Source organism: Kitasatospora sp. NPDC059327, from assembly GCF_042752535.1.
In the GTDB taxonomy this organism is placed as follows: domain Bacteria; phylum Actinomycetota; class Actinomycetes; order Streptomycetales; family Streptomycetaceae; genus Kitasatospora.
The window spans coordinates 105120-159586 of sequence record NZ_JBHYYB010000008.1; the positions used below are offsets into that span (position 1 = coordinate 105120).

The 54467-nt window shown below is 74.8% G+C and carries 56 protein-coding genes (1 of these 56 only partly in view); 31 read left to right on the forward strand and 25 right to left on the reverse strand.

The genetic code is table 11. The features are described from left to right. The 3 genes from ACFXHB_RS08095 to ACFXHB_RS08105 all read right to left on the reverse strand — a co-directional run. A partial coding sequence (locus tag ACFXHB_RS08095; protein WP_380572984.1) for a tetratricopeptide repeat protein occupies window positions 1–1964 on the reverse strand: 1964 nt, incomplete at its 3' end. Beyond that, window positions 1961–2374: a hypothetical protein gene (locus ACFXHB_RS08100; RefSeq protein ID WP_380572985.1), complete on the reverse strand. Its 414-nt coding sequence runs from the start codon at window positions 2372–2374 to the stop codon at window positions 1961–1963. The genes ACFXHB_RS08095 and ACFXHB_RS08100, both read right to left, overlap by 4 nt. Before the next feature lie 283 nt (window positions 2375–2657). After that, on the reverse strand, window positions 2658–3596 hold the full coding sequence (locus tag ACFXHB_RS08105) for a hypothetical protein (RefSeq protein ID WP_380572986.1): 939 nt from the start codon (window positions 3594–3596) through the stop codon (window positions 2658–2660). 392 nt (window positions 3597–3988) lie between these two features. Here ACFXHB_RS08105 and ACFXHB_RS08110 point away from each other — a divergent pair, with 392 nt between their 5' ends. Continuing rightward, window positions 3989–4501, forward strand: coding sequence for a GNAT family N-acetyltransferase (locus tag ACFXHB_RS08110; RefSeq protein ID WP_380572987.1), 513 nt, complete (start codon window positions 3989–3991; stop codon window positions 4499–4501). 98 nt (window positions 4502–4599) lie between these two features. Further along, window positions 4600–5634: an LPXTG cell wall anchor domain-containing protein gene (locus tag ACFXHB_RS08115; RefSeq protein ID WP_380572988.1), complete on the forward strand. Its 1035-nt coding sequence runs from the start codon at window positions 4600–4602 to the stop codon at window positions 5632–5634. 149 nt (window positions 5635–5783) lie between these two features. On the opposite strand, the gene ACFXHB_RS08120 is transcribed toward ACFXHB_RS08115, so the two are convergent. From ACFXHB_RS08120 to ACFXHB_RS08130, 3 genes are all read right to left on the reverse strand, one after another. Next, window positions 5784–6137, reverse strand: a complete 354-nt coding sequence (locus ACFXHB_RS08120) for an ArsR/SmtB family transcription factor (protein WP_380572989.1) — start codon at window positions 6135–6137, stop codon at window positions 5784–5786. Beyond that, window positions 6134–6580: an SRPBCC domain-containing protein gene (locus tag ACFXHB_RS08125; protein WP_380573047.1), complete on the reverse strand. Its 447-nt coding sequence runs from the start codon at window positions 6578–6580 to the stop codon at window positions 6134–6136. Before ACFXHB_RS08125 ends, ACFXHB_RS08120 begins: the two co-directional genes overlap by 4 nt. 149 nt (window positions 6581–6729) lie before the next feature. After that, on the reverse strand, window positions 6730–7251 hold the full coding sequence (locus tag ACFXHB_RS08130; protein ID WP_380572990.1) for an EF-hand domain-containing protein: 522 nt from the start codon (window positions 7249–7251) through the stop codon (window positions 6730–6732). A gap of 199 nt (window positions 7252–7450) precedes the next feature. Between ACFXHB_RS08130 and ACFXHB_RS08135 the strand changes: the two genes are divergently transcribed. Then, a complete protein-coding gene (locus tag ACFXHB_RS08135) occupies window positions 7451–8239 on the forward strand; it encodes an alpha/beta fold hydrolase (protein ID WP_380572991.1) in 789 nt (262 codons plus the stop codon). Window positions 8240–8312: 73 nt separating this feature from the next. Here the strand turns inward: ACFXHB_RS08135 and ACFXHB_RS08140 are convergent, their stop codons facing one another. Both ACFXHB_RS08140 and ACFXHB_RS08145 read right to left on the reverse strand, forming a co-directional pair. Further along, window positions 8313–9344: a LacI family DNA-binding transcriptional regulator gene (locus ACFXHB_RS08140; RefSeq protein ID WP_380572992.1), complete on the reverse strand. Its 1032-nt coding sequence runs from the start codon at window positions 9342–9344 to the stop codon at window positions 8313–8315. Between the two features lie 107 nt (window positions 9345–9451). Continuing rightward, window positions 9452–10315: a MurR/RpiR family transcriptional regulator gene (locus ACFXHB_RS08145; RefSeq protein WP_380572993.1), complete on the reverse strand. Its 864-nt coding sequence runs from the start codon at window positions 10313–10315 to the stop codon at window positions 9452–9454. Window positions 10316–10369: 54 nt separating this feature from the next. Here ACFXHB_RS08145 and ACFXHB_RS08150 point away from each other — a divergent pair, with 54 nt between their 5' ends. Beyond that, entirely contained in the window at window positions 10370–11254 is an 885-nt protein-coding gene (locus ACFXHB_RS08150) for an EamA family transporter (protein WP_380572994.1), read from the forward strand. A gap of 27 nt (window positions 11255–11281) precedes the next feature. Here ACFXHB_RS08150 and ACFXHB_RS08155 read toward each other — a convergent pair whose 3' ends face one another. Continuing rightward, complete coding sequence (locus ACFXHB_RS08155; RefSeq protein WP_380572995.1) at window positions 11282–12073, reverse strand: GNAT family N-acetyltransferase; 792 nt, start codon at window positions 12071–12073, stop codon at window positions 11282–11284. Between the two features lie 705 nt (window positions 12074–12778). Between ACFXHB_RS08155 and ACFXHB_RS08160 the strand changes: the two genes are divergently transcribed. Continuing rightward, window positions 12779–13204, forward strand: a complete 426-nt coding sequence (locus ACFXHB_RS08160; protein WP_380572996.1) for a hypothetical protein — start codon at window positions 12779–12781, stop codon at window positions 13202–13204. Between the two features lie 66 nt (window positions 13205–13270). Continuing rightward, window positions 13271–13948, forward strand: coding sequence for a hypothetical protein (locus ACFXHB_RS08165; RefSeq protein ID WP_380572997.1), 678 nt, complete (start codon window positions 13271–13273; stop codon window positions 13946–13948). 174 nt (window positions 13949–14122) lie between these two features. On the opposite strand, the gene ACFXHB_RS08170 is transcribed toward ACFXHB_RS08165, so the two are convergent. The 3 genes from ACFXHB_RS08170 to ACFXHB_RS08180 form a co-directional block, all read right to left on the reverse strand. Next, a complete protein-coding gene (locus tag ACFXHB_RS08170) occupies window positions 14123–15562 on the reverse strand; it encodes a dihydrolipoyl dehydrogenase family protein (protein WP_380572998.1) in 1440 nt (479 codons plus the stop codon). Beyond that, window positions 15559–16023, reverse strand: coding sequence for an OsmC family protein (locus ACFXHB_RS08175; protein WP_380572999.1), 465 nt, complete (start codon window positions 16021–16023; stop codon window positions 15559–15561). Before ACFXHB_RS08175 ends, ACFXHB_RS08170 begins: the two co-directional genes overlap by 4 nt. A 220-nt stretch (window positions 16024–16243) precedes the next feature. Next, window positions 16244–17002 (reverse strand): alpha/beta fold hydrolase, encoded by a 759-nt coding sequence (locus ACFXHB_RS08180; protein ID WP_380573000.1) that lies wholly within the window; start codon window positions 17000–17002, stop codon window positions 16244–16246. Window positions 17003–17167: 165 nt separating this feature from the next. Here ACFXHB_RS08180 and ACFXHB_RS08185 point away from each other — a divergent pair, with 165 nt between their 5' ends. Continuing rightward, entirely contained in the window at window positions 17168–18127 is a 960-nt protein-coding gene (locus ACFXHB_RS08185; protein ID WP_380573001.1) for a helix-turn-helix transcriptional regulator, read from the forward strand. A 114-nt stretch (window positions 18128–18241) separates the two neighbouring features. Here the strand turns inward: ACFXHB_RS08185 and ACFXHB_RS08190 are convergent, their stop codons facing one another. Next, window positions 18242–19819, reverse strand: coding sequence for an APC family permease (locus tag ACFXHB_RS08190; RefSeq protein WP_380573002.1), 1578 nt, complete (start codon window positions 19817–19819; stop codon window positions 18242–18244). 168 nt (window positions 19820–19987) lie between these two features. Between ACFXHB_RS08190 and ACFXHB_RS08195 the strand changes: the two genes are divergently transcribed. Further along, window positions 19988–20644, forward strand: a complete 657-nt coding sequence (locus ACFXHB_RS08195; protein WP_380573003.1) for a TetR/AcrR family transcriptional regulator — start codon at window positions 19988–19990, stop codon at window positions 20642–20644. A 298-nt stretch (window positions 20645–20942) separates the two neighbouring features. Here the strand turns inward: ACFXHB_RS08195 and trxA are convergent, their stop codons facing one another. Beyond that, complete coding sequence (gene trxA / locus ACFXHB_RS08200; protein ID WP_380573004.1) at window positions 20943–21332, reverse strand: thioredoxin; 390 nt, start codon at window positions 21330–21332, stop codon at window positions 20943–20945. A gap of 208 nt (window positions 21333–21540) precedes the next feature. Here trxA and ACFXHB_RS08205 point away from each other — a divergent pair, with 208 nt between their 5' ends. The 3 genes from ACFXHB_RS08205 (at window position 21541) to ACFXHB_RS08215 (ending at window position 23507) form a co-directional block, all read left to right on the forward strand. Then, complete coding sequence (locus tag ACFXHB_RS08205) at window positions 21541–22122, forward strand: hypothetical protein (protein WP_380573005.1); 582 nt, start codon at window positions 21541–21543, stop codon at window positions 22120–22122. 72 nt (window positions 22123–22194) lie between these two features. Next, on the forward strand, window positions 22195–22752 hold the full coding sequence (locus ACFXHB_RS08210) for a sigma-70 family RNA polymerase sigma factor (protein WP_380573006.1): 558 nt from the start codon (window positions 22195–22197) through the stop codon (window positions 22750–22752). Then, a complete protein-coding gene (locus tag ACFXHB_RS08215) occupies window positions 22749–23507 on the forward strand; it encodes an anti-sigma factor family protein (protein ID WP_380573007.1) in 759 nt (252 codons plus the stop codon). The genes ACFXHB_RS08210 and ACFXHB_RS08215 overlap by 4 nt, the downstream gene beginning before the upstream one ends. A 48-nt stretch (window positions 23508–23555) precedes the next feature. Here the strand turns inward: ACFXHB_RS08215 and ACFXHB_RS08220 are convergent, their stop codons facing one another. The 3 genes from ACFXHB_RS08220 to ACFXHB_RS08230 all read right to left on the reverse strand — a co-directional run bounded on the left by ACFXHB_RS08220 (window position 23556) and on the right by ACFXHB_RS08230 (window position 25428). Continuing rightward, window positions 23556–23912, reverse strand: a complete 357-nt coding sequence (locus tag ACFXHB_RS08220; RefSeq protein WP_380573008.1) for a hypothetical protein — start codon at window positions 23910–23912, stop codon at window positions 23556–23558. Between the two features lie 107 nt (window positions 23913–24019). Beyond that, window positions 24020–24556, reverse strand: coding sequence for a DUF1990 family protein (locus tag ACFXHB_RS08225; RefSeq protein WP_380573009.1), 537 nt, complete (start codon window positions 24554–24556; stop codon window positions 24020–24022). After that, complete coding sequence (locus ACFXHB_RS08230) at window positions 24553–25428, reverse strand: YndJ family protein (protein ID WP_380573010.1); 876 nt, start codon at window positions 25426–25428, stop codon at window positions 24553–24555. Before ACFXHB_RS08230 ends, ACFXHB_RS08225 begins: the two co-directional genes overlap by 4 nt. 155 nt (window positions 25429–25583) lie before the next feature. On the opposite strand from ACFXHB_RS08230, the gene ACFXHB_RS08235 reads away from it, so the two are divergent. Together ACFXHB_RS08235 and ACFXHB_RS08240 are read left to right on the forward strand one after the other, a co-directional pair. Then, window positions 25584–25853 (forward strand): DUF1876 domain-containing protein, encoded by a 270-nt coding sequence (locus tag ACFXHB_RS08235; protein WP_380573011.1) that lies wholly within the window; start codon window positions 25584–25586, stop codon window positions 25851–25853. Further along, on the forward strand, window positions 25850–26053 hold the full coding sequence (locus ACFXHB_RS08240; RefSeq protein WP_380573012.1) for a hypothetical protein: 204 nt from the start codon (window positions 25850–25852) through the stop codon (window positions 26051–26053). The genes ACFXHB_RS08235 and ACFXHB_RS08240 overlap by 4 nt, the downstream gene beginning before the upstream one ends. Window positions 26054–26272: 219 nt before the next feature. Here the strand turns inward: ACFXHB_RS08240 and ACFXHB_RS08245 are convergent, their stop codons facing one another. From ACFXHB_RS08245 to ACFXHB_RS08260, 4 genes are all read right to left on the reverse strand, one after another. Then, window positions 26273–26713, reverse strand: a complete 441-nt coding sequence (locus ACFXHB_RS08245; RefSeq protein WP_380573013.1) for a PPOX class F420-dependent oxidoreductase — start codon at window positions 26711–26713, stop codon at window positions 26273–26275. A gap of 384 nt (window positions 26714–27097) precedes the next feature. Beyond that, on the reverse strand, window positions 27098–28618 hold the full coding sequence (locus ACFXHB_RS08250; protein ID WP_380573014.1) for an MFS transporter: 1521 nt from the start codon (window positions 28616–28618) through the stop codon (window positions 27098–27100). 134 nt (window positions 28619–28752) lie between these two features. Beyond that, window positions 28753–29418 (reverse strand): TetR/AcrR family transcriptional regulator, encoded by a 666-nt coding sequence (locus ACFXHB_RS08255; protein ID WP_380573015.1) that lies wholly within the window; start codon window positions 29416–29418, stop codon window positions 28753–28755. 311 nt (window positions 29419–29729) lie between these two features. Then, on the reverse strand, window positions 29730–30287 hold the full coding sequence (locus ACFXHB_RS08260) for a GNAT family N-acetyltransferase (protein WP_380573016.1): 558 nt from the start codon (window positions 30285–30287) through the stop codon (window positions 29730–29732). A gap of 179 nt (window positions 30288–30466) precedes the next feature. On the opposite strand from ACFXHB_RS08260, the gene ACFXHB_RS08265 reads away from it, so the two are divergent. From ACFXHB_RS08265 to ACFXHB_RS08315, 11 genes are all read left to right on the forward strand, one after another. Beyond that, on the forward strand, window positions 30467–31861 hold the full coding sequence (locus ACFXHB_RS08265; RefSeq protein WP_380573017.1) for an ATP-grasp domain-containing protein: 1395 nt from the start codon (window positions 30467–30469) through the stop codon (window positions 31859–31861). Beyond that, window positions 31858–32739, forward strand: coding sequence for a Rossmann-like domain-containing protein (locus ACFXHB_RS08270; protein WP_380573018.1), 882 nt, complete (start codon window positions 31858–31860; stop codon window positions 32737–32739). Before ACFXHB_RS08265 ends, ACFXHB_RS08270 begins: the two co-directional genes overlap by 4 nt. Continuing rightward, a complete protein-coding gene (locus ACFXHB_RS08275; RefSeq protein WP_380573019.1) occupies window positions 32736–33896 on the forward strand; it encodes a pyridoxal-phosphate dependent enzyme in 1161 nt (386 codons plus the stop codon). The genes ACFXHB_RS08270 and ACFXHB_RS08275 overlap by 4 nt, the downstream gene beginning before the upstream one ends. Continuing rightward, window positions 33893–35053 carry a dipeptide epimerase gene (locus ACFXHB_RS08280; protein WP_380573020.1) on the forward strand — a complete coding sequence of 387 codons (1161 nt, stop codon included), beginning with the start codon at window positions 33893–33895 and terminating at the stop codon, window positions 35051–35053. The genes ACFXHB_RS08275 and ACFXHB_RS08280 overlap by 4 nt, the downstream gene beginning before the upstream one ends. Continuing rightward, entirely contained in the window at window positions 35050–36255 is a 1206-nt protein-coding gene (locus tag ACFXHB_RS08285; RefSeq protein WP_380573021.1) for an MFS transporter, read from the forward strand. Before ACFXHB_RS08280 ends, ACFXHB_RS08285 begins: the two co-directional genes overlap by 4 nt. Further along, window positions 36252–37079: a class I SAM-dependent methyltransferase gene (locus ACFXHB_RS08290; protein ID WP_380573022.1), complete on the forward strand. Its 828-nt coding sequence runs from the start codon at window positions 36252–36254 to the stop codon at window positions 37077–37079. Before ACFXHB_RS08285 ends, ACFXHB_RS08290 begins: the two co-directional genes overlap by 4 nt. A gap of 4 nt (window positions 37080–37083) precedes the next feature. Beyond that, on the forward strand, window positions 37084–38676 hold the full coding sequence (locus ACFXHB_RS08295; protein WP_380573023.1) for an ABC transporter substrate-binding protein: 1593 nt from the start codon (window positions 37084–37086) through the stop codon (window positions 38674–38676). Next, window positions 38673–39620, forward strand: a complete 948-nt coding sequence (locus ACFXHB_RS08300) for an ABC transporter permease (RefSeq protein WP_380573024.1) — start codon at window positions 38673–38675, stop codon at window positions 39618–39620. Before ACFXHB_RS08295 ends, ACFXHB_RS08300 begins: the two co-directional genes overlap by 4 nt. Beyond that, window positions 39617–40444, forward strand: coding sequence for an ABC transporter permease subunit (locus tag ACFXHB_RS08305; protein ID WP_380573025.1), 828 nt, complete (start codon window positions 39617–39619; stop codon window positions 40442–40444). The genes ACFXHB_RS08300 and ACFXHB_RS08305 overlap by 4 nt, the downstream gene beginning before the upstream one ends. Then, entirely contained in the window at window positions 40441–41904 is a 1464-nt protein-coding gene (locus ACFXHB_RS08310; RefSeq protein ID WP_380573026.1) for an ABC transporter ATP-binding protein, read from the forward strand. The genes ACFXHB_RS08305 and ACFXHB_RS08310 overlap by 4 nt, the downstream gene beginning before the upstream one ends. A gap of 273 nt (window positions 41905–42177) precedes the next feature. Beyond that, a complete protein-coding gene (locus ACFXHB_RS08315) occupies window positions 42178–42966 on the forward strand; it encodes a VOC family protein (RefSeq protein WP_380573027.1) in 789 nt (262 codons plus the stop codon). A gap of 71 nt (window positions 42967–43037) precedes the next feature. On the opposite strand, the gene ACFXHB_RS08320 is transcribed toward ACFXHB_RS08315, so the two are convergent. Beyond that, the gene (locus ACFXHB_RS08320) at window positions 43038–43499 is read right to left on the reverse strand and encodes a hemerythrin domain-containing protein (RefSeq protein ID WP_380573028.1); all 462 of its coding nucleotides are present in this window, start codon (window positions 43497–43499) and stop codon (window positions 43038–43040) included. Between the two features lie 184 nt (window positions 43500–43683). Next, window positions 43684–44280 carry a TIGR03086 family metal-binding protein gene (locus tag ACFXHB_RS08325; RefSeq protein ID WP_380573029.1) on the reverse strand — a complete coding sequence of 199 codons (597 nt, stop codon included), beginning with the start codon at window positions 44278–44280 and terminating at the stop codon, window positions 43684–43686. 239 nt (window positions 44281–44519) lie between these two features. Between ACFXHB_RS08325 and ACFXHB_RS08330 the strand changes: the two genes are divergently transcribed. Beyond that, window positions 44520–45092 (forward strand): DoxX family protein, encoded by a 573-nt coding sequence (locus ACFXHB_RS08330; RefSeq protein ID WP_380573030.1) that lies wholly within the window; start codon window positions 44520–44522, stop codon window positions 45090–45092. A gap of 348 nt (window positions 45093–45440) precedes the next feature. Further along, a complete protein-coding gene (locus ACFXHB_RS08335) occupies window positions 45441–47939 on the forward strand; it encodes a collagenase (protein WP_380573048.1) in 2499 nt (832 codons plus the stop codon). Window positions 47940–48026: 87 nt separating this feature from the next. On the opposite strand, the gene ACFXHB_RS08340 is transcribed toward ACFXHB_RS08335, so the two are convergent. Continuing rightward, a complete protein-coding gene (locus ACFXHB_RS08340) occupies window positions 48027–48788 on the reverse strand; it encodes a PP2C family protein-serine/threonine phosphatase (RefSeq protein ID WP_380573031.1) in 762 nt (253 codons plus the stop codon). Window positions 48789–48976: 188 nt separating this feature from the next. Between ACFXHB_RS08340 and ACFXHB_RS08345 the strand changes: the two genes are divergently transcribed. Both ACFXHB_RS08345 and ACFXHB_RS08350 read left to right on the forward strand, forming a co-directional pair. Continuing rightward, entirely contained in the window at window positions 48977–50089 is a 1113-nt protein-coding gene (locus ACFXHB_RS08345; RefSeq protein ID WP_380573049.1) for an LLM class flavin-dependent oxidoreductase, read from the forward strand. Continuing rightward, a complete protein-coding gene (locus tag ACFXHB_RS08350) occupies window positions 50086–50724 on the forward strand; it encodes an FMN reductase (protein ID WP_380573032.1) in 639 nt (212 codons plus the stop codon). The genes ACFXHB_RS08345 and ACFXHB_RS08350 overlap by 4 nt, the downstream gene beginning before the upstream one ends. Before the next feature lie 67 nt (window positions 50725–50791). Here ACFXHB_RS08350 and ACFXHB_RS08355 read toward each other — a convergent pair whose 3' ends face one another. Further along, on the reverse strand, window positions 50792–51211 hold the full coding sequence (locus tag ACFXHB_RS08355; protein ID WP_380573033.1) for a winged helix-turn-helix transcriptional regulator: 420 nt from the start codon (window positions 51209–51211) through the stop codon (window positions 50792–50794). Window positions 51212–51327: 116 nt separating this feature from the next. On the opposite strand from ACFXHB_RS08355, the gene ACFXHB_RS08360 reads away from it, so the two are divergent. The 3 genes from ACFXHB_RS08360 to aspT form a co-directional block, all read left to right on the forward strand. After that, window positions 51328–52782: an MFS transporter gene (locus ACFXHB_RS08360; protein WP_380573034.1), complete on the forward strand. Its 1455-nt coding sequence runs from the start codon at window positions 51328–51330 to the stop codon at window positions 52780–52782. Window positions 52783–52967: 185 nt separating this feature from the next. Beyond that, a complete protein-coding gene (locus tag ACFXHB_RS08365; protein ID WP_380573035.1) occupies window positions 52968–53099 on the forward strand; it encodes a hypothetical protein in 132 nt (43 codons plus the stop codon). A 50-nt stretch (window positions 53100–53149) separates the two neighbouring features. Then, window positions 53150–54467, forward strand: the 5' portion of a protein-coding gene (gene aspT, locus ACFXHB_RS08370) for an aspartate-alanine antiporter (protein WP_380573036.1). 380 nt of this gene lie beyond the right edge of the window; only the first 1318 of its 1698 coding nucleotides appear in the window; it begins with the start codon at window positions 53150–53152; the stop codon falls past the right edge of the window.

Here is a 54467-nt window from a genome sequence, read left to right on the forward strand (position 1 = left end):
TAGGCTTCGTCGGTGCGTCCGGCCTGTGCGTAGGAGACGGCGAGGTTGGCCAAGGCCATGAGGGTGTCGGGGTGGTCGGGGCCGAGAACGCGTTCGCTGTTGGCGACGACCTGTTCGTCGAGGTTGAGGGCTTCGTCGGTGCGTCCGGCCTGTGCGTAGGAGACGGCGAGGTTGGCCAAGGCCATGAGGGTGTCGGGGTGGTCGGGGCCGAGAACGCGTTCGCGGTCGGCCGCGACGTGCTCGCTGAGGGCGAGGGCTTCGTCGGTGCGTCCGGTTTGTCGGTAAGAGGTGGCGAGATGGGCGTGGGAGGTGAGAGTGAGGGGGTCCTCGGGGCCGAGGACGGACTCGACCTTGGTCGCGATGCGGCGCCAGTAGTCGGTGGCAGGCGTGTTCGTGAGGCCGGCGCCGGTGCTGGACGCGAGCGGCCGGCGACCACCGAAACTCAACACCACGTCGCCCACCAGCAGGGCGAGCGTGCCGGAGTTGGCCCGCAGCGCACTGATGAGGTCGCGGTTGGTGCGGTCATGTCTGGGCCAGAGCGCCACCAGCGCGTCGGTGGCGGCGCCATAGGGCTGCTGGTTCCTCGGCGTGGTGTCCCGCGCCGCCCGGGCCGTGAGGGCGTGGATGGTGACGGCGCGCGGGCCGCTGCCCGGGCCGGCGTCGGTGAGCAGGTTGAAGTTGTGCAGGACGGCCAGTGCGGCGAGGGCGTCCGCCGGGCTGACGGCCGGTGGCGCGGTCCGGCGTCTCCACAGCCGTGACCACCACCCGCCGGGTTCGGCCTCGGCCCGCTGCTCCCCGAGGTACCGGGTGACGGCGTCCGTCGTCCACAACTCGCGCGGGTGGCCCGCCGGGTCGAGGAGGGCGGCGAGGCGCATCGCGGGGACGGCGAGGCCGACGGGTTCGGTCTGTTGGGCGGCGTCGAGGGCGAGGAGCAGGGCGGCGGCGACCGGGCGGCCGTAGTGCTCGGTGTCGGTGTCCCGGGGGAGCAGGGCGTCGAGGGTGCGGTCGCGCCGGCTGAAGAGGTCCAGGTAGTCGCCGGTGGTGCAGCGCCTGTTGAGCACGTACGCGGCGGCGTGCCCGAGGGCGAGCGGCAGATGGCCGAGCGCGTCGGCGAGTTCGGCGGCGCGGTCGTCCAGGAGGGCCGGGGTGAGGCGCTCGCGCAGGTAGGCGGCGGATTCCCCGGGCGTGTAGCGGTCGACGTCGACGAGGGTGCGCCCGCCCGCGCCGGCGGCGGCGGTGCGGAGCCGGGTGGTGGCCAGGACGCGGCCCGTGCCGTGCCGGGAGGCGGCCGGCCACAGGGCGGCGTCGGTGAAGTCGGTGACGTTGTCGAGGACGACCAGCCAGCTGCGGTCGGTCGTGGCCAGCCAGGTCAGGAAGCAGGCCGCGTTCTGCTCGGTCGCGGCCGGGGCGTCGCTCACGCCCGGCGCTCCGACGGCGGCGGCCGCGCGGGCGTAGAGGGCGGTCACGGTCGCGGGTTCGGTGGCGTCGGCCCAGAGCACCACGTCGGTTCCGTCCGCCACGCCTTCACGGGCGTAGAGGGCGGCCAGCTGGCTCTTGCCGACCCCGCCCCCGCCGGACAGCAACTGGGTGAGCCCGGAGGTGCGTTGGGTCAGTACGACGGTGTCGCCCGCGCTTCGGGCCCGGTCGATGGCGGCGCGGATGGCGCTGCGCGGCTGGAAGGCGCTCGCCGGCGGCGGGATCACACCGAACACCGCCGGGGTGTGTCGCGCGGGCGGAGTCTCCACCGGGGGAACGCCGTTGACGGTGTGCGCCATGATCACAAGGCCGTGGACGACGCCGCCGCTCATCGAGTTGCCGACCTCGGCGGCCGGTGGGGCGGGATGGTGGTGGTGCACGCCGCCGAGGTACTGGTCGCGCCCGGCCTGGTTCACCCGGCTCGCACCGGAGGCGGTGGCCTGCTGCTCGACGCGGCCGCCACCGTCCGCCGGGTTCTCCTCGCTCACTGGTACTGGTCCCCGCCCGTCTGCACGATCCGGGCGTCGCCGCCCGCGGTGGCGTTCTGCTGGACGCTCGTGGGCGGGGCGCCGCCGGTGCCCGCCGCGCCGCCGGCGCCCGGGGCGAACCGGTGTCCGGCGACCTGCTCGACCTGGGCCCGGTCGGTGGCCTCCGCCCGCTGGTCCACCGTCCGGGCGGGCGTCGGGGCGGGGCTCGGCGTCGTCTGGCTCGCCCACCACCCCAGTGCGGCCAGAACTCCGGCTGCGCCGACCGCCGCCAGCGCGCTCAGGACGCCCCAGCCGGCCTCCCCGTCCGGGAGCCACCCGAAGTCGGCGAGCCGACCGACCCCCAGCAGCGCCCCGAAGGCGACCACCGACCCGAGCACCGCGATCGTCCACCGTGTTGCCGCAGATGACATCCGCCCACCCCCTCGCCCCGGCCGTCGCCGGTGCGGCGACAGCGATGCCCGGACTCTAGCGGCTCCCACCGTCAACTCCACGGGGGGAGAGTGGTCTTGGTGCCGTTCTGTTGCCCGCTCGGGGTGCGGCTGGTTGATCGCCGCGTGCTACGCCAACGTCACCGCCGTGGCCGGCGCGTTCCACTCCGACGGGGCGGCGGTGGCGGCGCGGCCGCTGCTCGAAGGCGCCGGTCGGTAGCGCCGCCGGTCGGTGGCGGAGCCGTAGGAGGCAGGCGCGCGTGCCCTACCCCGCCGCCGCCCCGACCCGGGCGACCAGGGTGCGCCAGTCCACCCGCCTCGGGGCGGTTTCCCCGGCAGCGCCGCCGGCGGCGCGGTGTGCGGCGGCTGCGGTGCGGCAACTCCCGCACCGCGGCTCGCCGTCCACCGGGCGGAAGGCCCGGTCGCAGCCGTCGCAGGTGGCGGGTGCCGCGACCGCCGTGCCCGGCTCGATCCGGTCGGGCAGCTTGCCCTCCAGGCGCCACCGCAGCAGCGCGGCGGGGGACTTGACCTGGTCGGGCAGGCCACTGGTCAGCGCGCTCCGCAGGGCCGCCGAACTCACGCCCCTGGCCAGCCACTCGGCGGCCAGCGGCGCCAGGCGCCGTACCTCGCGGGCCCCCAGGGTCAGGCGGTGGTCGGCCCGCCGGAGGTCCAGCAGGACGCGCTCGGCCTCGGTGAACTCCGCTCCTTGGGAGGCGGCTTCGGGCGTCGGCGGGGGAGGGAGGGGGGAGGTGTTCACCTTGGGTGTCACCCCCGGGAGGGCGGTGCCGGGCGCCCGGACGGTCGACGGCCCGCGGGTGCGTTTCCCGGCATCCGGCGGACCGCCGTCCCCCTCCTGCCTCGCGTGGTCGAAATGACCGTCGAACAGCCGCTCCGCCTCGGCCGTGCCCAGTGGCACGTTGGAGACCAGGGATTCGGTCCGTACCTGCCCGGCCGTCCCGCGTCGCCGGGTGCTGTGGAGCAGTCCGGCGCGGGTGAGTTGGCGGCGGGCGCGGTCGGTGGTGATGCGGCCGCCGGAGAGTCCGGCGGCCAGTGCGGTGACCGTCGTGGCGCGGGCCTTCGCGGGGCCGAGTGCCAGGGCTCGTACAAGCAGTCGAAAGGCGGAGTCCGACAATTCGTCGTCCCACACCAGGGAGTTGGCAATCTGGGTGAAGTCGCGTGAGGGCGCGATAGCATGCAGGAGCATCGTCAGTGGGTCCTGTCCACTCGGCGAATGAAGAGCCCGGCCGCGTGCGCTAACACGTTGCCGGGCTCGCCCCATTCTTCGGGGGCGATCCGTTTCTGGCGGTCACGGTACACCCAAATGACGACTGGTCAGCACGCTCCGAATTGAAATGATTACCCGTTGTAGTGATGAACCGGGCTCTTGATAAGTCGAAGCTCGGGCAGCGGCAGCGGCAGGCTGCGGTGGCGGATTCGCACGGCGCCCGCGACCGCTGACGCCGCTCGTCGGAGACCGGTGGCCCGGAGCGGGGCGGGTCGAGCGGCTCGCAGCGGAGAATCGTCCCTGGTGGGAGGGGGTGCGTGCGGCGCGGAAAATGCTCGCCGAACGCCCTTGTTCGTGCAAACATGCCCTCTATGGGGACGATTCTGCACGGCACCCACGTCACGCTCCGCCCCGCGACGGCGGAGGACATCCCGGCGCTCGCGGCCATCCGCGCCACGCCCGAGGTCTACGCCCGCTGGCGTGGCGGGGAGGACCTCGCCGACGCCGTCGCCACCGAGCTCGACGAGCCGGACACCCAGACGCTGGTGGTCCTGGTCGACGGTCAGGTGGCCGGCGCCATCCAGTGGTACGCCAACAACGACGACGAGTACCGGCACGCGGGCATGGACATCTACCTCGATCCCGCCCGTCACGGCCGGGGTCTGGGGACCGACGCCGTCCGCACCCTGGCCCGGCACCTCGTCGCCGACCACCACTACCACCGTCTGATCATCGACCCGGCGGCGGACAACGCGGCGGCGATCCGCTGTTACGCCAAGGTCGGTTTCCGTCCGGTGGGCACCATGCGCCAGTACGAGCGCGGCCCCGACGGCAGCTGGCACGACAACCTGCTGATGGACCTGCTGGCGGACGAAATCGAATAGTGGGGACCGGGCGGGCGGTGCGTACAACCGTTCGTATCGTTCGTACGTCCTCCCCTCAGAACGTCATCCCGTCACTTCTCACAGCCGGAGCCGCGATCGTGCGCACCTCCCGTCTGGCGGCCACCGCCGCCCTGTTCGTGCTCACTGCGGGCGCGATGGTCTCGGGGGCCACCGGCGCCCTCGCCGACGACGCCCTGCCGAGTCCCTCGGCGACGGCGCCGACGCCTGCCGCCACCACCACGCCGGCCGCCCCGGCGACGGACGCCCCGTCCGCCGGTGCCACGCCCTCGGCCACCGACACGCCGTCCGCCACCACGCCGTCCCCGACCGGAAGCCCGACCGGAAGCCCGACGGGCACTCCGACGGGTACTCCGACGGCCACGCCGACCCTGCCGCAGGGCTGCATGTACGTGCGCGAGGAGGCCATGCCGGTCCACGGTGTCACCCTCGGCACCGACGGGTCCACCCGGGACATGGCCGTCTCCTTCTACAACAGCAGCTCGACGACGCTCACCGACTTCCGGATCACCGCCGTGATCAAGAGCGCGACGGGGGCCGTCCCGCCGCAGACCGGGGTCAAGTTCCAGGGCGACACCGTCTGGGCGCCGGTCACGGTGGACCCCGCCGGCGGGTCGGTGTCCCTCGGTTCGCACCAGATCCCGTCGCACGAGATGTTCACCGTGGTGCTGCGGATCTCCGCCGGTGCGGCCAAGGCCGAGGGGTACACCCTCACCGTCGCGGGCGGTTCCGAGGTGCTTCCGTACGGGGTCGGCCCCACCAATGTGAAGTACACCTGCAACCGGCTGACCGGGTCGTCCACCAGTCGCGTCACCTTCCGCGACGAGCCGACCGCCACGCCGACGGCCACGCCCACCGCCACTCCGTCGACGGGCACCTCGCCCACCGCGAGCGCCTCCCCGACCGGTTCGGCGTCGCCGTCCGCGACCCCCACCGGTGGTGTCGTCCCGGCCGGCACCGGGGGCAGCGGCACCACGACCACCGCGGGCGGCCACCTGGCCGCGACGGGTAGCGACTCCGGCACCGTGCCGCTCGCCGTCACCGGCGCCGCCGCCGTCGCCCTCGGTGGCGCGGCCGTCCTCGTCGCCCGCCGCCGGAAGAACGCCCGCGGCTGACCCACGGGTCCCCGGGCTCCGTCCCGCCCGCGCACCCGCGCGGGCGGGACGTCGTCGTCGCTGACCCGCGAGCGGCGCGACGCGGTGGGACACCCGAGCGTCCGACCCCTCGGGGGCCGGACGCTCGGGTCCGTCCGGACGGCGCCGCCCTACCGGGCCTCCCGCTCGGCTGCTTCGGCGAGGCGCTTGACGCTCGCCAGGCGCCGGTCCCAGTCGGTCGCGAGGGCGGCCATCCAGCGGGCCGTCGCGTCGAGTGCCGCGGAGCGGACCGCGTACCGGACTTCGCGGCCGACCCGGGTGGCGGTGACCAGTCCGGCGCCGTCCAGGACGGCGAGGTGCTTGACCACCGCCTGCCGCGAGACCGGCAGCCGTTCCGCGAGCGCGGTCGCGGTGGCCTCGCCCCGTTCGGCCAGCAGATCGAGCAGGTGACGCCGGGTCGGGTCGGCGAGGGCGGCGAGGACGGTGTCGACCGGCTCGGCGCCCCCGCGGCCCTCGCCGGTCATGCGGACGGCTGCTCGGCGCGCTTGCGGAACGCGTCGAGCACCTGCGGCCAGCCGCCGGTGTTGTCCTCGACCGCCTTGTCGCGCAGCTCCTCGGATCCGGCCAGGGCCGCGAATCCGCTCTCGACGACCCGCAGCCGCGTCCCGTCGCCCTCCGGGGTCAGGGTGAACTCCACCAGGGTGCTGTTGTCCTCGCGCAGCTCCTCGCCGGGGAAGGCGCTGGCCCAGCGGTAGGCCAGGTAGGTCGGCGGCTCGACCTTCTCGACCCGCACCGGGAAGTCGCCGTACTCGGGGTTCTTCGCCACCGTGGACTCGCCCTCCCGGGCCACGGTGCCGGCCAGGCTCGCCTCCTCGGCCACCCAGAAGCCGGGCTGGGCCACCAGGGTCCAGACCCGCTCCGGGGATGCCGCGATCAGGGTCTCGCGCTCGATCCGGTCCTCGCTCATGAGGGGCTCCTTCATCGCTGCCAATGTGTGCAACTCCAGGGTTGCACGTGGGTCAGTGAGGTGCAACCGGAGAGTTGCGCGAGAGTGGTCCGGTGCCGCGCCCGGAGTCGTCGGGGGTCCGCGCCACGGCTGGTGGGGTGCGCTCTCCCTCAGGCCGGGCGGAGGCCGGCGCGGTCGTGCAGCGCCTCCGCCATGGCGGACGTGCCGTCGGTGACGAACCCGCGGATCGAGGCCAGGTAGGCGGCACGGCCGACCCGCCCGTCGCCGTCGGTGTCCAGCGCGTCGAACGCCTTCGCGGCGTTGGCCGCGGAGTTGCCCAGGGCCGCCCGCAGCCGGGTGAACTCCGTCGGCCCCAGGGCCCCGTCCTCGTCCGCGTCGGCGAGGTCGAACAGCGACCCGAGCGCCTGCCGGCAGACCTCGTCGAAGGCTCCGGCCCCCGCCCAGGCCTCGTACTCCTCGAAGGTGACCCGCCCGTCGCCGTCCGCGTCCATCGACGCGTAGACGCGCTCGTGGGCCGAGCGTGCGGTGCGGACCAGCGGATCGCCCGCGTCCCGGCCGAGTGCGGCGGCCGCCCGGGCGGGGCGGGCGAGGTACTCCGGCCGCGAGATGACGCCGTCGCCGTCCGTGTCCAGCATGGTGAAGATGTGCCGCTTGGCGGTGCTGGTGTCCATGAACCTGCCCTTCGTGAAGCCGGAGCGGGTGAGCCTCTCGACCCGCATCCCCGTTCAACGCCGCACCCCGCGCCGGGTCACCGCCGGTCGGGCGCCGCGGCCGGCGGAACCGGCCTCACCGCCGGTCACGCCGGGTGCGGGCGGAGCGCCGCGGGGATATGCGGAGGCGTCCCGCGAGGTCGGCCCCTAGGGTGGCGCGATGATCCTTTCTTATGACGAGGCCGGCAGTGGCCCGGCGGTCGTCCTGGTGCACTCCACGGTCTGTGACCGGCGGATGTGGGACGGCCAGGTGCCCGCCCTGGTCGGGGCCGGCCTGCGGGTGGTCCGCTGCGACCTCCGGGGCTTCGGCGAGACACCCGTGCCGGACCGGCCGTACGACAATGCCCAGGACGTCCTGGACCTCCTGGACCACCTCGGCGTCGAGCGGGCGGCGCTGGTCGGGGCGTCCGGCGGGGGCCGGGTGGCGCTGGCGGTGGCGGCCCGGTGGCCGCGGCGGGTGACGGCGCTCGCACTGCTGTGCACGGCGCTGGCGGGGCAGCGGCCGAGTGTCGGGCTCCGGGCGTTCGGTGACCGCGAGGACGCGCTGATCGAGGCCGGGGACATCGCCGGAGCGACCGAGCTCAACGTGGAGGCCTGGCTGGGCCCCGACGCGGACGACGCGGCGCGGGCTCAGGTGCGGCAGATGCAGCGGCACGCCTTCGAGGTCCAGTTGGCGGCCGTGGAGGAGTTCGGGCAGCTCGCGGTCGACACCGACCCGTCCGCCGTCACGGCGCCCACCCTGCTGGTCACCGGGGCGCACGACTTCCCGGACTTCGCCCGGATCGCCGACCACCTCGCCGACCGCATCCCCGGTGCCCGCCGGCTCGACCTCCCCTGGGCGGGCCACCTGCCCGCGCTGGAGCGTCCGGCGGAGCTCAACGCGCTGCTGCTCGACTTCCTGGGCACCGAAGCGCTCGACGGCCCGCGGCCCGCGGCCGAGGTCGTCTGACCGCCTGACCGCCTGACCGCCTGATCCGCTGACCGCCCGCCTGACCGGCCTGACGGGCCGCCGACGGCGTTCGCTACGCGGCCGTCCCCGGGCAGCCGCAGGAGCGGCGGATCACCATGCGGGCGGGGAAGGTGCGCGCGCCCGCCGGGACGGGCTCCTCGTTCGCCAGGGCGGTCAGCACGAGGTCCACGGCGGCCCGGGCCATCTCGTCCTGCGCGGTGGCGACGGTGGTGAGCGGTGGCCCGGCGATGACGGCCTCCGCGATGTCGTCGAACGCGGCCACCGCGAGGTCCTCCGGCACCCGGATGCCCAGATCGTCGGCGGCCCGAAGCAGGCCGATCGCCTGGTCGTCGGTGGCGCAGAACACCGCGGCCGGCCGGTCGGGCCGGGCCAGCAGCGCGAGGGCCTCGGCGTGCGCCCGGACGCGGTCGAACGGCGCGGGGGTCAGCCGGCCCTCGGTGGGCAGGCCGGCCTCGGCCAGGGCGGCCGCCCAGCCGGCGGTGCGGGAGGTCACCGGGTCGGTCGGGCTGAGTGCGAACGTCCCGCCGAAGCAGTGGACTTCGGCGTGTCCGTGGCCCAGCAGGTGCCGGACCACCTCGCGCGCCCCGCCGTCGTCGTCGGCGACGACGGCCACCCCGCTCTCGGTCTCCGCCCGGTGGTGCAGCAGGACGACGGGGGTGCCGTCGGTGGCCTCGAAGCCGGCCACGCCGGGCACGGACGGGTCCTGGGTGACCAGGATCAGCCCGTCCACCTGCATGCCGAGGAAGGCCCGGATGTAGTGCGCCTCCCGCTCGTCGGCGTAGTCGGAGTTGCCGATCAGCAGCAGCCGGCCGCGCTCGGCCGCCGCCTGCTCGACCATGTGCGCGAGCCCGGCGAAGAACGGCTGCCGGGCGTCCGGCACGACCATGCCGATCAGGTTGGTCCGCCGCCGGGCCATCGCCTGGGCGACCCGGTTCGGCCGGTACCCCAGCTCCTCGACCGCGGCCAGGACGCGGGCCCGGGTGGCCGCCGCCACCGGTCGCGGCCCGTCGTTGATCACATAGCTGACAACCGCCGTCGACGTCCCCGCCGCCCGCGCCACGTCGTCCCGCGTCACCCTCGCCATGCCCGCGAGCCTACACACCGCCTCTGACCAGCCCCGAAAGTGCCGGACGGCCGGTGTGCGGGCGCCGTCGGCGCCCACCCGGCCCCCGTGCGCCCGGCTGCCCGGCCTCAGTAGGTGTGATCGGCCGTCACGTCCGCCGAGAGGTTGAGCGCGCGCTCCGCCGCCTCCCCGCGCAGGGCCAGCAGCGTCAGCGTCAGCGCGTCGACCACGGCCAGGTGGGCGATCCGGCTGGCGGTGGTTTCGAGGCCGAAGACGAGGTCCTGCCCGCCGGCGACCAGGGTGTGGGTGGCCGCCTCGCTCAGCGGCGAGCGGGCGTAGCTGGTGAGCGCGACGACGCTCGCCCCGGCGTCGCGGGCGCGGCGGGCGGTGTCGACCACGGTCGGGGTCGAGCCGGTGTGGCTGATGGCCAGACAGGCACCGGTGGGCGGGAGCCCGGCGGCCGCCAGCTGGGCGGTGAGCGGGTCGGCGGGGGAGTCGACCGGGATGCCGAGGGCGCGCAGCCGGTACGCGGCGTCCAGGACGACCGCGCCGGACAGGCCCGCGCCGACCAGGACGACCCGGTCGGCCGCGTTCAGCACCTCGGCCGCCGCCCGCAGGGCCTGCGCGGGCAGGGTGGTGGCGATCCCGTCGAGCGCCTCCCGGGCGGCGCGGACGGTGTCGGTCAGCGCGCGGGCCGTCGGGTCCGCCTCCTCGGAGAGGTCCGGCGAGGGGGCCGGCGCCTGGCGGACGGCCGCGATCTTCAACTCCTGGTAGCCCTTGAAGCCGAGCCGCTGGCAGGCCCGCACCACGGACGAGGACGCGGTGCCGGCCAGCGCGGCGACGTCGCTCACGCTCAGCCGCACCAGATCGGCCCCCCGGTCGAGGACCACCTGGGCGACCCGCGCCTCGGAGCCGCGCAGCTCGCCGAGGCGGGCGCGGATGTGCGCGGCCAGCTGCGACTCCAGCGGCGAGAAATCGGAATGCTCTTCCATGGATTCAGTGTACCGTGGAATTCTGTTCCAAGCCTGTTGGAGGGGAGCTTCGCCATGCCCGAAATCGCGTTCGCGCTGCCGAGCGGTGGGTCGTCGGCGGCCGTGCCGGTCGCCGTCCTCGCCGCAGCGGTCCTGCACGCCGTCTGGAACGGGCTGGCGCACCGCATCCAGGACAAACTGGTCGGCTTCGCCCTGATCAACCTCGCGTACACGGCCTGCGCGGTCGTACTGGTCGCGCTCAATCCGGTGCCGGCCGCCGCGGCCTGGCCGTACCTCCTCGCCTCCGTGGTGCTGCAGGTGGTGTCCCAGCTCCTGCTGCTGCGGGCCTACCAGCTCGGGGACTTCGGGCAGATGTACCCGATCGCCCGGGGTTCGGCGCCGCTGCTGGTGGCGGTGCTGTCCGTCACGGTGCTCGGCCAGGGCCTGGGCGGCGGGGAGCTGCTGGGCGTCCTGGTGATCTCCTGCGGTCTGATCGGGCTGGCCTTCGCCAAGGGGATACCCGGGCGGGCGCAGCTGCCCGCTCTCGGCGCGGCCGCCGGTACCGGCGTGATGATCGCCTCGTACACCGTGCTGGACGGCAGCGGCGTCCGGCAGGCCGGGACGGTCGGCGGCTACGTGGCCTGGCTCTTCCTGCTGCAGGGGCCGAGTCTGGCGTTGATCGCCTGGGTCCGGCGGGGCCGCGGTCTGTTCGCCGGGGTCGGTCCGGTGGTACCGGTGGGGATCGCCGGTGGGGTGCTCTCCCTGACCGCCTACGGACTGGTGGTGTGGGCGCAGTCGCGGGGCAGCCTGGCGGCGGTCGCCGCGCTGCGCGAGACGAGCATCGTGATCGCCGCGCTGATCGCCACGGTGGTCTTCCGCGAACGCCTCGGCCGGCTGCGGATGACGGCCAGTGCCACCGTCCTGGCCGGGATCGCCGTCCTGGAGCTCGCCCGTCCGTAGCGGTGGGCGGACGGGCGAGCGGCGGGGTCAGGGGACGACGACCGTCATGGTGCTCCGGGTGAGCCGGAAGCCGAGTGCGGTGTAGAGGCCGCGAGCCGCGTTTCCCTCGGTCACGGCCAACCCCATCTCCGGGTTCCCGCGCCCTGCGAGGTCGGCCATCACCCGGCGCATGAGGTCGCGGCCGAGCCCGGGGTAGCCGAGGTCGGGGTGCCGGAAGACATGGGCGATCCAGGGCATGCCCCCGAAGTCGGTCACGACGGCGCCGGCCGCGACGCGGTCCTCCGTGTCCACTACCAGGGCGCTGGACGGCAGCACGGGGCCGACGATCCCGCCGGCCAGCAGGGCGCGCAGATCCTCCCGCACGGTCCGTGCGTCGTGATCGGGCCGGTGGTCGGGGTGGCCGGGGCCGAACGCCGCGCGCAACGCCGGGGCGAGCGCCTCGGCGTCACGGTCGCACGGCACGCCGCGGTACCCGTCCCGCAGCGGAGTCCGCGCCCAGTCGGCCCACCCGGCGGGAGGCGGCTCACCGGCGAGGTCCCGCAGCATGGTGTGGCCGAGCCGGAGGGTCCGGGCCCCGCGCCGCAGCAGCCGCTCGCCGAACTCGACGCGGCCGGAGACGATCCAGCCCGACATCGCCGACAGCACGAACTCCACCGGGTCGACGGTGCCGACGGTTCCGTCGACGCCGGCCTGCCCGGGGGTCAGCACCTCCAGCCGGTCGGCCCAGGGGCGCCCCTCCCGCTCACCGCGTCGGTAGCGCACCACGGGGAGGCCGTCGGGGTCGCGCCCCACCTGCCAGTCCGGTTCCACCTCGGTCACGCCGGTCCGTCCGATCCTGGGGGAGCAGTCTGCCTCCGCCATGATCGGCGGGCGACTGCCGGAGAGCAAGGGGGCGGCGACCCACCGCCCGGGCCGGCCCGAGGCGGCCCTTCCTCCCGGGTGACTCACCCGGGTCGCGTCCAACCCCACCCCTGGGCCTGGACCCGGCCGGTCAATCGCCCCACCCCCGCAGCAGCGGCGGCGGACCGCCCCGACGGACGGCCGCGCACCACCTCCGATGACCACGGGCCCCGGGAGCGACCTCCTGGGGCCCGTACGGGTTCTGACCGGCAGTCCGCTCCCGGGGCGCGGGTCTGGCTACTGCCGGCTCCCGCCCGTGCCGTCGCTGCGGTGCAGGCCGCGAATGTGGGCGTGAGACCTGTCCGCTGCGTGTCCGGCTTGAGCACCACGTTGCCGAAGCCACCCGGGAGCTCGGCCTGCCACGCGCCCTGTCGCATCCCATCGCTGCATCGGCGCCATGACTCCGAATCTGCCGGAATCCCTGAGATGGCTGCGCACGGATTCGCGGGGGCCATGCCCCCGGCGGATCTCTACCGCGTTGTATGGTCGTTGAAGGTGTGCCGGAGGAGGCGACTGGTGTATCGAATGCGTGTTGCGGTGGGCTCCGACACGGGCGCGATTGCCGATCTGGTGCGAGCCCGGTCCGCATGGTTGACGGTGCGCGGTCTGGGTGAGTGTGCGGACATGGCGGAGGTGTACGGCTCGCAGGCGGGTGACCCGACCTTCCCGGTGTGGGTGCTGGAGCACGAGGCCGAAGGGGTCGTCGGCTGCACCACACACTTCGGGAACGAGGTGCTTCCCCCGTGGGGCTTCACCGAGGAGGAACGCGCCGAGCCGACGCTGTTCCTGGCGACCACCTTCACCGCGCCGAATCCGCACCGGCTGGGCCGGCTGATCGCATGGTGGTCGCTCGACCACGCCGCTCAGCAGGGCCTTCGCTGGGTGCGTCGGGGTACGGGGCAGGAACAGCTCTCCCGGTACTACCAGGAGGCCCAGGGCTGGGATCTGCTGCGAGTCGCCGAGCGGCACGACGTGAAGGTCTACATGCTGCAACGGCAGGCCGAGCGCGTCCTTGGCTTGGCGGACATGATGGTCGGCCGCGGTCTCTGAGGGACATGCCGGTGGTCCCGGCGGAAGCTGTCGGCCGCCGCCGACCACTGCTACCTGACCGGCTACATGGCCATGGACGAGCGCCTCGACGGCCTGGCCAGTCGGTACTACGTCAAGGCGCTGGAGCTGGCACGGATCGCTGGTGATGAGCTGACGTTCTGCACAACCCTGCGGGGCATGAGCGTCATGCACGGTGACCTCGGCGACGGTCCCACCGCCAGCAGGCTCGCCCAGAGCGCGTCCGCGGCCTCTCCCAAGGCAGGCCCGCGGATGCGCGCGTTCCTGGCGGGCCAGGAGGCCCACGCGGCAGCCATCACGGGTGACCGCTCGCTCGCGCTTCTTCGGATCAAGCAGGCCGAAGCGGCGATGGAGAAGGCCGAGTCCCAGGCGAAGGCCCTCGGCTCGTACGACCCATCCGCCCTGCACTACCACATCTCACAAGTCCGGTACGAGCTAGGAGACATGGCCGGGGCGATCGAATCGATGCAGCAGTCCCATCAGATCCGCGAGCCCGCGTTCCGGCGAACCAGGGTGCGGTACGGGGGGATGCTCGCTGAGCGGAAGTTCAAGGCCGGCCGGTTCGAAGAAGCCTTCGCTGACTGGCACCGCATGCTGGATGAGTACCCGCTGATCCAGTCAGGTCGAGCTGACGACCGGTTTCGCGAGATGAAGACGCTGATCCAGCCCTACCTTGGAAATCGTGGCGCTCGGGAGCTCCACGAACGGACCATGCCCGTCAGTTGAACCCGACCCGCCGCCCTACCGGATCGCGGCTGTTCCGTTCCGCGAGTGCGGTGTTCTCATGCTTCGGGCGGCCGATCCGCGCGATCCGCGGAACGGGTTCGTCGCAGGCCCCAAGGGTCCTCCCGGGGAGGGCCGCGCCGGGTCGTACCCGGCGCGGCCCCGGCTACGGGAGCCTCAGCCCCGGCAGCCCTCCAGCAGGCGCAGCCAGACCTCGCTGATCGTGGGGTAGGCGGGCACGGCGTGCCAGAGCCGGTCGATCGGCACCTCGCCGACCACCGCGACGGTGGCCGAGTGGAGCAGTTCCGCGACGCCGGGGCCGACGAAGGAGGCGCCGACCAGCACCTGGCGGTCCAGGTCGAAGACCACCCGGGCCCGGCCCCGGTAGTCGTCGCCGTACAGCGAGGCGCCGGCGACGGCGCCGAGGTCGTGGTCGATCGACCGGACCCGAAGCCCGGCCCGCTCGGCGGCCTCCAGGGTCAGGCCGACGGCCGCCACCTCCGGCTCGGTGAAGACGACCTGCGGCGCCCCGGCGCTGTCGGCGGACGCGGCGTGCGCGCCCCAGCGTGCGGTGTCCAGCGGCCGCCCCTCGGCGCGCGCGACGATCGCCGCGCCCGCGATCCGGGCCTGGTACTTGCCCTGGTGGGTGAGCAGTGCCCGGTGGTTGACGTCCCCGGCCGCGTACAGCCAGTCGCCGTCGATGCCGAGCACGGTGCAGCTGTCGTCCACGTCCATCCAGGCGCCGGGCTTCAGGCCGACCTGCTCCAGCCCGACGTCGGCCGTGCGCGGGGCCCGGCCGGTGGCGTAGAGCACCTCGTCGGCGGTCAGCCGCTCGCCGTCGCCCAGGACGAGGGTCACCCCGGCGCCGTCGACGCGCTCCAGGGAGGCCACCTCGGTGCCGAAGCGGAGGTCCACCCCGGCGGTCCTGAGGCCCTCCGCCACCAGCTCGCCCGCGAACGGCTCCATCCGCGGCAGCAGCGCGTCGCCGCGCACCAGCAGGACGACCTCCGCACCGAGCGCGCGCCAGGCGGTGGCCAGCTCCACTCCGACCACGCCGCCGCCGACCACCGCCAGCCGCCCCGGCACGGTGGGTGAGCCGGTCGCCTCCCGGTTGGTCCACGGCCGGGCGTCGGCCAGCCCGGGGACGCCCTCCGGCAGCACCGGCCGGCTGCCGGTACAGACCGCGACGGCGTGCCGGGCGGTCAGCAACCGCTCGGTGCCGTCCTCCGCCTCGACCGTGACCGCCCGTTCGCCGGCAAGCCGGCCGTGGCCGCGGACCAGCTCGATGCCGGTGTCGCGGAGCCATTGGACCTGGCCGTCGTCCCGCCAGTGCGAGGTGAACGAGTCGCGCCGGGCCAGCACGGCGGCCGGGTCCAGCGCGCCGCCGCCGACGGCCTCGCGCGCACCGGCCACCGCGCGGGCGCCGGCCAGCGCGGCCACCGGGCGCAGCAGGGCCTTGCTCGGCATGCAGGCCCAGTAGGAGCACTCGCCGCCGACCAGTTCGGCCTCCACGATCACCGTGCGCAGCCCCGCCGCGGCGGTCCGGTCGGCCACGTTCTCGCCGGTCGGGCCGGCGCCCACCACGATGACGTCGTACTCCTCGGGCGCGGTCGTCATGCGTGGTCCTCCGTCGTGTCGATGGTCACCCCGGCGCGCAGGGCCAGGGTCACGGGCGTGCGCTCGCAGACGTCGAGCAGGCGGGCGCGCTGGGCGTCGTCCAGCGCGCCGGTGAACGCGACCAGGCGCGAGACCCGGCCGCGGCTCCCGTCCGTCTCGTACCCGAGCCTGACCCGGACCGCCTCCAACGGCCACTTCTTGCGCTCCGCGTACATCCGCAGCGTGATCGCGGTGCACGAGCCGAGCGCCCCGAGCAGCAGGGCGAACGGCTCCGGCCCGCTGTCCGAGCCGCCTCGGCGCACCGGCTCGTCGGCGGTCAGCGGGTGCGTGCCGGCCCGCACATCGACGTGGAACGGCGCGTCGGCGCTGCTGCCGGTCACCACGGCGGTGGTGACCCGCCGGAACTCCGGCGCGGCCGCGGCCGGCTCGGAGCTCGTCGTGCTGGTCGGGGTCTGGCTCATGGCGGGCGGGCCTCGCTCTCGTTCGGTGTCACGGGCGCCCGGGGGCACGGGGCGCCGTGGCCATCCTGCGCCGCCCGGGCCGCCGCGCGCAGCCGAACACGCGGGCGAGTGCGCTGCGGGGCAAGCACCCGGGCGCGCAGAGGGCGGACCGCGGGGCCGAGCGGTGCGGGGGCCGCCACCCGGTCACCCCGCCGCAGGGCCCGCGGCACCCGCGTGCCGGTCAGCTCGGGCGCGCCGGCTCCGCCGGCCCGGCCAGCTCCGCCAGCACCGCCGCCGTCTCCGCCGGCCGCGAGAACATCGGCCAGTGCCCGGTCGGCAGCTCGCGCAGCTCCCACTCCGGGCCGCCGAGCTGCGCGAAGTACGGATGACCGGAGGCGATCATGGCCCGCACCTGCTCCAGCGGGAACGAGCAGGAGATCAGCGCCTTCGGCAGGGCCGCCCCGCCACCGGTCAGCCGCAGCGGCTCGGTGAAGGTGCCGGCCGGCTGGCCGGTGGCGCGCTCGCGGACGGTGGCGCGGGTGGCGTCGTCCAGTCCGTCCGCGCTGGTGCCGGAGGCGGCGAACTCCTCCCAGGTCGGCATCGGGTGCCGGCCGTCGACCAGGGACGCCAGGACGCGGGCCCGGTGGTCGGCCTCCCAGAGGTCGCCCAGCGCGGCGCCGTCGGGGACGGGACCGCTGTCGAGGTAGACCACGCGCGCGATCCGCTCGGGCATCCGGTCGGCCGCGCCGGTGACCGGGGTGCTGCCGCCGCTGTGCGCGACCAGGACGACCTCCCACAGGTCCTCGCGGGTCAGCAGAGCGGTGATGTCGGCGATGTGGTCCTCCAGGCCGACCCCGGGCCCGCCCTCGCCGGCGCGCTCGGCCAGCCCGGTGGGGGTCACCGCGTGGACGGTGTGCCCGGCCTCGCGCAGCGGGCGGGCGACGTCGTCCCACGCCCAGGCACCGAGCCAGAAGCCGGGAACGAGTACGAAGGTGCTCATGGGGACCACTCCTTGTCCGGGGGAACCGTCATGAACGACCCTAGGGTCGGAAGCGGACAGATCTCGCCCGGATTATTCGGGAGAAGGTCCGGAGCACCGGCCGGCCGGCTGTCGGACGGCTGCCGGACGGCCGTCCGACAGCTTCCGGACGACGAAGGAGAGCCGATGAACCACCCGGTCAGCCGCGTCCTCGCGCTGCTGGAGCTGCTCCAGGCCCGGCCGGGCCTCACCGGCGCGGAGCTGGCCGCCCGCCTGGAGGTGGACGAGCGAACGGTGCGCCGGTACGCGGCCCGGCTGGCCGACCTCGGCATCCCCGTCCAGGCCGACCGGGGCCGGTACGGCGGCTACCGGCTGCGCCCCGGCTTCCGGCTGCCACCGCTGATGCTCACCGCGGACGAGGCGGCCTCGGTGGTCCTCGGACTGCTGGCCGGGCGCCGGTCGGGGCTGTCGGTGGGCGAGCAGGCCGCCGGGTCGGCGCTCGCCAAGATCCAACGGGTGCTCCCGGCGGAGCTGCGCGAGCGGGTCGAGGCGGTGGAGCAGACGCTCGGGCTGACCTCGGCGCCCGCCGCCGGCCCGAGCCCGGCCGCCACCGCGCTGTTCGCGCTCGCCGAGGCGGCACGCCGCCGGCGCCGGGTCCGGCTCGCCTACCGTGACCGCCTGGGGGAGCCGAGCGAGCGCGACTTCGACCCGTACGGGCTGGTCTTCCATTCGGGCCGCTGGTACACCACCGGGCTGGACCACCGCAGCGGCGAGCTGCGGACCTTCCGGCTGGACCGGATCGCGACCGCCGAGCCGAGCGAGACCGGCTTCGAGCCGCCGGAGGGCTTCGACCCGGTCCAGCGGGTGATGGAGTCGCTGGCCTCGGTGCCGTGGACGCACGAGGTGGAGGTCGTCCTCACGACCACCCTCGCCGAGGCCCGGCAGCGCATCCCGCCGGTCGTCGGGACGCTCACCGGGACGGACGACGGCCGCGTCCTGCTGCGGGCCCGGGCCCAGCACCTCGACGGATTCGCGGTGATGCTGGCGGGGGTGGGCTTCCCGTTCACCGTCCGCCGTCCGGACGCGCTGCGCGGGGAGGTCCGGGCGCTCGCCGCCCGGCTCGCCGGGTGGGCCGAGCCGGGGTAGCCGGGGTAGCCGGGGTAGCCGGGGTAGCCGGGTGGGCCGAGCCGGGCTAGCCGCCCGCCGGGACCTCGCCACCGCCGCCCCGGGCACGCGGCGGCCCGACGGCCGCCGCGCCCCTCAGTGCGCGGCGGGCGCGAGTTCGTCGGTGGCCGCGTCCGTCAGGGCTCCGTCGCGCATCAGCCGCTGCGGGCGGCGGACCAGCAGGTAGCCGAGGCCCGCCAGGGTCACCAGACCGACGCCGAGCAGCGCGGCCCACACCTGGTACCAGGGCGCGCCGGGTGGTGCCAGGATGGCGCGCGGCCAGCAGATGTTGACCACCTCCAGGCCGGTCCACAGCACCGCCAGGGCGTTGATCACCGTCCCGGCGCGCCCGTAGGAGACCTGGCCGGCCGGCCGCCAGACGCCGCGCAGCCGGGCGAGCAGCGCGGCCAGGCTGAGCAGGAAGAACGGCAGGAAGGTGGCGGCCGTACCGAAGGTGATCAGACTGCCCATCGCGGTGGACTCCAGCCCGAGCGGCAGCGCGGCCGAGCTGACCACGGTGGCCGCGACCAGCCCGCCGATCGGCGCCCGGTGCCGGTTGACCCGGCGGACCTGCGAGGCGAACGGGAAGACGCCGTCCCGGGCCAGCGAGTAGAGGCCGCGGGCGGCGCCGCCCTGCGAGGCCAGCAGACAGGCGGTGAACGAGATCAGGACGACGACCACGAACGGCTTGGCCGACCAGTCGCCGAAGGCCGTGGTGACGGCGGTGGTGACCGGATCGAGGTCCTCGCCGCGCACCACGGCGGCCGGGTCGGGGTGGGCGAGTTCCACGGCGACGGCGTTGAGGATCACCACGACGCCCACGCTCAGCAGCGCCCACCACATCGCCCGCGGCACCTGCCGGCCCGCGTCCTTGGTCTCCTCGGCGGTGGAGACGCACGCGTCGAAGCCGATGAACGCCCAGCCGCCGACGGCGATCACGGCCAGGAAGGCCGCTCCGGTGGAGACCCCGGCGGTGGCCGGGGCGTCCAGCAGGTCGGTGAGCAGGCCGAAGCCGTGCGCCCGGAAGAGCAGCAGCAGCGCCAGGCCGACCAGGACGGAGGCGACCGTCTCGGCGGCGATGCCCAGCGAGACGAACCGGCGCAGCACGTTGACGCCGTAGGCGTTGACCAGGGTGCAGCAGAGCAGGAACGCCGCCGACACCAACACCAGTTGAGCGGGCGTCGGGGTCAGCCCGAAGAGCGCGAAGAACCAGGGCGAGGCCAGGTAGGCGACGGTGGTGTTGGCGAACATCACCGCGAACTGCCACATCCAGCCGGTCAGCCAGGCGAAGGTCGGCCCGGTGAGGCGGCGGCTCCACTGGTAGGCGCCGCCGGCCAGCGGCCACTGGGAGGCGAGTTCGGAGTAGACCGCCACCACCAGCATCTGGCCGAGCAGGCAGACCGGCAGCGCCCAGACCCAGGCGCCGCCGGCCACGCCGAGGCCCACCTGGCCGACGGCGTAGAGGCCGACCACCGGGGAGACGACGGCGAAGCCCATCGAGATGTTGCCGAGCACGCCGAGGCTGCGGCGCAGTTCCTGGCGGTAGCCGAGGGCGGCGAGCCGTTCGGCGTCCGTCCCGGCGGCGGCCGCCGCGGCGGTGCCGGACGTCGCGTCGCCGCCGGGGGCGGTGCCGGGCGTCTGGCCGCGGCGGGCTCTCGGGAGGTTGTCGGTCATGGGGCGTCCACCTTGCCGTCGCCCGTGGTGAACCCCTCGGACGGGCCCGCCACAGAAAACTAACTTTGTTAGTCAGGGACGGTAACCCGCCTGGCCTGGGCATGGGAAGAGTCGAGACCAGGCTGTAATACCGTGGGGCGACGCAGCGGGCAGGGAGGGGCGAAGAGCGTGGGACGACCGACCAGGGCATTGCTGAGCAGGGAGATCATCGCCAGGGCGGCGCTCGACGTGGTCGACGAACAGGGCTCCGACGGTCTCACCATGCGTGCCGTCGCCGACCGGCTCGGAGTGAAGGCGGCTTCGCTCTACAACCACGTGAGCGGCAAGGACGACCTGATCGACGGGCTCGCCCAACTCGTCAACGCCGAGATCGACCTCGGCCCGCTCGGCGGCACCGACGACGGCGACTGGCGGCCCGGCCTCACCACCTACGTCCGCGGCTACCGCGCCGCCTTCCTGCGCCACCCCCACACCATCGCGCTGCTCGCCCGCCGCCGGGTCGGGGCCGAACAGCAGCTGCTGGGCTACGAGGCCCTGCTCGGCGCGTTGGGCCGGGCCGGTCTGGCGCCCGCCGACGCCGCCGAGGCCGCGGCCGCGATCGACTACCTGGTGCTCGGCTCCGCCCTGGAGACCTTCAGCGCCGGTTTCACCCGCTCCTCGGCGGACTACCGGCCCCGCTACCCGGCGCTGGCCGACGCGCTGGAGGCCTCCGCCGAACGCGGTGGCGGCCCGGGCACCGGGGTGCCCGGGCTCGACGAGCGCGGCTTCGAACTCGCCCTGCGGCTGCTCCTGGACGGCCTCGCGGCCCGTCTCGCGGCGGCCTGACCGGATACTCCACGGTCACGGCGGCACGGTCGGACGCTGTGCGGTCACAGCGGCACAGTCGGACGGTCCCGGGACACGGTGCGGGCCGGACGGCCCGCCGTTCGGACGTGCCGGGAACGCCGGCGGGCCCGGGGGCACCTGCCACCCGGGCCTACCGCCTACCGCCTACCGCCTACCGCCTGCCGTCGCCGGCCCACCGGCACCGTGCGCGGTCCGGCCCGGGAAGTTCGGGCCCTCGCACCGTGCGGGCCGGGCGCGTCGCCGGCCCTTCCCGGTGCCCCGCACCGCCGCCGACCGGTCAGGCCTCGTGGCCGCCGTTCTGCTCCGCCGCCACCTTGCGCTTCACCTCGTCCATGTCCAGCTTGCGCGCCTGCCCGATCAGGTCCTCGAAGACCGCTTCGGGCAGCGCACCCGCCTGCGAGAAGACCAGCACACCCTCACGGATGATCGCCAGCGTCGGGATCGACTGGATGCCGAAGGCGGCGGCCAGCTCCTGCTGCGCCTCGGTGTCGACCTTGGCGAACACCAGGTCCGAGTGACGCTCGGCCGCCTTCTCGTACACCGGGGCGAACTGCCGGCACGGGCCGCACCAGGCCGCCCAGAAGTCGATGAAGACGAAGTCCTTGCCATCCTGGCCAGGGACGATGTCGTCGAAGTTCTCCTTGGTCAGCTCGACCGTGTTGCTCATCTCGCGGTTCCTGCCCTTCCGGGGGTGGCGGTTCAGGCCATCTGCCCGGCACAACCCCGACCACCCGCGCACTATTCCGAAGATTCCCGGCCGCGCGTTGAGCACCCCGCCGCCGGCGCCCGTACAGGTGGGTGTCCGCGTCAGCGCGGTACGAACAGCGCGGCCCGCGTCCGAGCGGCCGTGCGCGTCCAGCGGGGGAGAAGCACCCATGCGCAGCAACAGTCGTACCAACCGGATCGCCGTGCTCGCCGCGTCCGGGATCGCCGCGGCCGCCCTGGTGGCCGGCTGCGGGTCCTCCGGGTCCGGCGGCACGGCGGCCTCCACTCCCGCCGGCTCCGGCGCGGCCTCGACCGCGCCCGCGTCGCCGAGCGGCTCCGGCAGCCCGGCCCCCGCCGCCCTGAAGACGGCCACCGATCCCAAGCTCGGCACCATCGTGACCGACGGTGCCGGGTTCACCCTCTACCGCTTCGACCAGGACACCGCGCAGCCCCCGATGTCCCACTGCGACGGCAACTGCGCCTCGCTCTGGCCCCCCGTCCCGGCGGACGGCTCGGTCACCGTCAAGGGCATCGACAGCAAGCTGGTCGGCACCGTCACCCGGGCCGACGGCAGCAAGCAGATCACCCTGAACGGTTGGCCGGCCTACCGCTACGCGCCTGACGCGAAGCCCGGCGAGACCAAGGGCCAGGGCGTCGGCGGCGTCTGGTTCGCGCTGACCCCGGCCGGTGGCAAGGCGGGCGTCGCGAGTTCCGCGCCGAGTGCGCCCGCCACCCCCGGCGGCGGCTACTGACCCGCCCCGACGACGGTCCGGACCGGACGTGAAACCCTCGACCCGGAGGTGCGGGTGCGCGAAAATGGCGTCGTGACCGACGAGCACCGCGGTGGCGGTGCGGCCGCACGCGGCGGCGGCGCAGCCCCGGACGAAGAGCTGATGCGCGCCCTGTACCACGAGCACGCGGGGCCGCTCTTCGGCTTCGTCCTCCACCTGGTCGCGGGCGACCGCCAGCGCGCCGAGGACGTGGTGCAGGAGACGCTGGTCCGGGCCTGGCGCAACATCGACCGGCTGGACCCGGCCGGCGGCTCGCTGCGGCCGTGGCTGGTGACGGTCGCGCGACGGATCGTCATCGACGGTCACCGCAGCAGCCTGGCCCGGCCGCGGGAGGTGGACCCGGCACCGCTGGAGCTGCTGCCCGCGGCGGACGAACTCGACCGCGCGCTGCGGTTGATGACCATCTCGGAGGCGCTCGGGGACCTCTCGGAGGCCCATCGGCAGGTCGTCGTGGAAACCTACTTCAAGGGCCGCACGGTGAACGAGGCGGCCGCCGAACTCGGCATCCCGGCCGGTACCGTACGGTCGCGGGTCTTCTACGCACTGCGCTCGCTCAAGCTCGCGCTGGAGGAACGGGGAGTGACATCGTGACATCGTCCGAGCCCGGACCGACCGGCCCCGAGCAGGGCCGCGCCCCCGGTGGCGAGCACCTGGACGTCGGTGCCTACGTCCTCGGCCTGCTCGACCCGGCCGAGCACGTCGCGTTCGCGGCGCACCTGGCCGACTGCCCGCAGTGCACCCGCGAAGTGGCCGAACTCGGCTTCATGGAGCCGATGCTGGCCGAGTACGCGGCCTCCGCCGAGGCTGCCGGGATCGATCCGGCCGGGTCGGCGCCCCGGCCGGACGACCGGCTGCTGGACCGCTTGGTCACCGAGGTCTCGGCGGGCCGTCGCCGGGGGAGGGTCCGGCGGCTGGTCCTGGTCGCGGTCGCGGCGGTCCTGGTGGTGGCCGGCCCGGCCGTCACCGCCGTGGTGGTGACGGCGGACTCCACTCCCGGCGTGGTCGCCGTCGCCGCCCAGCAGTTCGCCGCCACCGACCCGACCACCGGCGCCCATGCCGTCGTCGGCGTCGACGGCAAGGGGTGGGGCAGCCAGGTCAGCCTCGAACTCTCCAACGTCCGGGGCCCGTTGAGCTGTGACCTGGTCGCGGTCTCGCACACCGGCGAGCGCCAGACGGTGACCACCTGGAGCGTCCCGGCCACCGGCTACGGGACCACCGGCGCCGGGCCGGCGGCGCTGCGGACCACCGGCGGCACGGGCCTCCGGCCCACCGACATCGACCGCTTCGAGGTCCGCACGCTGGACGGTGCCACCGTCCTGGTCACCGTCCCGGTGCACCCGGCCTGAGCGGGGGCGGTCCCAGGGGCCGGTCGATCGCTCCACGGCTCCGAGGGCCTACGACTCCTCGGCCAGGGCCGGCGTGCGGGCCAGGGCGGCCACCAGCGGCCTGCGGTGGCCGGGGAGTTGCCGTGCGGCCAAGGTGCCGCCCGGCCGCCGGAAGCCGGTGAGGTCGCGTTCCGTTCCGGCGAGCAGGCGGCGCAGCTCGGCGAGCGGCAGTTCGATGGCGCGGCCGCCCCCGGCGGAGGTGCCGGGCGTCAAGCGGACCGTCGTGCCGCCGTCCGCCGTGCCCCCGTCCGCCGTGCTCATCGTGGCGTTCAGTGCGAGGAAGCCGTGGGGCAGGTAGTCGCCGACGGGCCAGAGGGCGAAGGCGTCGCGGCCGGGAGTCTCCAGGACGGGCCGAGTCTCGATCACCGGGGGAGTCTGCCGGATCCGCGGCTGGTCCCGTTCCCCTCTTTACCCGGGCTGTGCCGACCGCGGGTGCCCCGCCGCCGCGGTCGGCACAGCCGTGGCACCCCGTCTCACGATCCGGCCGCGGCGGCGATCCGGGTCAGGGCGCGGGCGCAGCGGCGCGCGAAGAGCCGTTGGCCCAGCGGGAGCAGGGGGCCGGCGAGGTGCGCGAACCAGCTGTCCGGGCGGCTGAACGCGTTGACGGTGAACCAGACCGCCTTGTCCGGTCCCATCTCGACCAGGAAGGTCTCCTCGCCGGCCGCGAGGTGGCCGTGCCGGGTGCCGTACGCGAAGCCGTGGCGATCGGGACCGTCCGCGGTCCAGATCACCCGGCAGGGGGCGCCGACGCGCAGCGGGCCGAGGCCGATGGCGCAGGTGACGGCGGTGCCGGGGGTGGCCCGAGCGGCTTCGGCGGTGATCCGGACGCCGGCGGCGCGGTGCATCCGCCAGTCGAGCACGGCGGCTCCGGTGGCGTCCAGGGCGGCCCGGCCGTGGCCGATCAGGGCGCGGTGGCGGAGGTGGCGGTAGCCGGTGGGCAGGGGACGGCCGGGGACGGTGCTGTCACCGGTCTCCTCGTAGCTGAGGTCGGTGACCGGGGAGTGGTTCATCGCAGGGCTTCCTCGGGGTGTCGGTGGGGGAGCGGGCCAGGGTCCGCGGGCTCGGCGAGGCGGCGCCGGGCGAGCAGGGAGCAGAGCGCGAAACCGAGCGCGTTGCCGACGCCGTGGGTGGCGGCCATCCAGGCGAGGGTGGGGTGGGGGAGCCCGGACGCCTCGCCCAGCGCCCACCAGAGGGCGAGCAGCATGGTGGCGGCGAGGACGGCGGAGGCGAGCCCGAGCAGCGCGGCGGTCCGCCGGTCGGCGGTGCGGAGCCGCAGGTCGCGCCAGGTGAGCAGGCCGATCAGCCACATCCCGGTGGTGAGCACGACGGCTCCGGCGAGTTCGGCCCAGTCGTCGACGAAGTAGCCGGCCAGCACCAGCAGGGTCCCGAGCGGCACGCTGAGCGCGGCCCAGCGGGCGGCGGCGCTCGTCGGCGAGGCGCGGCAGACCAGCCCGGCGACCAGGGCGGCCGTGAAACCGGCGTAGTGGAAGTGCGGCACGGTCAGCGCCAGGATGTCGAGGTCGAAGCCGAGGAGCCGGTGGCCCGAGCGTTCCGCGACCAGGGCGAGGCCGGCCACCGACGGGGTGCCCAGGGCGGTGAGCACGGCGATCTCGTGCGGCGCCGTCGAGCGGGTACGGGCGAGCCGGACCGGTACCCGGGCGGCGAGGGCGAGGGTGCCGAGCGCGTAGAGGGTGGCGCAGCCGGCGGCCGGGCCCCCGCGCGGCAGCCAGAGCGAGAGCGCCCCGGGGACGGCGGCCAGCGGCCAGAGCCGGCGGACGCGGGCCAGCCCGGGTTCGTCGATCAGGGTCAGGCCGAGGGGGATCACGGCGCCCATACCGAGCAGGACGAGCAGGTTGACCAGCTCCGCGGTGCCTGTGCCCATGACGGCCGCACCCTCCTTGAACGCGTTCAAACTCTTGCGTCCGTGACTGTACGCCGATCGATTGAACGTGTTCAAGTCCGCCCGGAGTCGTCTCCTCTGGTGTTCGCGGCGGGGGCGGCGCACCCTGGAGGAGGAATCCCCGGAGGTGATCCGCCATGCAGACACTCGTCGGTTGGCACATCGAGATGGAGTTCCGCGAGGAGGGGTCGCGGACGGCCGCCGCCGCCCTGCTGAGGCTCGGCGACGGGTCGGAGATCCGCGCCCACGGCTACACCAGCCGCCACCCGTCGGATCCGGAGCAGCTGCGCGTCGGCGAGGAGATCGCCGCCGCCCGGGCGCTCAACGATCTCGCCTCGCAGCTTCTCACCAAGGCGCACGGCGAGATCCAGGAGGTCAGCCCGGTCCCGACCCACCCGCTGTCGTGACGGCGCCGGACGCCGGCGGTGGCCCCGCCGCCGAGGAACCCCGGAGGACGCGGATCCCGCTGATCTGCCCGCGCTGCGGGCACGAGCAGCAGGTCGTCCCCGGCGGTCCCGGCCGGGCGGTGCGGGTGGTGCACGTCGGGACCGGCCGGGAGGCCTGCGAGCCGGGCGACCTCGCCACGGCCCCGGGCGACGTGACCTGAGCGCGCACGGGCGGGGGTGGGTGCGGCGCGCGGAAACCGGACCCGCGCGGCGCTGAACGCCGCTCGCCCCCGACCCGCCGTGAGACGGTCGACGAGCCGGGGCCGACGGGAGTCATCTCGCGGGGGCGACCTCGTGGGCGCGCTCCCGGCCGGCGCCGCGCCGTGCGCCGGGCGGGAGCGGTACCCTCGCGACCCCCGACGAAGCGACGCGGTCCCGTCCTAGTTCGGGCAGTACGTCGTCGGCAGTTGCCACTCCGGCCCGATCAGCCGCCGCTCCCACCGGTCGAGCGTGATCCGGATGCCGACCGTCCCGGACAGGCCGAGCCGGATCCGGCTGCGGGCCAGGGCGATCAGCGCCGTCATGCCGTACTTGTTGATCAGCGAGGTGCGGTAGCGCGCCGTGGCGTCCTCGTCGCAGACCGCCGCGCGGGCGGGGAGCTGGCGGCCGGTCGGGCGCCCGTGGGCGTCGCACGGGCCGACCAGCACCGTGGGGTGGCGGCGGATGCGCTCGGCCTCGCCGGAGTGGGTCGGGGTCCAGATGCCGAGGGCCGTGCCGTCGGCCACCACCCAGATCGTCGAGCGCCGTTGGCTGCCGTCCTCGTCGAAGGTGGTGAGCAGGAGGTGCCGGGCGTCGGCGAGCCGGTCGGTACGGTCGTGCACGATGTCCTCCCTGTTCAGGGCCGGGCGGGGCGCGGGCCGCCGTCGCGGGGCCGGTGGCCGTCGGCCGCCGGTGCTCCCGTGGGGCTCCCCGGCGGTGGGCCGGGGGATCCGGGCACCCTCGCTCGTGCGGTGCGCGGGGTGGTCCGGCACGGACGCGGGCGAGCGCGCCGGCCGGGCGGGCGACACCATTCTCGTCCACGGGGGCCGGGAGTTCGAGGGGGCGGGGCCGCCGGTAGCGACGAGGCCGCCGCCGCTGCCGTCGGCGCGAGGCCCCCTCTCCGGTGGGGGATCCACGCGTGCTCCGCCCCGGAGACGGCGAACGGCCCGCCCGGTGTCGAAACACCGGACGGGCCGCCACGCACCCTCTGTGTGTACCCCGCGGGGTCAGTGCACCAGCACCGGCACCTCGTTGCTCTCCGTCGCGCCCGAGCCCGTCGCCGCCTGGTCGGGGCGGCCGGCGTTGATCAGCGCGAAGGCGATCGCGGCGGCCGCGACCAGGATGCCGAAGGACCACCAGATCGCGGTCGAGAAGCCGTGCACCATGCCCTGGAACTGCACCGCCTGAGCGGCGGCCGGGCTGGTCGCGGCGGCCGCGTGGGAGGCCAGCCAGGTCGCCGTGGCGCTGGCCGCGATGGTGTTCAGGAGCGCGGTGCCGATGGCGCCGCCGACCTGCTGCGAGGTGTTGACCATCGCGGACGCCACACCCGCGTCACGCGGCTCGACACCGTGCGTGGCCAGGCTCATCGCGGGCATGAACGCGGTGCCCATGCCGAGGCCCATCAGGATCAGGCCGGGCAGGATCAGCGCCGGGTACGAGGTGTCCAGGTCGATCTGGGTGAGGATCAGCATGCCGACCGAGGCGACCAGGAAGCCGGGTGCCATCAGGTAGCGCGCCGGCACGCGGGTCATCAGCCGGGCGCCGATCTGGGTCGAGCCGGTGATCATGCCCGCCACCATCGGGAGGAAGGCGACGCCGGTCAGCACCGGGCTGTAGCCGAGCACGATCTGCAGGTAGTAGGTCAGGAACAGGAACAGACCGAACATGCCGATCACGGCCAGGCCGAGCGACAGGTAGACCCCGCCGCGGTTGCGGTCCAGGACGACCCGCAGCGGCAGCAGCGGCGCCTTGACCTTCAGCTCGACCAGGGCGAACGCGGCCAGCAGCACGGCGGCGGCGACGAACAGGCCCAGCGTGATGCCGGAGGTCCAGCCGTCCGACTCGGCGCGGGTGAAGGCGTAGACCAGGGCGACCAGGCCGGTGGTGACCAGCAGCACGCCGGGGATGTCCAGACGGTTGCGGTTGCGGCCCTGGGCGGGCTCCCGGATCACCATGACGGCGCCGACGGCGGCGACCACGGCGAACGGGATGTTGACGAAGAAGGTCCAGCGCCAGTTCATGTACTCGGTGAGCAGGCCGCCGAGGATCAGGCCGATCGCGCCGCCACCGCCGGCGATGGCGCCGTAGATGCCGAACGCCTTGGCGCGCTCCTTGGCCTCGGTGAACATCACGGCCAGCAGCGAGAGCGCGGCCGGTGCGAGCAGCGCGCCGAACACGCCCTGCAGGGCGCGGGCGCCGAGCAGCATGGCGGTGTTGGCGGCGGCGCCGCCCAGCGCGGAGGCGAGGGCGAAGCCGGTGAGGCCGACCACGAAGGTCCGCTTGCGGCCCCACAGGTCGGCGATCCGGCCGCCGAACAGCAGCAGGCCACCGAAGGCCAGCGCGTAGGCGGTGATCACCCACTGGCGGTTGCCGTCGGTGATGCCGAGGTCCTTCTGGGCGGACGGCAGGGCGATGTTCACGATGGTGGCGTCGAGGACGACCATCAGCTGGGCGAGGCCGATGAATATCAGGGCCTTCCAGCGCCGCGGATCGGGCTGGGTGTCCGGCAGGGCATCGGTTTTTGGCATGACGGTACTCACTTCGGGGTGCTGTGCGTGCGGATCAGGAGTCGGTCGGTGGTGCGGGGCGGGCATGGCCGGCCGCGACCGCCGGTGCGGCCGTGGACCGGCGGGGCCGCCGGTCAGCGCTGGGGCTGTGAAGGTCAGTGGTCGGGGTGGAAGTCCTCGAAGGTCGCGGCCCGGCCGGGCAGGATCGATCGGGCGGGCGCCCGCAGGCCGTCCAGGAACAGCTGCAGGTGGCGGTGGACGAACTCGTCGAGGAGTCCGCAGGAGGTGCCCGGCAGGGGCCGGGCGAGCTGGCTCATCGCGATGAACAGGTCACCGGGATCGACGTCCGCCCGCAGCTCGCCGGCCTCCTTGGCGCGCGTCATGAGGTCGCCGACGGCGGCCTGCAGTCGCTCACGGGCGTCCACGAGCTCGGGGTCGAAGGGGTCGACCCGGTTGGTGAGGATCGGGCAGAGCGCGCCGATCTTCTCCTCCACCGTGCCGTGGGTGAAGCGCTGGAGGGCGTCGAACGGGCCGGAACCCTCCGCCGTCGCCGATTCGGCGATGGCCAGGATACGGCCCTTGATGAGCAGCGCCACCTCGCGGATCAGCGCCGAGCGGTCCGGGAAGTTCCGGTACAGCGTGGCGTTGCCGACGCCGGCCCGCTTGGCGATCTCGTCCAGCGGCGCGTCCGCGCCGTGCTCGACGAGGACGTCCCGCGCCGCCAACAGGATCCGCTCACGGTTGCGTGTCGCGTCCGCACGCAGCTTCGGCGTCCGGACGGGCTCCGTGCTGCGGGCCGGTGCGGCGGTGCTGCTGCTCACTGCTCTGCTCCTCCCGGGGGAGCGGGGAAAGTTTCCCCGCTTAGGCCTACGAAGGAGCAAACGGGGATTCCGTCCCCGGAAATTCCCCTCCCGAGGTGACCTGTGTCACATCGCGTGCGCGGGTCTTCCGGTGGGGGTGGGGGCGCGTCGAGGTGGAGGTGCGTCGAGGTGCGAGGTGCGAGGTGCGCGGTGCGCGTCCGCTCGGCCCGGGCCCGCCGCTCGCGCGGGCGGTCGGGCGGACGGTCGGGTGATCGCCCGGCGGGTGGGGCGTCCAGTGGGTGGGGCGGCCGGCCGGTGGAACGCCCGGCCGGTCAGACCGCCGCCGGATGGCGCAGCGGGATCTCGAAGTGGACGGTGGCGACGCCGGGCCCGTGCTCGCCGCTCGGCCGGGCGTCGTACACCTCCTCGGCGAGGCTGCGCCAGAACGACTCGGCGCCGGGGATCGCCGTGTTGGTGTGCAGGTAGAGCCGCCGGTAGCCGCCCTCGCTCGCGGCGAACTCGCAGGCCCGGCGTACCAGCTCGCGGGCGAGGCCGTGTCGGCGGTGCTCGGCCCGGACATAGACCCGGACGAGCTGGGCGGTGGTCCCGCAGGGGTAGCGCTCGACCAGCTCGCGCGGGTGCGGGGGGTGGGCGGGCCCGCTGGAGTGCAGTGCGGTGGTGGCGACCACCTCGCCGCGACGGGTGGCGACCAGCAGGGCGTGCCGGGGGTGGTCGAGGTAGTGCCCCTGGAGGTCGACCACGTCGGCATGCCAGGCGGGGACGTAGCCGTAGCCGAACTCGCGGTAGAACGTGTCCAGGATCAGCCGGCGCGCACCGGGCACGTCCTCGGGTCGGGCATGCCTGATCTCATAGGCGGCCTGACGATCCATCAGATAACTCCACTGGTCGGATCGGGGGTGGGTTCCCGCCACCCTACATGAAAACGAGTTTCATCTGACGCCCCGCCGGAGAGTCGGCGCCAGCGTGTTGAAAATGAAAACGAATGCCGTTACCTTCTCCCTCGGCACGTCGGACCGGCTTGCCGCACCCGTCGTCGAGAGGGAGATCCATGGCGCATCTGCTGGTGATCGAAAGCTGGGTCGGCTCCATGAGCAGGCTGCTGCCCAGGGCGCTGGGGGAGGGCGGCCACCGCTTCACCTTCCTCACCCGCGACCTGCACCACTACCTGCGGGCGGCGCCCGCCGAGGGCCCGCACCCGCTGCTCGCCGCGGCGAACGTGCTCACCACCGACACCAACGATCCCGCCGCCCTGCTCCCGTACGTGGAGCGACTGCACGGCGTGCTCGGCTTCGACGGGGTGGTCTCCTCCTGCGACTACTACCTGCCGCTGGTCGCCCGGGTGGCCGAGCGGCTCGGCCTGCCCGGGCCCGCCCCGGACGCCGTCACGGCCGCCTGTCGCAAGGACCTCACCCGCCGCGCGCTGGCCGGGGCCGGCGTCCCCGGGCCCGCGTACGCGCTCTGCGCCGACCGTGCGCAGGCGTCGGCCGCCGCCCGGGCGCTCGGCTACCCGCTGGTGGTCAAACCGGTGGACCTCTGCGCCGGGATGTTCGTCCGCGCGGTCCACGACGAGGGTGAACTCGATGCCGCGCTGCGGGCGCTGGAGGCCTTTCCGGTGAACGCCCGCGGCCAGCGCCGGGCCCCCGTCATCCTGCTGGAGGAGCTGCTGACCGGCCCCGAGGTCAGCGTGGAGACGGTGTCGGCCGACGGCGCGGTCCACGTCGTCGGGATCACCGACAAGAGCGTCGGCGGCGCGCCCGCCTTCATCGAGACCGGTCACATGTTCCCCGCCGCGCTGGACCCGGCTGCCGCGGCGGCCGCCGCCGACACCGCCGTCGCCGCGCTGACCGCGCTCGGCCTGGACCAGGTCGTCGCGCACACCGAGATCAAGCTGACGCCGGCCGGGCCCCGGGTGGTGGAGGTCAATCCGCGCCCGGCCGGCAACCGGATCACCGAGCTGGTCCGCCGGGTCACCGGCGTGGACCTCGCCGCCGCCTGCGTGGACGTCGCCCTGGGGCGCCGGCCGGACCTGGCCGTCCACCCCACCGGCGTCAGCAGCGCCGCGATCGCCTTCCTGGTCCCGGGGGAGGGGCAGGACGGCGTACTGGAGGGCTTCGACGGCGAGCCGGCCGTCCGGCGCGAGCCCGCCGTGGTCGAGCTGAACCTCGCCGGTCCCGGCCGCGACGTCCGGCCCGCCACCAGCAACAACGAGTACCTCGGCCATGTGATGACCGCCGACACCGTCGGTGCCGGTGCCCGCCGGGAGGCCGAGCGGCTGCTCGCCGCGCTGGCCCCGCGCTACGCCGTCGACGGCGCGCCGACCGGCACGGACACGCCCGCCGGGACCGCCGGCACGGACACGCCCGCCGGGACCGCCGGCACGGATGCGCCGGCCGTGCCCGCCGGCACGGACACGCCCGCCGGGACCGCGGCGGTGCCCGCGTGACCGCTGTCCTCCCCGCCGCCGTCCTCCCCGCCGCCGTTCTCCCCACTGCCGCGCTCCCCGGTGCCGTGCTGGACCGGATCGCCGGGCACGCCCGCGCCGGTGCGTACGGGCCCGACCCGGCCGGGCAGCGGATCGCCCTCGCCTTCACCACCGCCCAGGCCGTGCGGCACCCCGGGCGCGCCCGCGGCTACCGCAACGAGGTGTTGAGTCTGCGCCTCGGCGCGGCCGTCGGCTCCTGCGCCGTCGAACCCGGCGAGCTGCCCGCCGACGCGCTCACCGACTGCGTCGGCGCCCGCGTCGCCGAGCTGCTCGACCACCCGCTCACGCCGGTCCGGGTCGCCGCGCTCGACGCCTACCTGATGCACTGCCGCCCGCACGCCCCGGCCCACGGCGCGCGCCCGGTGACCGTCCCGGCCGGTGGCTCGCTGGAGAAGTCCCGGGCCCGGGCGCGGGCCGTCGCCGGGCTGCTCCCGGCCGGGACGGTCCGCCGGGTGCTCGTCGTCGGCGTGGTCAACTCCCTGCTGGAGCGACTTCGTTCGCTCGGCATGGAGTACCTGGCGTGTGACCTCAAGGGCGGCAGCACCGAGTGGGGCGAGCCGGTCCACGCCGACGCCCTCGCCCGGCTCGACGACTGCGACGCGATCCTCGCCTCCGGCATGACCCTCGGCAACGGCACGCTCGACCCGCTGCTCGCCCACGCCCGCGCCACCGGAAAGCCGCTGGTGCTCTTCGCCCAGACCGGCAGCGCCGTCCTGCCCCGGTTGATCGGCGACGGCGTGACCGCCGTCAGCGCCGAGCCCTACCCCTTCTTCTGGCTCGACGGCGGCCCCAGCCGGCTCCATCTGTACGGCGGCCGGCCGGGCGGTGGCGCCCGGTGACCGCGCTGCTCGCCCCGGCGGCCGTCGGCAACCCCGATCTGCTGCCCCTGCTCGGCCGTACCCCGCTCGCCCGGATCGGCACCCCGCTGCCGCACCCGCACCCCGGCTTCTGGGCCAAACTGGAGGGGCTCGGCGCCGGCGGGATGAAGGCCCGGTCCGCCGTGGCGATGCTCCGCGGTGCCCAGGAGCGGGGTGAACTCCGGCCCGGTGCCACGGTGGTGGAGTCCACCTCGGGCACCTTCGGCATCGGCCTCGCCTTCGCCGGGCAGGCGCTCGGCCACCCCGTCGTCCTGGTCGGTGACGCCGAACTCGAACCGTCCATGCGCCAGTTGCTCCGCTCCTACGGCGCCCGGCTGGAGCTCGTCGAGCGGCCGGCCCGGCACGGCGGCTGGCAGTCCGCCCGACTGGCCCGGCTGCGCACCCTGCTCGGCCAACTCCCCGGCGCCTACTGGCCGGACCAGTACAACAACCCCGACAACGCGGCCGGCTACCGGGCGATGGCCCAGGAGATCACCGCCGAACTCGACCATCTGGACGTGCTGGTCTGCAGTGTCGGCACCGGCGGGCACAGCGCCGGGCTCGCCGAGCCGCTCCGCCGCCGCTGGCCGGGCCTGCGGATCATCGGCGTGGACTCGGTCGGCTCGACCATCTTCGGCCAGCCCGCCCGGCCCCGGCTGATGCGCGGGCTCGGCAGCTCGATCCACCCGCGCAACGTCGCCCACCAGGCCTTCGACGAGGTTCACTGGGTCGGCCCGGCCGAGGCGGTCGACGCCTGCCGGCGGCTGGCCCGCGGCGCCTTCGTCAGCGGCGGCTGGAGCACCGGCGCCGTCGCCCTGGTCGCCGCCTGGGCCGCCCGGGTGCACCCGGGGGCCTGCGTCGCCACCGTCTTCCCCGACGGCCCGCACCGCTACCTGGGGACGGTGTACGACGACGCGTTCTGTCACCGGCACGGGCTGGACCCGGAACGGGCCGCGCCGCGCCCGATCGAGATCCCGCACCCGGCCGCCGTCGAGGTGGCCGGCTGGGCGCGGTGCCGCACCGGGCGGTCCGGCCCGGCCGACCACGGTCCGAGCCATCACCCCGACCCACTCCCCGACCCATTCCCCGACCCATTCCCCGAGCAACGCCCCGACCAGCTCTCCGAGGAGCGACGATGAGGCTCGACGTCCGTACCGTACGGCTCCGGCTCGCCGAGCCGTTGCGGATCTCCCGTTCGGTCACCGTCGAGCGCGACGCCGTCCGGATCGCCGTGCGCCACGACGGCCTCACCGGCCACGGCGAGGCCGTCGCCAGCGACTACCTGCGGCTGCCCGCCGAGCTCATCCGGAGCCAACTCGGCTCGCTGCGGCCCGAGCTGGAGCGCTTCCCCGATCCGGACCAGGCACTCGCCGAACTCCGCTGCGGCGCGGCCCCGTTCAAGGAGCTGTCGGCCGGGGTGCTGGCCGCGGTCGAGGCCGCCCTGCTCGACCTGGTGGGGCAGCGGGCCGGCGAACCCGTCCACCGGCTGCTCGGCCGACCGGCGCCGGTCGCCGCCGCCACCGCCCGCACCATCGGCATCGAACCGGCGGCCCGGGCCGCCACTCGGGCCGCCCGGCTCGCGGCCGCCGGGTTCACCGTGCTCAAGGTCAAGGCCGGCTCCGCCGATCCGGCCGACGACCTCGCCCGCGTCCACGCCGTGCGTGAGGCCGCCCCCGGGGCCCGGCTGCTGCTCGACCCCAACGGCGCCTGGACCGCGGAGCAGTCCCACCGGCTCCTCCCGGCCTTCGCCGCCGCCGGTGTCGAGGCGGTCGAGCAGCCGATCGCCCCCGGCCGCCCGGACGTGCTGGCCGCCGTCGCCGAACGGTCGCCGATCCCGGTGATCGCCGACGAGGACGCCGTCGGGTACGAGGACGCCTGCCGGCTCGCCGGGCGTGTCCACGGGGTCAACCTGAAGCTCGCCAAGTGCGGCGGGGTCCACCAGGTGCTGCGCATCCAGGCCGCGCTCCGGGGCAGCGGCACCGAACTGATGCTCGGCTGTCTCGTCGCCAGCTCGCTCGGCCTCGCCCCGGCCGTCCACCTGGCCGACCGGGCCCGCTGGATCGACCTGGACGGGCACCTGCTGCTCGCCCACGACCCCTGGCGGGGCATCGGCGGCACCGACGGCGTGGTCCGCACCCCGGACCGGGCCGGGCTCGGCGTCCGCCCGGTCCCCGAGCCGGTCCCCGAGCCGGTCCGCGAGTCGGTCCGCGAGTCGGTCCGCGAGTCGGTCCGCGAGTCGGTGGCCGAGCCGGTGGCCGAGGAGCCCGCCGCCGCGGATCCGCGGGCCGGCCGGTGACGATACTGCGCGCCGTGCGGAGCTTCCCGAAGCCCGTACGGCTGCTGCTGGTCAACCAGTTCGGCGTGAACACCGGCTTCTACCTGCTCATCCCGTACCTCGCCGGCCACCTCGGGCAGGACCTCGGGCTCTCCGCCCTCGCCGTCGGCACCGTCCTCGGCCTGCGCAACCTCAGCCAGCAGGGCCTGTTCATCCTCGGCGGCTCGGCCGCCGACCGGCTCGGTGCCCGCCGGGTGATCATCGCCGGCTGCGCGCTGCGCTCCGTCGGCTTCGCGCTGTTCGCCCTCGGCGACTCGCTCGCCGTGCTGCTGGCCGCGTCGGTGCTCAGCGGGCTGGCCGGCGCCCTGTTCAACCCCGCCGTGCGCACCTACGTGGCGCACGAGGCCGCCGCCCGCAAGGCCGAGGCGTTCGCGCTGTTCAACGTGTTCGCCACCACCGGGGCGCTGGCCGGTCCACTGCTCGGCACCGTCCTGCTGCTGGTCGACTTCCGGGCCGCCGCGCTGACCGCCGCCGCCGTCTTCGCCCTGCTCACCGTCGCGCAGGCGTGCGCGCTCCCGGAGCGGGCCGTCCCGGCGCCGCCGCGCGGCGTGCTCGCCGACTGGCGCGAAGTGGCCCGCGACCGGAGGTTCCTGGGCTTCGCGTTCGCCATGGTCGGGCTGTTCGGCATGGAGAGCCAGCTCTACCTGCTGCTGCCGGACGCCGCCCGCCGGGCCACCGGTTGGCCGGGCGCGGTCGCCCTGGTCTTCCTCACCAGCACCCTCGCCAACCTCGCCCTCCAACTCCGGGTCACCACCCTGCTCCAGCGGCACGGCCCGCCCGCCCGCTGGATCGCGACCGGCCTCGCCGTCGCCGCGACCGGCTTCCTGCTCCCGCTCACCGCCCCGGGGCTGCCCGGTGTCCTCGGCGGCGTGCTACTGCTCCAGCTCGGTCTGATGACCGCGCAGCCCTTCGTCCTGACGCTCATCCCCGCGTTCGGCCGCGACAGCCTGACCGGCACCTACTACGGCCTGTACTACGTGGTCTCCGGCCTCGCCGCCGCCCTCGGCAACACGGCCGTCGGCCACGCCATGGACGCCGCCGCCACCGCACCCTGGCTGCTCTGCGCGGCCCTCGGTCTCGGCTCCGCCGCCGCGCTCGCCCGGCTGCACCGCACCGGGCGGCTCCCCGCCCCTGCCCGCCCACTCCCCAGCGAGGCCCGATGACCGGCGACAACCTGCTCACCGACACCCCGGAACTCTACGAACTCCGCTTCCCCGACCCGGGCTTCATCGCCGCCCGATGGGCCGATTCGGTGCTCCGGGACCACCGCGCCGGGCCCGAGGTGCTCGACCTCGGTTGCGGCACCGGCCGGGACGCCGGCTGGCTGCACCGCGCCGCCGGGCGGACGGTCACCGGCCTCGACAGCTCGGAGGCGATGATCCGGCACGCCCGGACCCACCACCCCGGACCCGACTACCACGTCGGCGACATGCGGACCTTCCGCCTCCCCGGCCGGTTCGACGCCGTGCTCTGCCTGGACAGCGCCCTCCTGTACTGCCACACCAACGAGGACCTCGACGCGTTCTTCGGCCGGCTGCGCCGCCATCTGCGCCCGGGCGGCCTGCTGGTCGCCGAGATGCGCAACGGTGCCTTCTTCCTCGGCCGCACCGACCTCCTCGACGCCCCGCGCACCGACCGCGTCACCCACGAGGGCGTCACCCGCACCTCGCGCACCGTGCTCCGGATCGACCACGCCGCCCAACTCCTGTGCCGCACCCGGACCTGGACCGCCGACGACGGCTCCCCGCCCGTCGAGCAGCACTCCGCCTGGCGGCTGCTCTTCCCGCAGGAGCTCCGCCGACTGCTCGCGGCCCACGGCTTCACCGTGCTCGACCTCTACGACCGGCCCGGCCCCCGCACCGAGCCGGCCTGGACCGAGGGGGCCCGGCCCGCCGACACCGCCGCCGACGACCGGCTCCATGTGATCGCCCGGCTCCAGGGCTCCTCCTCCACCCCGTCCGGCCGCCGGACGAGAAAGCGAACGTGACCGGATGACCCGTACGACCCGGATGAACCGGACGGACCGGACGGACCGTCCCTTCGCCCGCCGCACCCTGCTCGCCGCCGCGGGCGCCCTCGGCCTGGCGGCCTGCGCCCCGGGCCGCCCCACCCGGTCGGCGGACACCGCCTCCACCGCCGCCGTCGAAGTGCCGCGCGTCGGCGGGCGGCTGCGCGCCGTGTTCGCGGGCGGGGGAGCCGGTACGACCCTCGACCCGCATCTGGCCAACCTCTTCGCCGACGCGGCCCGGGCCAAGGCCCTCTACGACAAGCTCGCCGACTTCGGCTCCGACCTCGCCGCGGTGCCCCGGCTGGCGCGCGGCTGGGAGCCCAACGCCGCCCTGGACACCTGGACGGTCCGGCTGCGCCCGGCCGCGTTCCACGACGGCCGGCCCGTCACCGCCGCCGACGTGCTCCACAGCTACCGCCGCATAGCCGACCCCCAGCGGGCGTTCCGGGCCCGCGCCTCCCTCGAACCGATCGACCTCGCCGCCAGCCGGGCCGTCGACGCCGGTACCGTCGAGTTCCGGCTCAAGCGCCCGTACGCCGAATTCCCCAACGTACTCGCCGCGTTCGGCGCCTACATCGTGCCGGAGGGCACCGAGTCCTTCGACCGGCCGATCGGCTCCGGTCCGTTCGCCTTCGTCGCCTTCGAGCCCGGCAGGTCGTTGCTGGTCCGGCGATTCGACGGCTACTGGGACGGCGCCCCGCACCTGGACGAGCTGGAGATCCTCGACGCCGCCGAGGAATCGGCCCGGGCCAACGCGCTGCTCGCCGGACAGGTCGAGTACGCCCACGAGTTGACGCCCGCCACCGCCCGCGCGCACCAGGGCAGCGGGCGGATCGGAATCGTCCGGCTGCGCGGAAGCGCGATGCAGGGCTTCGTGATGAAGACCGACCGGCCGCCCTTCGACGACCCGCGCGTGCGGCAGGCCTTCTTCCTGATCGCCGACCGGCAGGAGCTGGTCGACGGCGCCCTCTCCGGGGCAGGTGAGATCGGCAACGACCTCTTCGGCAAGGGCGCCCAGTACTACCCGGACGGGCTGCCGCAGCGGCGGCAGGACCTCGGCCGGGCCCGGGCCCTGCTGCGCGAGGCCGGGGCCGAGGGGCTCAAGGTCACCCTGGACACCTCCCCGGTCGCCGCCGGTTTCGTCGAGGCGGCCGGCATCTTCAAGGAGCAGGCGGCGCGGGCGGGCGTCACCGTCGAGGTGAGGGTCGGCAGCAAGGACACCTACTGGAAGGACATCCTGGACGGCGGGGTGCTCGCCTCCTACCGCTCGGGCGCGCTGCCCTTCGAGTCGCACGTCTCCCAGCGGCTGCTCTCCGACTCCACCACCAACGCGAGCCACTGGCGCCACCCGGACTTCGACGACCTGTACACGCGGGCCCAGTCCACCGCCGGGCAGGCCGACCGCGCGGCGCTCTACGAGCGGATGCAGCGCCGGCTGTACGACGAGGGCGGCTTCCTGATCTGGGGCTTCGCGGACTGGATCGTCGGCACCGCGAGCCGCCTGCGCGGGGTCGGCGCGCAGGCCCCCGCCAACACCCTGGACTGGGCCCGGTTCGACAAGGTCTGGCTGGCATGACCGCACCGCTGCGCGCCTGGGCCGGGCGCCGGGTGCTGCTCGGCGCGGCCCAGGTGGCGGCCGTCCCGGTGCTGGTCTTCGCCCTCACCGAGGCCCTGCCCGGGGACGCCGCCGTCGCCCTGGCCGGGGACGCCCCCGACCCGGCGCGGATCGCCGCGATCCGTGCGGCACTCCGCCTGGACCGCCCGGCGGTCGAGCGATTCGCCGACTGGACGGGCGGGTTGGCGCACGGCGAGCTCGGCCGCTCGCTGGCCGGCGGCCGCCCGGTGGCCGACCTCCTGGCCGCCGGGCTCGGGCCGACCCTGCTGCTGGCGGCGCTCACCCTGGTGCTGCTGGTCCCGGCCGCGGTCGGCCTGGGCATGCTGGCGGCCCGCCGCGAGGGCGGCCCGCTGGACCGCGCGATCAGCACGCTGACCCTCGCGGTCCACGCGGTGCCGGAGTTCGCCCTCGGGGTGCTGCTGATCGCGGTGTTCGCACTGCGGCTGGGCTGGCTGCCGCCGACCGCGGTCGGCGGACTCCGGCAGCAGCCGGCCGTCCTGGTGCTGCCGGTGGTGGTGCTGCTGGCCCGCCCGGTCTGTTCGATCGCCCGGCTGGTCCGGGCCGGTCTGATCGAGGCGATGGCCGCGCCGTACGCCGTCCACGCGCTGCGCTGCGGCGTCGCACCGGCCCGGGTCCGCTGGACGCACGCGCTGCCCAACGCGCTCGCCCCGGCCGCGCAGCAGCTCGCCCGGACCGCGGACTGGCTGCTGGGCGGGGTGATCGTGGTCGAGGCGCTGTTCGTGATCCCGGGCCTCGGCACCGTGCTGCTGGACGCCGTCGCCGCCCGGGACGTCCCGGTGGTGCAGGCGCTGGCGGTGCTGTTCGGCGTGCTGACCGTACTGCTCAACCTGGCCGCCGATCTCGCCGCCCGGCGGCTGGCACCCCGGTCGGAGGTGGTGGCGTGAGGACCGGGGAGGCCGGGCGCTCCGGCGGCCCGGGCCGCTACCTGTGGGGCGCCGCGCTGATCGCCGGGCCGCTGCTGCTCGCGCTGTGCGGTCCGCTGCTCGCGGGGGAGGCCGGGCCCCGCGCGGTCTCCTTCACCCCGGGCGGCGGGCACTGGCTGGGGACCGACTTCACCGGGCGCGACGTCTGGCGGCAGATCCTGCTCGGCGGACGGCCGGTGGTGCTGGCGGCGCTCGCCGCGACGGCGCTCGGGTACGCGCTGGCGCTGCCGCTCACGCTGGCGGCCGCGCTCACCGGGCGGGCCTGGCTGGAGGAGTCGCTGCTGCGGCCGCTGGACGTGCTGATCGCGGTGCCCTCGCTGCTGCTCGTCCTGCTGGCCGCCACCGTCCTGTCGCCCGGGCCGGCCGGACTGGCCGTCCTGGTCGCGCTGGCGGCCGTTCCCGACATCGCCCGGGTGGTGCACGCGGCCGCCGTGGAGGCCGCCGCGCGACCGGCGGTGGAGGCCCTGCGGCTGCACGGGGAGTCCTGGGCCCGGATCGCGTTCGGCGAGGTGGCCCGGTCGGTCCGCCGCACCCTCGCCGCCGACGCCGGCACCCGGCTGGTCGGCGCGCTCCACCTGGTCGCCACAGCGGCCTTCCTCGGCCTGGGCGCGCAGCCGGACGCCGCCGACTGGGCCGTGATGGTGGACCGGAACCGCCCCGGGCTCCTCCTCCAGCCCTGGGCGGTGGTCGTCCCCGCGCTGCTGATCGCCGGGCTCGCCACCGGTACCAACCTGCTGCTCGACGCCGCCCTGCACAGCGGCGGCCGGAAGGGGACGCGACGATGACCGCTCCGGTGCTGGTGCGGGTGGACGACCTGCGGGTGGTGGCCGGCGGGAGGGCCCTGGTGGACGGCGTCGGCCTGCGGGTGCGCCGGGGCCGGGTGACCGCCCTGGTCGGGCCCTCCGGCAGCGGCAAGACCACCACCGCGCTCGCGCTGCTGGGGGAGTACCCGCCCGGGGCGCGGGTCTCCGGTACGGTCACCGCGGCGGCCGGCCCGATCGGCTACCTCCCGCAGCACCCCGCCACCGTGCTCAACCCGGCCCGCCGGGTCGGTGTGCTGCTGCGCGACATCGCGCGCCGGACCGGTGCCGGTCCGGCCGCCCTGGAGCAGGCCCTGCGGGACGCCGAACTGGCCGACGTGGAGGGCGTGACGCGGCGCTTCCCGCACCAGCTGTCGGGCGGCCAGCAGCAACGCGTGGTGCTCGCCCAGGCGTTGCTGCTCGGTGCCCGGGTGATCGTCGCCGACGAGCCCACCACCGGCCAGGACGCGCGCACCAAGGCCCGGCTCACCGCCCTGCTCCGTGCCCTGGCCGCCCGCGGGGCGGGCATCCTGCTGCTCAGCCACGACCTCGGCGTGGTGGCGGAGACGGCGGACGAGGTGGTCGTCCTGGAGGCGGGCCGGGTACGGCGCTGCGGCCCGCCGTCGGAGGTGCTCACCGTGCCCGTTCCGGCGGCGCGGGCGCCCGGGACCGCCCCTGTCGGACCGCGCCCGCACGCCGAGCCCGCCCCGGTCCGGCTCGCCGTCACCGGCCTCACGGCCCACCACCCCGGTGGCGCCACCGTCCTGCACGACGTGCGCCTCACGCTCCGGGCCGGGCAGTGCGTGGCCCTGGTCGGCCGCTCCGGCAGCGGCAAGACCACCCTGGGCCGCTGTCTGGCCGGTCTGCACTCCCGCCACCGGGGCGAACTGCGGCTCGACGGCCTGTCGCTGCCGCGCAGCGTCCGGCGCCGGGACCGCGCCCAACTGGCCGCCGTGCAGTACGTGTTCCAGGACGCCCGGTCGGCTTTCGCGGACGGCCGCCCGGTCGGTGGACAGGTCGCCCGGGCGGCCGTCCGGCTGCGCGGTCTGCGCGGGCCGGCGGCCGCCGAGGAGGCCCGCGCGCTCCTCGCCGAGCTCGGCCTCGGCCCGGCCCAGGCAGCTCGCCCACCCGCCGAACTCTCCGGCGGCGAGCTGCAACGAGCCGCCCTGGCGAGGGCGTTGATCGCCCGCCCGACGGTCCTGGTGTGCGACGAGATCACCTCCGGCCTGGACGCCGGCACCCGGGCGGCGATCCTCGGCCGGCTCGCGCAGCTGCGGACCGGTTCCGGCCTCGCGCTGCTGTTCGTCACCCACGACCCGACCGCCGTCGACGTGCTCGCGGACTCGGTCCTCACCATGGACGGCGGCCGGCTGCTGCCCGGGCCGCCCGGTCCGGCCCCGCGGTGCCGGACCACCGGTCCGGCCGCGCCGGCGGGCCCGTCGTGAGCGCCCCGCCGGCGCGCGTCGCGCGACTCGCTCCGGGAGGTGCGGCACCCGTCACGGTGCGGTACGCACCCGTCCTGCCGCGGCGGGGGCCGCGGGCGCGCCCGGTCCGCGCCCGGCCGGTGACCGCGCGCCCGCCGGGCGCCGCGAGCGCTGCCCTCTGCGCGCCGTGCCGCGCCCGGGTCGGCATGTCGGCCTAGGCTGAAGTCGCCCGGGCGGCCGCTAGGCCGTGGGAGTCGGGAGGGGCCCGGCGGCCGGGCGCCGAGGAGGTGCGCGATGGGCAGCGGTGAGACCGCCAGGGTGCGCTGCGTGGCGGCCGTTCCGTGCTGGGTGAGCCTGATGGCGCTCGATCTCGACGCGGCGAAGGCGTTCTACGGGCCGTTGCTGGGCTGGGAGTTCGAGCCCGGACCGGACCGCTTCGGCCCGTACGTGCACGCGGTGGCCGGTGACGAGGCGGTGGCCGGGCTGGGCGTCGCCGGCAGTGGTTGGCAGATGCCCGTCGCGTGGACCAGCTACTTCGGGACGGAGAGCGCCGACGCCGCCGCGGACGCGGTCCGTGAGCGCGGCGCGACCCTGGCGGTCGGCCCGCTGTCCTTCGACGCCGGGCGGGTGGCGTTCGCCGCCGACCCGGCGGGTGCGGTGTTCGGGATCTGGGAGGGCCCGCCGGGCCGGGCCCGGCGGCTGGACCTGCCGGGCGCGCCGGTCTGGATCGAGCTGCGCACACCGGACCCGTTCGCGGCCGCGCTGTTCTACGGAGAGGTGTTCCGGTGGGACGGCCGCGACCCGGAGCGTTTCGAGGTGCGCTGGGAGCACGACCGGGTGGTGCTGCGGGCCGAGGGGCACAGTGTGGCGGCCCTGGCCAGGGAGCTGGCGGGTGGTCCGACCGGGCTGTCGCCGCACTGGGAGGTGTCGTTCTCGGTGCCGGACACCGACGCGGCGGTGGCCCGGGCCGGGGCACTGGGCGGCACGGCGATCGGGCCGGCCTTCGACTCGCCGTACGGGCGGGTGGCCCGCCTCCAGGACCCGGAGGGCGGACGTTTCGCGGTGATCAGCCCCAAGGGCTGAGCCCGGAGCCGCGGCTGCCACCGGAGCCGGAGCAGCCGGAGGAGCCGGAGCGGGCCCGGCCGGGCCCGCTGCTACGGCCCCTGCTCCGCGAGCGCCTGCCGTTCGGTCCGCAGCCGGTCCCCGAGCGCGGCCCGTTCGGCGGCGGGCAGCGCCTTCCTGGCGACCGGGAAGAGCTGCTCCTCCTCCACCGCGAGATGCCGGCGGACGGTGTCGGCGAGCCCCCGGTACAGGGTGGCGAAGGCCGGCTCCCCGGGGCTCACCCCTTGCAGGTCGGAGAGGTACTGGCCGATCGCGAGATGGGCGTGGATGCTCGTGAACACCAGCGCCCCGCCGTCCGGCACATCGTGCTGGACGGCCGGGAAGAGGTGCTCCTCCTCGGCGGAGCAGTGGCTGAACAGCAGGTCGGTCAGCCGGCCGACCAGCTCGCCGCGCTCGGGCGCACCGTCCGGCGCGGCCTCGATCCGGGCGAGCAGCTCCGTCACCGCCCGGTGGTCGGCGGTGAACTCGCCGAGGATGTCAGGCCTGCGGCTCATGGCGCGCCCGCCTCTCGTCCGGTGATGCCCCCCGACACCTCCAGTATCCGGCGTCGGGCACCCGTGCCGTCGGGGTCCGGCCGGGTCACCCGCGGGTGGCCGGGGACAACTCCGGGTGACCGCGGTCCGGGGTGGTGCCCGGACCGGCCGGGGCCGGCCCCGGCCTACCCCCGGGCCCGGGGTGTTACGGCCGGTCGCGGCGCCCGGCGAGGGCGAGCAGCCGGGTCTGCGGGCCCGCGCCGTCCGGCACCGGCAGCGGCGGGTCGAACAGCCCGCTGCCCGAGAGGTCGCCGTAGCCCGCCATCTCGCCGATCGCGAAGTCGACCAGGCCGGCCGGCAGCCGGGTGCGGTGGCCGATCCCCTCGGCGAGGTCCCAGGTGTGCACGACGGCGTCGGTGGTGAGCTGGTCCAGGTAGTACTGGGCGGAGACGTCGCCGAACGAGAGGTGGACGGTCAGCTCGGTGGCGCCGGGCACCTCGAATGCGGCGCGGGCGGCCTCGGCGGCGGCCGTCCAGGCGTCGGCCGGGGCGCTGCCGAGCACATCGCCGTCGAAGCGGCCGCCGACCTCGGAGACGGTCGAGCCCATCAGCAGCTCGGGCACCCAGAGCTGCTCGCCGGTGAGGTGGTTGACCACGTCCCGGACCGACCAGTCGGTGCACGGCGTGGGCGCGTCCCACTGGTCGGGCGCGACCAGCCGGACGCGCTCGCCGAACGCGGCCAGCGCCTCGGCGTAGGGCGTGCCGGGCCGCGCCGGCCGCCGGTGTTCCCCGCGGTGAGCCATGTCTCCACCCTGCCCCCGCCCGGTGCGGCTCGCGACCGGCCGCCGCGCGCCGTCCGGGCGGCCGCCGCACCGGGCGGTTCGCGTGCCCGTCCGCTCACTCCCCGCACTCGCGGCGGTTGTTCAAATTCGAACTTCCAGGTACGGTCGAACGGCGGCCGGTTCGAATTTGAACGACTGCTCCACCCGTAATCGCCCGTGATCCCCTCTGCTCCGACCGAACCCGATCGATGGAGACGCGCATGCCGAGCACCAGCCCGAGCACGACCGCCCCCACCACCGCCACCGTCCTCCCGGGCCGGGCCGCCCCCGAGCCCGCGGCGACGTCGCCGCACGCCTACGACGCCGGCCTGCTCCTGCTGCGCCTGGCCCTCGGCCTGACCATGGCCGCGCACGGGAGCCAGAAGCTCTTCGGCTGGTTCGGCGGTGGCGGTCTCGACGGCACCGGTCAGTTCTTCACCATGAGCGGCTACCCGGCCGGCGACGCGATGGCCGTGGTCGCCGGTCTCACCGAGACCCTCGGCGGCCTGGCGCTCGCCGTCGGCCTGCTGACCCCGCTGGCCGCCGCCGCCATCCTCGGCACCATGGTCAACGCGCTCGCCGTCACCTGGGGCGGCGGCTTCTTCGCGCCCAAGGGCAGCGAGTACGAACTGCTGCTCATCGCCGGTGCCGCCGCGCTCGCCCTGACCGGGCCCGGCCGCTACGCCGTGGACCGCTTCCTGCCCGTCCTGCGGGCGCACCGGCTGGCGTACGGCGCGGCCGCGGTCGTGGTGGGCCTGGTGACCGCCGGCGTCATCCTGCTGCTGCGCAAGTGAGCCGCCCGGGCCGGCCGCGCGGCGCACGCCCGGTCAGCTCGTAAGGCACGAACGGCCGTTGTGCCGAGGAGTCGAATCCTCGGCGCGACGGCCGTTCGCCGTCGCCGGCCGAGGAAGTCCCGTGTCCGGGGGGTTCACACGTCATGTGATGTATGCCATTGTACATGTCACACTCCCCACCGTGTGCACGACGGAGCCGCTGGGCGGCGCCGTCGCAACGGTCCTCACTCCCGTCACGGTCGCGTCCCCCAGCGCGGCCGAAGAAGGCCCGGAGGCCCCCACGTGAGAACCGCACGACCCCTGTCGCGACTGCCGCAACTGGCACGGTTGCTGACGGTCGCCCTGACGATGCTCCTGGCGTTCGGCCTGTTCGCCCCGCGCGGCCAGGCCGCCCCCGTCCAGGCCACGCCGCAGTCCGGCGGCACCGCGCCCGCCACCCCCGCGGGCCCGGCCCCGCAGCCCGGCATCGGCGCCGCCCCGGACGACGGCGGCAAGAACCGGCCGGTACCGGCCAACGACCGGGCCCCGCTCTCGGCCACCGCGCCCGCGGAGGCCGACTCGGCCGCCGCGTCGGCCAAGTCGGCGAAGTCCGCCGGGCAGCGGTCGGCCGCCGCGACGGCCGCGGCCTGCAACGTCGGTGACTTCACCGGCCGGACCGGCGGCGCGCTGGTCCAGCAGATCAAGTCCGTCGAGGTCGGCTGCGTCAACCAGCTGTTCAACCTCACCGGCGCCGACGCCAACGGGGCGTTCCGCGAGGCCCAGATGGCCACCGTGGCCGACGCCCTGCGTGACACCGCGGCGTCCTACCCGGGCAACAACACCACCTCCGCCCAGCAGTTGGTGCTCTACCTGCGCGCCGGCTACTTCGTGCAGTGGTACCACCCCACCGACGTCGGCGCCTACGGCACCGCCCTGCAGACCTCGATCCGCGGCGCGCTGGACGCCTTCTTCGCCAACTCCCACTCGCGTGACGTCAGTTCCGACAACGCCGGGACGCTGGGCGAGGCCGTCGTGCTGATCGACAGCGCGCAGGAGAACGCCCGCTACCTGTACGTCGTCAAGCGCATGCTGGCCGACTACAACAGCGCCACCCACAACCCGGCCGGCATGGGCAACGCGCTCAACGGCGTCTTCACCGTGCTGTGGCGCGGCCACCAGCTGCCCGCCTTCGTCGCCGCCGTCCAGTCCGACCCGAGCGTGCTGGACTCGCTGTACGGCTTCGCCGCCGCCAACAACGCGCTGCTCGGCGGTGACTACGGCTTCCTGGTCTACAACGCCGCCCGCGAGATGGGCCGCTTCATCCAGTACGCCCCGCTGCAGGCCAAGGACCGCCCGCTGCTCAAGGGCCTGGTCGACCAGTCCTCGGTCGGTGGCCGCACCGCCTACCAGTGGGCCGCCGTCGCCGAGATGGTGACCGCGTACGACAACGCCACCTGCTCGTACTACGGCACCTGTGACGCCGCCAACCGCCTCAAGGCGGCCAACCTGACGGTCAACTACACCTGCAGCCCGAGCATCAAGATCATCGCGCAGGCCCTGGACTCCACCCAGCTGGCCACCGCCTGCTCCAGCCTGACCGGCCAGGACGCGTACTTCCACGCGGTGGCCCGGGACGGCGGCCCGGTCGCCAACGACAGGAACACCACGATCGAGGTCGTGGTCTTCCACGGCCGCTTCGACTACGGGGTGTTCGCCGCGATCATCTACGGCATCAACACCAACAACGGCGGCATGTACCTGGAGGGCAACCCGGCCACGGTCGGCAACCAGCCGCGCTTCCTCGCCTACGAGGCCGAGTGGGTGCGCCCGGACTTCCAGATCTGGAACCTCAACCACGAGTACACGCACTACCTGGACGGCCGGTTCGACATGTTCGGCGACTTCAACGCCGGCATGACCACGCCGACCGTCTGGTGGGTCGAGGGCTTCGCCGAGTACGTCTCCTACTCGTACCGCAAGGTGTCGTACGACGCGGCGATCGCCGAGGCCGGCCGGCACACCTACAGCCTGAGCACGCTGTTCGACACCACCTACGACAACGCCGACCAGACCCGCGTCTACAACTGGGGCTACCTGGCCGTCCGTTACATGCTGGAGAAGCGCCGCTCGGACATGGACGCGGTGCTCGCCAAGTACCGCGCCGGTGACTGGGCCGGGGCCCGCGGCTACCTGACGACCACCATCGGCACCCGCTACGACGCCGACTTCGACGCCTGGCTGACCGCCTGCAACACCGGCGCCTGCGGCACCGCCCCGGGCGGCAACCAGGCGCCCACGGCGGCCTTCACCAGCGCCGTCAGCGGCCTGGCCGTCACCTTCACCGACCGCTCGACCGACGCGGACGGCACCATCGCCGCCCGCGCCTGGGACTTCGGCGACGGCAGCACCTCCACCGCCGCCAACCCGGCCAAGTCGTACGCCGCGGCCGGTACCTACACCGTCAAGCTCACCGTGACCGACGACAAGGGCGCCACCGCGAGCACCAGCCAGACCGTGACCGTCACGGCCACCACTCTGCCCGAGTGCTCCGGCACCGACATCCGCCAGTTGGACCGGAACTGCGTGCGCGGCAACGCGACCGCCACCACCGGCAACTACGTCCACTTCTACCTGTACGTCCCGGCCGGGACGAAGCAGCTGAAGCTCACCAGCAGCGGGGGCACCGGCAACGCCGACCTCTACTTCAACTCCTCCTCCTGGGCGTACACCAACGCCTACACCGCCCGGTCGGCCAACGCCGGCAACGGCGAGACCCTCACCATCGACAACCCGCCGGCCGGCTACGTGTACGCCAGCCTCTACGCCCAGCAGGGCTTCGGCGGGGTGACCATGAAGGCCGAGTTCTGACGGTCCCTCGACCGGAGGCCCCGGCGGAGCGCGTGCGGCGCTCCGCCGGGGCCTCCCGCGTGCGTGCGTGCGGCGGCGCCCGCCCGCTCATCCGGCGATCCGGACCAGCGCCACCGTGATGTTGTCCGGCCCGCCCGCCTCGATCGCCGCCTTCCAGAGCTCGAACACCGCCCGTCCGTCGGCGCGTTCGGTGTCCTCGTAGGAGTGCGTCAGCAGCGTGGACAGCTCCTCCTCCGGCACCGGGTCGGTCAGCCCGTCGCTGCACACCAGATAGCGGTCGCCGACCGCCAGCGGCGCGCTGCGCACGTGCGGTTCGACGAAGGTCAGACCGAGCGAGCCGCCCAGGGACTGGGTGATCAGCGAGGTGGTCCGGCGTCCGGGCGCCGGCGGGGGGCTGTCGTCCACGCTGACCCGGCGCAGCCCGTCCGGCTCCACCCGGTAGACCCGGCTGTCGCCGACGTTGAAGGTGACGGCCTGCCCGGGGAGCAGCAGGACGCCCGCGACCGTGGTGCCCATCGCGGCGAGTCCCGGGTCGTCGGCCGCGGCGGCGTACACCGCCCGGTTGCAGGACTGCAGGGCCGCCCGGACGGACTCCTCGCCGTCCAGGCCGGGCCCGAGGGCGGCCAGCCGGCGGGCCACCAGCGCGCTCGCGACCTCGCCGCCCGGGTGCCCGCCGAGCCCGTCCGAGACCGCGACCACGCACGGCAGGGCGGTCGGGAACAGCAGTGTCTGCGGATTGCCGGTCACGGTCGCGCAGAGTGTCCACGGTCCGACCGTCAGGCTGTCCTCGTTGTGCTCGCGCACCAGGCCCTCGTGGCTCAGCGCACTCACCGCGATGTAGGCCGCCATCGGCTCGCCGCCCTTCCGGGACTCCGGGTCGGCCGTCCTTGCACCTCCCATTGTCGCGCCCGCCGTGCAGCCGTGGACGGCATCCGGGGCGCGCCGGGGAATACCGGCGGAGCGGCCGGTGCTAAGGTGGTTGAAACTTTGACGATCGGACCCGGATCCCGGGATCCACCAGGAGTGTGGTGAGCAGCATGCAGTTCGGAATCTTCACCGTCGGTGACGTCACCCCCGACCCGACCACCGGCCGCACCCCGACCGAGCACGAGCGGATCAAGGCGATGGTGGCCATCGCCCGCAAGGCCGAGGAGGTCGGCCTGGACGTCTTCGCGACCGGCGAGCACCACAACCCGCCGTTCGTCCCGTCCTCGCCGACCACCATGCTCGGCTACATAGCCGCGCGGACCGAGCGCCTCATCCTCTCCACCTCGACCACGCTGATCACCACCAACGACCCGGTGAAGATCGCCGAGGACTTCGCGATGCTCCAGCACCTCGCGGACGGCCGGGTCGACCTGATGATGGGCCGCGGCAACACCGGCCCGGTGTACCCGTGGTTCGGCAAGGACATCCGCCAGGGCATCCCGCTCGCGATCGAGAACTACGCGCTGCTGCACCAGCTCTGGCGCGAGGACGTGGTGGACTGGTCGGGCCGCTTCCGCACCCCGCTGCAGTCCTTCACCGCCACCCCGCGCCCGCTGGACGGCGTCGCGCCGTTCGTCTGGCACGGCTCGATCCGCAGCCCGGAGATCGCCGAGCAGGCCGCCTACTACGGTGACGGCTTCTTCGCGAACAACATCTTCTGGCCCAAGGAGCACTTCCAGAAGCTGGTCGACCTCTACCGCGAGCGCTACGCCCACTACGGGCACGGCACGGCGGAGCAGGCCTACGTCGGGCTCGGCGGGCAGCTGTTCATGCGGAAGAACTCGCAGGACGCGGTGCGCGAGTTCCGCCCGTACTTCGACAACGCGCCGGTCTACGGGCACGGGCCCTCGCTGGAGGAGTTCACCGAGCAGACCCCGCTCACCGTGGGCAGCCCGCAGGAGGTCATCGAGAAGACGCTGACCTTCCGCGAGTCGTTCGGCGACTACCAGCGTCAGCTCTTCCTGATGGACCACGCCGGTCTGCCGCTGAAGACGGTGCTGGAGCAGCTGGACCTGCTCGGCGAGGAGGTCGTGCCGGTGCTGCGCGCGGAGTTCGCCAAGGGCCGCCCGGCCGGCGTCCCGGACGGGCCGACGCACGCGTCCCGGGTCGCGGCCGAACTCGCCGCGCGGCAGCAGGAGGAGACCACGGAGGTGGCCAAGTGAGCGCGTACCGACTGGTGGTGGTGACCGCCGGGCTGAGCAAGCCGTCCTCGACGCGCCTGCTGGCCGACCGGCTGGCCGAGTCGACGGTCCGCCGACTCGGCTCCTCCGGCGGGGCGGTGGACGTCACGGTGATCGAACTGCGGGACCTCGCCACCGACATCGCGCACAACCTCGTGACCGGGTTCCCGGGTGCGCAGCTGCGCGCGGCGGTCGAGGCGGTGACGCGTGCGGACGGCCTGATCGCCGTGACGCCGATCTTCACCGCGTCCTACAGCGGTCTGTTCAAGTCCTTCTTCGACGTGATCGACCACGACGCGCTCGCCGGGAAGCCGGTGCTGATCGCCGCCACCGGCGGCACTCCCCGGCACTCGCTCGCCCTGGAGCACGCCGTCCGGCCGCTGTTCGGCTATCTGCGGTCGGTGGTCGTCCCCACGGCGGTGTACGCGGCGACGGACGACTGGGGTGCGACGGGGGACCGGCACACCGACGGTCTGCCGGGCCGGATCGACCGGGCGGCCGGCGAGCTGGCCGCCCTGGTGGCCGGGCGCGGCCCGTCGGAGGAGCCGGCGGCGGCGTCGGCCGAGCCGGTGGCCGTGGTGCCGTTCGCCGAGCAGCTGGCGGCCCTGCGGGTCTGACGGCGCGGCCGGGCGCGGATGAGGGGCGGGCCGGCCGGCCCGCCCCTCGGTCGTGCGCCCGCGGGCGTCAGACGGTCCGGGCGTCGTACGCGGCCCGGGCCGTCGCGATCTCCCGCTGGTGCGTCTGCGTCCAGTGGACCAGCGACTGGATGGTGGCGTGCAGGGTCCGCCCGAGCGGGGTGAGCGCGTAGTCCACCCGGGGCGGGACGACGGGGTGGACCGTCCGGGAGACCAGGCCGTCCCGCTCCAGCTGGCGCAGCGTCACGGTCAGCATCCGCTGGCTGACGCCGTCGATCGCGCGCCGCAGCTCGGTGAAGCGCAGCGACCGGCGGTCGAGCAGGGCGATGACCAGCAGGGACCACTTGTCGGCGACCCGGTCGAGGATCTGCCGGACCTCGCAGTCCTCCCGCGTGTCCCACTGCAGGACGTCGTAGTCGTCCTCGGTACCCGCGCAGTGCGTCGGTAACTTCAAAGTGCCTTCTTCCATGCCTCCTGATGCTGCCGCAGGATGACGAGTGGTTACAAGAGGGAACCGACCGGCCGAACAGGAACCGTGTCGCGGCCGTCCCTCGCCTCCCCCCGTTCTGCGCCAGGAGACCTCCCATGTCCGTGTCCTCAGCCGTGCCCGGAACCGCCGCCCCCGGGGCGCCGCCACGCCTCGGCGGGCGGGACGCCGCCGTGCTCCTCGTCCTCTGCGGCGCGATCTTCCTGGAGGGCATCGACGTCGCCATGCTGAACGTGGCGCTGCCGTCGATCCGCGCCGACCTGGGCATGTCCACCGGCGCCCTCAGCTGGGTGCTGAGCGCCTACGTCCTCGGGTACGGCGGGTTCATGCTGCTCGGCGGCCGGACGGCCGACCTGCTGGGCCGGCGTCGGATGTTCCTGCTCTGGCTCACCGTCTTCGTGCTCTTCTCCGGCCTGGGCGGGCTGGCCACCGAGGGGTGGGTGCTGATCCTGGCCCGGTTCGTGACCGGGCTCTCGGCGGCCTTCATGACCCCGGCCGGGCTGGCGGTCATCACCACCACGTTCGCCGAGGGCCCCCGGCGCAACCGCGCGCTGCTGGTGTACGCGGGCACGGCGGCGGCCGGCTTCTCGCTCGGCCTGGTGGCCGGCGGGCTGCTGACGGCGGTCGGCTGGCGCTGGGTGTTCTTCGCCCCGGTGGTGCTGGCGGGCGCTCTGCTGCTGGCGGCCCTGCCGCTGATCCCGCGCGACGAACCGCCCGTGCGGCGCGCCGGCGAGCGCTTCGACCTGGCCGGGGCGGTCGCGGTGACCGGCGCCATGCTGCTGCTGGTCTACACCGTGGTCCGGCTCGGCGAGCCGGGTGCCTCGGCGGGCCGGACGGCGGCCATCCTGGCCGGCGGGCTCGCCCTGCTGGCGGCCTTCGTGGCGATCGAGCGGCGCTCGGCCTCGCCGCTGGTCCGGCTCGGCCTGCTGCGGTCCGGCGCGCTGGTGCGGGCCAACCTCGGCGCGATGCTCTTCGCCGGCTCCTTCTTCGGCTTCCAGTTCGTCGTCACCCTCTATCTGCAGGACCTGCGCGGCTGGTCCCCGGTGCAGACCGGTCTGGCGCTGCTCGCGGTCGGGGTGGACGCGGTGCTGGCGCCCACCCTCACGCCGAAGCTGGTCCAGCGGTTCGGGAACGCCCGGGTGATCCTCGGCGGCTTCTGCCTGGCGGCGCTGTCCTACGCGCTGTTCCTGCCGGTGGGGCTGGACTGGACCTATCCGATGATGTTCCCGACCATGATCCTGACCGGGCTGGCCTTCGCCCTCGCGTACGGGCCGCTGACCATCGCCGCCACCGAGGGGATCGCCGAGCACGAGCAGGGCCTGGCCGGCGGGCTGCTCAACACCGCGTTCCAGTTCGGCGCGGCGCTCGGGCTCTCGGCGGTGACGGCGGTGAACCTGGCCGCGACCGAGGCCGGCGGCGGCGCGCGGGCGGGGCTGGACGGGTTCCGGGCGGCGCTGGTGGTGCCGGTGGTGGCGGTCCTGCTGGGCGCGCTGGTGACCGCGACGGGTCTGGGGCGACGGCGCGCGGCGGCCGGCCGCGAGGTGTCCGGCTGACCGGCTGACGTCGCGCCACCCGTTCGGCCCTCGACGGCTCCCCTTGGTCGAGGGCCGAACGGGTGTGTGTTGGCCGTGCCTAAATGTCCGTTATGCGGTGTAATCGTACACATGATCAGATTGTCGTCGGCCCGTCACGCCCCGAGCGCCGCCCCCGCGCGCCACGGGCGGACGGCGGGCCCCGGGTGAACGCGACGCGGGAGCACCCCGCGCTCGCGCTCCCCGGCGTCCCGCCCGGCCGCGCGATCACCTACACCGACGACGATCTCCCGCCCCAGCACGCCGGCCGGGTGCCGGCCCGACTGCCGGGCGCTTGAGTCGACGGACCGGCGGACTGCGCGGCGCGCAGCCAGGAGGGAACGGGCCCGTGGGCTGGATCACCGACCACGTCTTCAAGCCGTATCCGGAACTACTGATCTTCCTGACCATCGCGATCGGCTTCCTGATCGGGAAGCTGCACTACAAGGCCATCGGCCTCGGCGCCGTGACCGGCTGCCTGGTCGCCGGCCTCGTCACCGGCTGGGCCACCGACGTGCCGATCAACGGCACGGTGAAGTCGGTGTTCTTCATCATGTTCCTGTTCGCCCTGGGCTACAAGGTCGGACCGCAGTTCTTCCGCGGCCTCAAACGGGACGGCCTGCCGCAGGTCGCCGTCGCGGTGGTGGTCTGCCTGGTCGGCCTCGGGGTCTGCTGGGGCTTCGCCGAGATGCTCGGGTACGGCCCCGGACTGGGCGCGGGGCTGCTGGGCGGGGCGCTCACCCAGTCGGCCGTGATCGGTGTCGCCCAGGACGCCATCGGCCAGATCCAGGGGCTCAGCGCGGACCAGATCCAGGAGCAGCAGAACCTCGTCCCGGTCGCGTACGCCGTCACCTACCCGCTCGGCACCATCCTCTGCGCGATCCTGCTCGCCAACATCGCCCCCCGGCTGCTGCGCAGCGACCTCGCCGAGGAGAGCCGCCTGCTCGCGGTCGAACTCGACGCCCCCGAGACCGACCCGGACCTCGCCGAGGGCTACTACGAGGTCGTGCTGCGCGCCTTCACCGCGGTCAACGGCTTCGTCGGCCGGACCATCGACGACATCGAGGCGCAGCAGCGGCAGCTCGGCCGGCGGATCTACGTCACCCGGGTCCGGCGCGCCGGGGAGATCCTGGAGCACTCCCAGCAGACCGTCGTCCAGCGCGGCGACGTGCTCGCCGTCAGCGCCCTGCGGCACGACCTGGTGGACTTCGACCCGGTCACCCACATCGGGCCGGAGTCCGACGACGCCGGGCTGCTCGGTTACCGGACCGAGCACCTGCACGTGGTGGTCTCGGAGAAGGCCCAGCTCGGGAAGAGCATCGCCGAGGTGCGCCGCGAGCCGTTCATGGTCGGGGTCTTCATCGACAAGGTGTACCGGTCGGGAGCGGAGTTCCCCTACCGGCTCTCCACCAAGCTGGAGCGCGGCGACACCCTGATCCTCACCGGGCCCAAACGGCTCGTCGACCCGGCCTGCCGGGCCCTCGGCAAGCCGGTGCCGACCAGCTTCGCCACCGACATGACCTGGGTCGGCCTGGGCATCTTCCTCGGCGGCTGCATCGGCATCCCGGCGCTGACCGCCGGCGGTGTGCCGATCAGCCTCTCCACCTCCGGCGGCGCGCTGATCATGGGCCTGGTCTTCGGCTGGATCCGCGGCAAGTACCCGACGT

Excerpts from the sequence above, each read along its gene's own strand:
- ACFXHB_RS08125 (WP_380573047.1), bottom strand. The coding sequence starts at position 6,580 with ATGAGCGAGGACCGGATCGAGCGCGAGACCCTGATCGCGGCATCCCCG.
- ACFXHB_RS08185 (WP_380573001.1), top strand. The coding sequence starts at position 17,168 with ATGAACCACCCGGTCAGCCGCGTCCTCGCGCTGCTGGAGCTGCTCCAG.
- ACFXHB_RS08345 (WP_380573049.1), top strand. The coding sequence starts at position 48,977 with ATGCAGTTCGGAATCTTCACCGTCGGTGACGTCACCCCCGACCCGACC.
- ACFXHB_RS08310 (WP_380573026.1), top strand. The coding sequence starts at position 40,441 with ATGACCGCTCCGGTGCTGGTGCGGGTGGACGACCTGCGGGTGGTGGCC.
- ACFXHB_RS08110 (WP_380572987.1), top strand. The coding sequence starts at position 3,989 with ATGGGGACGATTCTGCACGGCACCCACGTCACGCTCCGCCCCGCGACG.
- ACFXHB_RS08330 (WP_380573030.1), top strand. The coding sequence starts at position 44,520 with ATGCCGAGCACCAGCCCGAGCACGACCGCCCCCACCACCGCCACCGTC.
- ACFXHB_RS08190 (WP_380573002.1), bottom strand. The coding sequence starts at position 19,819 with ATGACCGACAACCTCCCGAGAGCCCGCCGCGGCCAGACGCCCGGCACC.
- ACFXHB_RS08205 (WP_380573005.1), top strand. The coding sequence starts at position 21,541 with ATGCGCAGCAACAGTCGTACCAACCGGATCGCCGTGCTCGCCGCGTCC.
- ACFXHB_RS08145 (WP_380572993.1), bottom strand. The coding sequence starts at position 10,315 with ATGGAAGAGCATTCCGATTTCTCGCCGCTGGAGTCGCAGCTGGCCGCG.
- ACFXHB_RS08335 (WP_380573048.1), top strand. The coding sequence starts at position 45,441 with ATGCTCCTGGCGTTCGGCCTGTTCGCCCCGCGCGGCCAGGCCGCCCCC.
- ACFXHB_RS08180 (WP_380573000.1), bottom strand. The coding sequence starts at position 17,002 with ATGAGCACCTTCGTACTCGTTCCCGGCTTCTGGCTCGGTGCCTGGGCG.
- ACFXHB_RS08320 (WP_380573028.1), bottom strand. The coding sequence starts at position 43,499 with ATGAGCCGCAGGCCTGACATCCTCGGCGAGTTCACCGCCGACCACCGG.
- ACFXHB_RS08360 (WP_380573034.1), top strand. The coding sequence starts at position 51,328 with ATGTCCGTGTCCTCAGCCGTGCCCGGAACCGCCGCCCCCGGGGCGCCG.
- ACFXHB_RS08165 (WP_380572997.1), top strand. The coding sequence starts at position 13,271 with ATGGCCATGGACGAGCGCCTCGACGGCCTGGCCAGTCGGTACTACGTC.
- ACFXHB_RS08170 (WP_380572998.1), bottom strand. The coding sequence starts at position 15,562 with ATGACGACCGCGCCCGAGGAGTACGACGTCATCGTGGTGGGCGCCGGC.
- ACFXHB_RS08300 (WP_380573024.1), top strand. The coding sequence starts at position 38,673 with ATGACCGCACCGCTGCGCGCCTGGGCCGGGCGCCGGGTGCTGCTCGGC.
- ACFXHB_RS08290 (WP_380573022.1), top strand. The coding sequence starts at position 36,252 with ATGACCGGCGACAACCTGCTCACCGACACCCCGGAACTCTACGAACTC.
- ACFXHB_RS08100 (WP_380572985.1), bottom strand. The coding sequence starts at position 2,374 with ATGTCATCTGCGGCAACACGGTGGACGATCGCGGTGCTCGGGTCGGTG.
- ACFXHB_RS08175 (WP_380572999.1), bottom strand. The coding sequence starts at position 16,023 with ATGAGCCAGACCCCGACCAGCACGACGAGCTCCGAGCCGGCCGCGGCC.
- ACFXHB_RS08340 (WP_380573031.1), bottom strand. The coding sequence starts at position 48,788 with ATGGCGGCCTACATCGCGGTGAGTGCGCTGAGCCACGAGGGCCTGGTG.
- ACFXHB_RS08140 (WP_380572992.1), bottom strand. The coding sequence starts at position 9,344 with ATGGCGAGGGTGACGCGGGACGACGTGGCGCGGGCGGCGGGGACGTCG.
- ACFXHB_RS08250 (WP_380573014.1), bottom strand. The coding sequence starts at position 28,618 with ATGCCAAAAACCGATGCCCTGCCGGACACCCAGCCCGATCCGCGGCGC.
- ACFXHB_RS08160 (WP_380572996.1), top strand. The coding sequence starts at position 12,779 with ATGGCGGAGGTGTACGGCTCGCAGGCGGGTGACCCGACCTTCCCGGTG.
- ACFXHB_RS08315 (WP_380573027.1), top strand. The coding sequence starts at position 42,178 with ATGGGCAGCGGTGAGACCGCCAGGGTGCGCTGCGTGGCGGCCGTTCCG.
- ACFXHB_RS08265 (WP_380573017.1), top strand. The coding sequence starts at position 30,467 with ATGGCGCATCTGCTGGTGATCGAAAGCTGGGTCGGCTCCATGAGCAGG.
- ACFXHB_RS08235 (WP_380573011.1), top strand. The coding sequence starts at position 25,584 with ATGCAGACACTCGTCGGTTGGCACATCGAGATGGAGTTCCGCGAGGAG.
- ACFXHB_RS08135 (WP_380572991.1), top strand. The coding sequence starts at position 7,451 with ATGATCCTTTCTTATGACGAGGCCGGCAGTGGCCCGGCGGTCGTCCTG.
- ACFXHB_RS08325 (WP_380573029.1), bottom strand. The coding sequence starts at position 44,280 with ATGGCTCACCGCGGGGAACACCGGCGGCCGGCGCGGCCCGGCACGCCC.
- ACFXHB_RS08355 (WP_380573033.1), bottom strand. The coding sequence starts at position 51,211 with ATGGAAGAAGGCACTTTGAAGTTACCGACGCACTGCGCGGGTACCGAG.
- ACFXHB_RS08225 (WP_380573009.1), bottom strand. The coding sequence starts at position 24,556 with ATGAACCACTCCCCGGTCACCGACCTCAGCTACGAGGAGACCGGTGAC.
- ACFXHB_RS08295 (WP_380573023.1), top strand. The coding sequence starts at position 37,084 with ATGACCCGTACGACCCGGATGAACCGGACGGACCGGACGGACCGTCCC.
- ACFXHB_RS08150 (WP_380572994.1), top strand. The coding sequence starts at position 10,370 with ATGCCCGAAATCGCGTTCGCGCTGCCGAGCGGTGGGTCGTCGGCGGCC.
- ACFXHB_RS08120 (WP_380572989.1), bottom strand. The coding sequence starts at position 6,137 with ATGACCGGCGAGGGCCGCGGGGGCGCCGAGCCGGTCGACACCGTCCTC.
- ACFXHB_RS08230 (WP_380573010.1), bottom strand. The coding sequence starts at position 25,428 with ATGGGCACAGGCACCGCGGAGCTGGTCAACCTGCTCGTCCTGCTCGGT.
- ACFXHB_RS08260 (WP_380573016.1), bottom strand. The coding sequence starts at position 30,287 with ATGGATCGTCAGGCCGCCTATGAGATCAGGCATGCCCGACCCGAGGAC.
- ACFXHB_RS08130 (WP_380572990.1), bottom strand. The coding sequence starts at position 7,251 with ATGGACACCAGCACCGCCAAGCGGCACATCTTCACCATGCTGGACACG.
- trxA (WP_380573004.1), bottom strand. The coding sequence starts at position 21,332 with ATGAGCAACACGGTCGAGCTGACCAAGGAGAACTTCGACGACATCGTC.
- ACFXHB_RS08105 (WP_380572986.1), bottom strand. The coding sequence starts at position 3,596 with ATGCTCCTGCATGCTATCGCGCCCTCACGCGACTTCACCCAGATTGCC.
- ACFXHB_RS08280 (WP_380573020.1), top strand. The coding sequence starts at position 33,893 with ATGAGGCTCGACGTCCGTACCGTACGGCTCCGGCTCGCCGAGCCGTTG.